Source organism: Granulicatella sp. zg-84 (assembly GCF_010892375.1).
Lineage (GTDB): Bacteria > Bacillota > Bacilli > Lactobacillales > Aerococcaceae > WM01.
On sequence record NZ_WNJX01000012.1, the window covers coordinates 1 to 57,671 of the forward strand.

General features: G+C 32.7%; 66 protein-coding genes (1 of these 66 running past the window's edge). 14 read left to right on the forward strand and 52 right to left on the reverse strand.

All coding sequences use genetic code 11. From position 1 onward, the window contains the following. Positions 1-189 precede the first annotated feature (189 nt). The 4 genes from galE to GMA06_RS03885 all read right to left on the reverse strand — a co-directional run bounded on the left by galE (position 190) and on the right by GMA06_RS03885 (position 4,562). A complete protein-coding gene (gene galE / locus GMA06_RS03870) occupies positions 190-1,197 on the reverse strand; it encodes a UDP-glucose 4-epimerase GalE (RefSeq protein WP_163545449.1) in 1,008 nt (335 codons plus the stop codon). A 15-nt stretch (positions 1,198-1,212) separates the two neighbouring features. After that, positions 1,213-1,965: a type I methionyl aminopeptidase gene (map, locus tag GMA06_RS03875; RefSeq protein ID WP_163561762.1), complete on the reverse strand. Its 753-nt coding sequence runs from the start codon at positions 1,963-1,965 to the stop codon at positions 1,213-1,215. Positions 1,966-2,050: 85 nt separating this feature from the next. Then, positions 2,051-3,832, reverse strand: coding sequence for a glycerophosphodiester phosphodiesterase (locus GMA06_RS03880; protein ID WP_163561763.1), 1,782 nt, complete (start codon positions 3,830-3,832; stop codon positions 2,051-2,053). 10 nt (positions 3,833-3,842) lie between these two features. Then, complete coding sequence (locus GMA06_RS03885) at positions 3,843-4,562, reverse strand: pseudouridine synthase (RefSeq protein WP_163561764.1); 720 nt, start codon at positions 4,560-4,562, stop codon at positions 3,843-3,845. A gap of 116 nt (positions 4,563-4,678) precedes the next feature. Here GMA06_RS03885 and GMA06_RS03890 point away from each other — a divergent pair, with 116 nt between their 5' ends. Further along, positions 4,679-5,026 carry a conjugal transfer protein TraF gene (locus tag GMA06_RS03890; RefSeq protein WP_163545445.1) on the forward strand — a complete coding sequence of 116 codons (348 nt, stop codon included), beginning with the start codon at positions 4,679-4,681 and terminating at the stop codon, positions 5,024-5,026. A gap of 51 nt (positions 5,027-5,077) precedes the next feature. Here the strand turns inward: GMA06_RS03890 and GMA06_RS03895 are convergent, their stop codons facing one another. Next, positions 5,078-5,686: a glycoside hydrolase family 73 protein gene (locus tag GMA06_RS03895; RefSeq protein WP_205426210.1), complete on the reverse strand. Its 609-nt coding sequence runs from the start codon at positions 5,684-5,686 to the stop codon at positions 5,078-5,080. Between the two features lie 103 nt (positions 5,687-5,789). On the opposite strand from GMA06_RS03895, the gene GMA06_RS03900 reads away from it, so the two are divergent. Continuing rightward, positions 5,790-6,671 carry a Cof-type HAD-IIB family hydrolase gene (locus tag GMA06_RS03900; RefSeq protein ID WP_163561765.1) on the forward strand — a complete coding sequence of 294 codons (882 nt, stop codon included), beginning with the start codon at positions 5,790-5,792 and terminating at the stop codon, positions 6,669-6,671. Further along, complete coding sequence (locus GMA06_RS03905) at positions 6,668-6,937, forward strand: hypothetical protein (protein ID WP_163545442.1); 270 nt, start codon at positions 6,668-6,670, stop codon at positions 6,935-6,937. The genes GMA06_RS03900 and GMA06_RS03905 overlap by 4 nt, the downstream gene beginning before the upstream one ends. 262 nt (positions 6,938-7,199) lie before the next feature. On the opposite strand, the gene GMA06_RS03910 is transcribed toward GMA06_RS03905, so the two are convergent. From GMA06_RS03910 to GMA06_RS03930, 5 genes are all read right to left on the reverse strand, one after another. After that, positions 7,200-7,319 (reverse strand): putative metal homeostasis protein, encoded by a 120-nt coding sequence (locus GMA06_RS03910; protein ID WP_163545441.1) that lies wholly within the window; start codon positions 7,317-7,319, stop codon positions 7,200-7,202. A gap of 31 nt (positions 7,320-7,350) precedes the next feature. Further along, entirely contained in the window at positions 7,351-7,620 is a 270-nt protein-coding gene (rpsN, locus tag GMA06_RS03915; protein WP_163545440.1) for a 30S ribosomal protein S14, read from the reverse strand. A 133-nt stretch (positions 7,621-7,753) separates the two neighbouring features. Next, on the reverse strand, positions 7,754-8,914 hold the full coding sequence (locus GMA06_RS03920) for an aminotransferase class I/II-fold pyridoxal phosphate-dependent enzyme (RefSeq protein ID WP_163561766.1): 1,161 nt from the start codon (positions 8,912-8,914) through the stop codon (positions 7,754-7,756). Next, on the reverse strand, positions 8,911-9,399 hold the full coding sequence (locus GMA06_RS03925) for an Lrp/AsnC family transcriptional regulator (protein WP_205422852.1): 489 nt from the start codon (positions 9,397-9,399) through the stop codon (positions 8,911-8,913). Before GMA06_RS03925 ends, GMA06_RS03920 begins: the two co-directional genes overlap by 4 nt. Beyond that, the gene (locus GMA06_RS03930) at positions 9,387-9,722 is read right to left on the reverse strand and encodes a hypothetical protein (protein ID WP_163545438.1); all 336 of its coding nucleotides are present in this window, start codon (positions 9,720-9,722) and stop codon (positions 9,387-9,389) included. Before GMA06_RS03930 ends, GMA06_RS03925 begins: the two co-directional genes overlap by 13 nt. A 108-nt stretch (positions 9,723-9,830) precedes the next feature. On the opposite strand from GMA06_RS03930, the gene GMA06_RS03935 reads away from it, so the two are divergent. Next, a complete protein-coding gene (locus GMA06_RS03935; RefSeq protein WP_205426212.1) occupies positions 9,831-10,517 on the forward strand; it encodes a YjjG family noncanonical pyrimidine nucleotidase in 687 nt (228 codons plus the stop codon). 159 nt (positions 10,518-10,676) lie between these two features. On the opposite strand, the gene GMA06_RS03940 is transcribed toward GMA06_RS03935, so the two are convergent. From GMA06_RS03940 to GMA06_RS04005, 14 genes are all read right to left on the reverse strand, one after another. Next, positions 10,677-11,390 carry a LysM peptidoglycan-binding domain-containing protein gene (locus tag GMA06_RS03940; protein WP_163561767.1) on the reverse strand — a complete coding sequence of 238 codons (714 nt, stop codon included), beginning with the start codon at positions 11,388-11,390 and terminating at the stop codon, positions 10,677-10,679. A 351-nt stretch (positions 11,391-11,741) separates the two neighbouring features. Continuing rightward, complete coding sequence (locus tag GMA06_RS03945) at positions 11,742-12,185, reverse strand: SprT family protein (protein WP_163561768.1); 444 nt, start codon at positions 12,183-12,185, stop codon at positions 11,742-11,744. After that, the gene (locus GMA06_RS03950) at positions 12,175-14,340 is read right to left on the reverse strand and encodes a Tex family protein (RefSeq protein ID WP_163561769.1); all 2,166 of its coding nucleotides are present in this window, start codon (positions 14,338-14,340) and stop codon (positions 12,175-12,177) included. Before GMA06_RS03950 ends, GMA06_RS03945 begins: the two co-directional genes overlap by 11 nt. Positions 14,341-14,466: 126 nt before the next feature. Beyond that, positions 14,467-15,192 carry a metallophosphoesterase family protein gene (locus GMA06_RS03955; RefSeq protein ID WP_163561770.1) on the reverse strand — a complete coding sequence of 242 codons (726 nt, stop codon included), beginning with the start codon at positions 15,190-15,192 and terminating at the stop codon, positions 14,467-14,469. Between the two features lie 318 nt (positions 15,193-15,510). Beyond that, positions 15,511-15,963, reverse strand: a complete 453-nt coding sequence (locus GMA06_RS03960) for an NUDIX domain-containing protein (protein ID WP_163561771.1) — start codon at positions 15,961-15,963, stop codon at positions 15,511-15,513. Position 15,964: 1 nt separating this feature from the next. Further along, complete coding sequence (locus tag GMA06_RS03965; protein WP_163545432.1) at positions 15,965-17,002, reverse strand: L-threonylcarbamoyladenylate synthase; 1,038 nt, start codon at positions 17,000-17,002, stop codon at positions 15,965-15,967. Next, positions 16,999-17,835: a peptide chain release factor N(5)-glutamine methyltransferase gene (prmC, locus tag GMA06_RS03970; protein WP_163561772.1), complete on the reverse strand. Its 837-nt coding sequence runs from the start codon at positions 17,833-17,835 to the stop codon at positions 16,999-17,001. Before prmC ends, GMA06_RS03965 begins: the two co-directional genes overlap by 4 nt. Continuing rightward, positions 17,825-18,901 (reverse strand): peptide chain release factor 1, encoded by a 1,077-nt coding sequence (gene prfA / locus GMA06_RS03975; RefSeq protein ID WP_163561773.1) that lies wholly within the window; start codon positions 18,899-18,901, stop codon positions 17,825-17,827. The genes prmC and prfA overlap by 11 nt, the downstream gene beginning before the upstream one ends. A 3-nt stretch (positions 18,902-18,904) precedes the next feature. Further along, a complete protein-coding gene (locus GMA06_RS03980; protein WP_163561774.1) occupies positions 18,905-19,489 on the reverse strand; it encodes a thymidine kinase in 585 nt (194 codons plus the stop codon). 54 nt (positions 19,490-19,543) lie between these two features. Then, positions 19,544-20,041, reverse strand: a complete 498-nt coding sequence (locus GMA06_RS03985; RefSeq protein WP_163561775.1) for a VanZ family protein — start codon at positions 20,039-20,041, stop codon at positions 19,544-19,546. 52 nt (positions 20,042-20,093) lie between these two features. Continuing rightward, positions 20,094-20,663, reverse strand: coding sequence for a hypothetical protein (locus GMA06_RS03990; RefSeq protein WP_163561776.1), 570 nt, complete (start codon positions 20,661-20,663; stop codon positions 20,094-20,096). A 3-nt stretch (positions 20,664-20,666) separates the two neighbouring features. Continuing rightward, entirely contained in the window at positions 20,667-22,355 is a 1,689-nt protein-coding gene (locus GMA06_RS03995; RefSeq protein ID WP_163561777.1) for a ribonuclease J, read from the reverse strand. A gap of 65 nt (positions 22,356-22,420) precedes the next feature. Further along, entirely contained in the window at positions 22,421-22,918 is a 498-nt protein-coding gene (locus GMA06_RS04000) for a GNAT family N-acetyltransferase (protein WP_163561778.1), read from the reverse strand. 59 nt (positions 22,919-22,977) lie between these two features. Next, positions 22,978-24,072: an MraY family glycosyltransferase gene (locus tag GMA06_RS04005; protein ID WP_163561779.1), complete on the reverse strand. Its 1,095-nt coding sequence runs from the start codon at positions 24,070-24,072 to the stop codon at positions 22,978-22,980. 165 nt (positions 24,073-24,237) lie between these two features. On the opposite strand from GMA06_RS04005, the gene GMA06_RS04010 reads away from it, so the two are divergent. Both GMA06_RS04010 and GMA06_RS08400 read left to right on the forward strand, forming a co-directional pair. Beyond that, positions 24,238-24,639, forward strand: a complete 402-nt coding sequence (locus GMA06_RS04010; RefSeq protein ID WP_163561780.1) for a helix-turn-helix domain-containing protein — start codon at positions 24,238-24,240, stop codon at positions 24,637-24,639. Positions 24,640-24,643: 4 nt separating this feature from the next. Then, positions 24,644-24,982 carry a hypothetical protein gene (locus GMA06_RS08400; RefSeq protein ID WP_205426214.1) on the forward strand — a complete coding sequence of 113 codons (339 nt, stop codon included), beginning with the start codon at positions 24,644-24,646 and terminating at the stop codon, positions 24,980-24,982. Between the two features lie 273 nt (positions 24,983-25,255). Here the strand turns inward: GMA06_RS08400 and GMA06_RS04015 are convergent, their stop codons facing one another. The 9 genes from GMA06_RS04015 to GMA06_RS04055 all read right to left on the reverse strand — a co-directional run bounded on the left by GMA06_RS04015 (position 25,256) and on the right by GMA06_RS04055 (position 34,975). After that, positions 25,256-25,861, reverse strand: coding sequence for a hypothetical protein (locus tag GMA06_RS04015; RefSeq protein ID WP_163545422.1), 606 nt, complete (start codon positions 25,859-25,861; stop codon positions 25,256-25,258). Between the two features lie 29 nt (positions 25,862-25,890). Continuing rightward, complete coding sequence (locus GMA06_RS04020) at positions 25,891-26,622, reverse strand: ABC transporter ATP-binding protein (protein WP_163545421.1); 732 nt, start codon at positions 26,620-26,622, stop codon at positions 25,891-25,893. Positions 26,623-26,649: 27 nt separating this feature from the next. Continuing rightward, positions 26,650-27,426, reverse strand: coding sequence for an ABC transporter permease (locus tag GMA06_RS04025; protein ID WP_163545420.1), 777 nt, complete (start codon positions 27,424-27,426; stop codon positions 26,650-26,652). Between the two features lie 95 nt (positions 27,427-27,521). Then, a complete protein-coding gene (locus tag GMA06_RS04030) occupies positions 27,522-29,423 on the reverse strand; it encodes a rhamnan synthesis F family protein (RefSeq protein ID WP_163561781.1) in 1,902 nt (633 codons plus the stop codon). Positions 29,424-29,454: 31 nt separating this feature from the next. Beyond that, positions 29,455-30,465: an acyltransferase gene (locus tag GMA06_RS04035; RefSeq protein ID WP_163561782.1), complete on the reverse strand. Its 1,011-nt coding sequence runs from the start codon at positions 30,463-30,465 to the stop codon at positions 29,455-29,457. 16 nt (positions 30,466-30,481) lie between these two features. Continuing rightward, positions 30,482-32,020: a glucosyltransferase domain-containing protein gene (locus tag GMA06_RS04040; protein WP_163561783.1), complete on the reverse strand. Its 1,539-nt coding sequence runs from the start codon at positions 32,018-32,020 to the stop codon at positions 30,482-30,484. A gap of 1 nt (position 32,021) precedes the next feature. Beyond that, positions 32,022-33,719 (reverse strand): dTDP-4-dehydrorhamnose reductase, encoded by a 1,698-nt coding sequence (gene rfbD, locus GMA06_RS04045; RefSeq protein WP_163561784.1) that lies wholly within the window; start codon positions 33,717-33,719, stop codon positions 32,022-32,024. Positions 33,720-33,759: 40 nt separating this feature from the next. Further along, the gene (locus tag GMA06_RS04050; protein ID WP_163561785.1) at positions 33,760-34,587 is read right to left on the reverse strand and encodes a sugar nucleotide-binding protein; all 828 of its coding nucleotides are present in this window, start codon (positions 34,585-34,587) and stop codon (positions 33,760-33,762) included. 22 nt (positions 34,588-34,609) lie between these two features. Then, positions 34,610-34,975 (reverse strand): GtrA family protein, encoded by a 366-nt coding sequence (locus GMA06_RS04055; protein WP_163545414.1) that lies wholly within the window; start codon positions 34,973-34,975, stop codon positions 34,610-34,612. Positions 34,976-35,097: 122 nt separating this feature from the next. Between GMA06_RS04055 and GMA06_RS04060 the strand changes: the two genes are divergently transcribed. Then, the gene (locus GMA06_RS04060) at positions 35,098-35,844 is read left to right on the forward strand and encodes an ISL3 family transposase (RefSeq protein WP_345940871.1); all 747 of its coding nucleotides are present in this window, start codon (positions 35,098-35,100) and stop codon (positions 35,842-35,844) included. Positions 35,845-36,087: 243 nt separating this feature from the next. Here GMA06_RS04060 and GMA06_RS04065 read toward each other — a convergent pair whose 3' ends face one another. The 8 genes from GMA06_RS04065 to atpB are packed head-to-tail and all read right to left on the reverse strand — an operon-like array spanning position 36,088 to position 42,572. Continuing rightward, entirely contained in the window at positions 36,088-36,522 is a 435-nt protein-coding gene (locus tag GMA06_RS04065) for a F0F1 ATP synthase subunit epsilon (RefSeq protein ID WP_163546437.1), read from the reverse strand. A gap of 12 nt (positions 36,523-36,534) precedes the next feature. Further along, positions 36,535-38,013: a F0F1 ATP synthase subunit beta gene (gene atpD, locus GMA06_RS04070; protein WP_163561787.1), complete on the reverse strand. Its 1,479-nt coding sequence runs from the start codon at positions 38,011-38,013 to the stop codon at positions 36,535-36,537. Between the two features lie 24 nt (positions 38,014-38,037). Continuing rightward, on the reverse strand, positions 38,038-38,970 hold the full coding sequence (locus tag GMA06_RS04075; protein ID WP_163546435.1) for a F0F1 ATP synthase subunit gamma: 933 nt from the start codon (positions 38,968-38,970) through the stop codon (positions 38,038-38,040). A gap of 21 nt (positions 38,971-38,991) precedes the next feature. Beyond that, positions 38,992-40,506 carry a F0F1 ATP synthase subunit alpha gene (atpA, locus tag GMA06_RS04080; RefSeq protein ID WP_163546434.1) on the reverse strand — a complete coding sequence of 505 codons (1,515 nt, stop codon included), beginning with the start codon at positions 40,504-40,506 and terminating at the stop codon, positions 38,992-38,994. A gap of 21 nt (positions 40,507-40,527) precedes the next feature. Beyond that, positions 40,528-41,040, reverse strand: a complete 513-nt coding sequence (atpH, locus tag GMA06_RS04085; protein ID WP_163546433.1) for an ATP synthase F1 subunit delta — start codon at positions 41,038-41,040, stop codon at positions 40,528-40,530. Then, on the reverse strand, positions 41,041-41,556 hold the full coding sequence (gene atpF, locus GMA06_RS04090; RefSeq protein WP_163546432.1) for a F0F1 ATP synthase subunit B: 516 nt from the start codon (positions 41,554-41,556) through the stop codon (positions 41,041-41,043). 36 nt (positions 41,557-41,592) lie between these two features. Then, on the reverse strand, positions 41,593-41,814 hold the full coding sequence (gene atpE, locus GMA06_RS04095; RefSeq protein ID WP_163546431.1) for a F0F1 ATP synthase subunit C: 222 nt from the start codon (positions 41,812-41,814) through the stop codon (positions 41,593-41,595). 35 nt (positions 41,815-41,849) lie between these two features. Further along, complete coding sequence (gene atpB / locus GMA06_RS04100; protein ID WP_163546430.1) at positions 41,850-42,572, reverse strand: F0F1 ATP synthase subunit A; 723 nt, start codon at positions 42,570-42,572, stop codon at positions 41,850-41,852. A gap of 165 nt (positions 42,573-42,737) precedes the next feature. Here atpB and GMA06_RS04105 point away from each other — a divergent pair, with 165 nt between their 5' ends. Further along, positions 42,738-43,160, forward strand: a complete 423-nt coding sequence (locus GMA06_RS04105) for an HIT family protein (RefSeq protein ID WP_163561788.1) — start codon at positions 42,738-42,740, stop codon at positions 43,158-43,160. A 9-nt stretch (positions 43,161-43,169) separates the two neighbouring features. Continuing rightward, complete coding sequence (locus GMA06_RS04110) at positions 43,170-43,520, forward strand: hypothetical protein (RefSeq protein ID WP_163561789.1); 351 nt, start codon at positions 43,170-43,172, stop codon at positions 43,518-43,520. Positions 43,521-43,541: 21 nt separating this feature from the next. On the opposite strand, the gene pta is transcribed toward GMA06_RS04110, so the two are convergent. After that, positions 43,542-44,519 carry a phosphate acetyltransferase gene (gene pta / locus GMA06_RS04115; protein ID WP_163546427.1) on the reverse strand — a complete coding sequence of 326 codons (978 nt, stop codon included), beginning with the start codon at positions 44,517-44,519 and terminating at the stop codon, positions 43,542-43,544. A gap of 137 nt (positions 44,520-44,656) precedes the next feature. On the opposite strand from pta, the gene GMA06_RS04120 reads away from it, so the two are divergent. From GMA06_RS04120 to mscL, 3 genes are all read left to right on the forward strand, one after another. Next, positions 44,657-45,304 carry a CpXC domain-containing protein gene (locus GMA06_RS04120; RefSeq protein ID WP_163561790.1) on the forward strand — a complete coding sequence of 216 codons (648 nt, stop codon included), beginning with the start codon at positions 44,657-44,659 and terminating at the stop codon, positions 45,302-45,304. Between the two features lie 12 nt (positions 45,305-45,316). After that, entirely contained in the window at positions 45,317-48,205 is a 2,889-nt protein-coding gene (locus GMA06_RS04125) for an insulinase family protein (protein WP_163561791.1), read from the forward strand. Positions 48,206-48,537: 332 nt separating this feature from the next. Beyond that, a complete protein-coding gene (gene mscL / locus GMA06_RS04130) occupies positions 48,538-48,924 on the forward strand; it encodes a large conductance mechanosensitive channel protein MscL (RefSeq protein ID WP_163546424.1) in 387 nt (128 codons plus the stop codon). Positions 48,925-49,040: 116 nt separating this feature from the next. Here mscL and GMA06_RS04135 read toward each other — a convergent pair whose 3' ends face one another. The 4 genes from GMA06_RS04135 to GMA06_RS04150 are packed head-to-tail and all read right to left on the reverse strand — an operon-like array spanning position 49,041 to position 51,922. Then, positions 49,041-50,336 carry an ABC transporter permease gene (locus GMA06_RS04135; protein ID WP_163546423.1) on the reverse strand — a complete coding sequence of 432 codons (1,296 nt, stop codon included), beginning with the start codon at positions 50,334-50,336 and terminating at the stop codon, positions 49,041-49,043. Then, positions 50,329-51,228 carry an ABC transporter ATP-binding protein gene (locus tag GMA06_RS04140; protein WP_163561792.1) on the reverse strand — a complete coding sequence of 300 codons (900 nt, stop codon included), beginning with the start codon at positions 51,226-51,228 and terminating at the stop codon, positions 50,329-50,331. Before GMA06_RS04140 ends, GMA06_RS04135 begins: the two co-directional genes overlap by 8 nt. A 12-nt stretch (positions 51,229-51,240) precedes the next feature. Then, positions 51,241-51,723 (reverse strand): hypothetical protein, encoded by a 483-nt coding sequence (locus GMA06_RS04145; RefSeq protein WP_163546421.1) that lies wholly within the window; start codon positions 51,721-51,723, stop codon positions 51,241-51,243. Then, a complete protein-coding gene (locus tag GMA06_RS04150) occupies positions 51,716-51,922 on the reverse strand; it encodes a helix-turn-helix transcriptional regulator (protein ID WP_163546440.1) in 207 nt (68 codons plus the stop codon). The genes GMA06_RS04145 and GMA06_RS04150 overlap by 8 nt, the downstream gene beginning before the upstream one ends. Before the next feature lie 197 nt (positions 51,923-52,119). Here GMA06_RS04150 and GMA06_RS04155 point away from each other — a divergent pair, with 197 nt between their 5' ends. Then, complete coding sequence (locus tag GMA06_RS04155; protein WP_163546420.1) at positions 52,120-53,082, forward strand: asparaginase; 963 nt, start codon at positions 52,120-52,122, stop codon at positions 53,080-53,082. A 10-nt stretch (positions 53,083-53,092) separates the two neighbouring features. Next, positions 53,093-54,169, forward strand: a complete 1,077-nt coding sequence (locus GMA06_RS04160; protein WP_163561793.1) for an FAD-binding oxidoreductase — start codon at positions 53,093-53,095, stop codon at positions 54,167-54,169. 154 nt (positions 54,170-54,323) lie between these two features. Here GMA06_RS04160 and GMA06_RS08405 read toward each other — a convergent pair whose 3' ends face one another. From GMA06_RS08405 to tsaB, 6 genes are all read right to left on the reverse strand, one after another. Continuing rightward, on the reverse strand, positions 54,324-54,506 hold the full coding sequence (locus GMA06_RS08405; protein ID WP_205426216.1) for a hypothetical protein: 183 nt from the start codon (positions 54,504-54,506) through the stop codon (positions 54,324-54,326). Positions 54,507-54,739: 233 nt separating this feature from the next. Then, positions 54,740-55,210, reverse strand: a complete 471-nt coding sequence (locus GMA06_RS04170) for a GNAT family N-acetyltransferase (protein WP_163546439.1) — start codon at positions 55,208-55,210, stop codon at positions 54,740-54,742. A 208-nt stretch (positions 55,211-55,418) separates the two neighbouring features. After that, on the reverse strand, positions 55,419-55,577 hold the full coding sequence (locus tag GMA06_RS04175; protein ID WP_163561794.1) for a hypothetical protein: 159 nt from the start codon (positions 55,575-55,577) through the stop codon (positions 55,419-55,421). A 135-nt stretch (positions 55,578-55,712) separates the two neighbouring features. Then, entirely contained in the window at positions 55,713-56,735 is a 1,023-nt protein-coding gene (tsaD, locus tag GMA06_RS04180; RefSeq protein WP_163561795.1) for a tRNA (adenosine(37)-N6)-threonylcarbamoyltransferase complex transferase subunit TsaD, read from the reverse strand. Further along, on the reverse strand, positions 56,728-57,147 hold the full coding sequence (gene rimI, locus GMA06_RS04185) for a ribosomal protein S18-alanine N-acetyltransferase (RefSeq protein WP_163561796.1): 420 nt from the start codon (positions 57,145-57,147) through the stop codon (positions 56,728-56,730). Before rimI ends, tsaD begins: the two co-directional genes overlap by 8 nt. Continuing rightward, positions 57,147-57,671, reverse strand: partial view of a tRNA (adenosine(37)-N6)-threonylcarbamoyltransferase complex dimerization subunit type 1 TsaB gene (gene tsaB, locus GMA06_RS04190; protein ID WP_163561797.1) — the 3' portion only. 177 nt of this gene lie beyond the right edge of the window; only the last 525 of its 702 coding nucleotides appear in the window; the start codon falls outside the window, past its right edge; it ends in the stop codon at positions 57,147-57,149. The genes rimI and tsaB overlap by 1 nt, the downstream gene beginning before the upstream one ends.

A 57,671-nucleotide genomic window follows, 5' to 3' on the forward strand; every position in this document is an offset into this window, starting at 1 on the left:
GTCAATAATTTTTTTGTATAATAATCCATGAGAAATACCTCCTTGTTTAATTGTGGTGATTTAATCATACAGGTATTTCTCTTTTTTTGTCCACTTTTATATACAAAATCGTGTTGGTGGATTATTCCCACCAACACGATTTATTATAGAGCCGCTTTAAAACATCATTTCAACTCGTTTTCTTATTTATCAATACCCTTTAGGATTTTGCGATTGCCAACGCCATGTATCTTGGCACATATCATCAATCGTTTTTTCCGTTTGCCAATGCAATTCTTCCAATGCTAATGTTGGATTAGCATAGCATGTGGCAATATCTCCTGCTCTTCGTTCTGAAATTTTAAACGGAATATGAACACCTGATACTCTTTCAAATGCTCGTAACAATTCTAACACACTTGTTCCTTTTCCTGAGCCTAAATTATAAATACGAACACCTGTTTGTGTCATAATTTTTTCTAGTGCTTTCACATGTCCTTTTGCTAAATCGACAACATGGATATAATCTCTGACACCTGTCCCATCAATCGTATCATAGTCATTACCAAATACTGTTAATTCTTTTAATTTCCCTACTGCTACTTGAGAAATATATGGCATTAGATTATTAGGAATACCATTTGGATTTTCACCAATCATGCCCGATTCATGTGCTCCAATCGGATTAAAATAACGCAACAAAGCAACACTAAAGTCACTATCTGATACAGAAACATCTTTTAAAATTTGTTCACACATCACTTTTGTGTATCCGTAAGGATTGGTTGCACTTGTTGGCATTGTTTCAACAAATGGAAACACATTATCTAAACCATATACCGTAGCACTCGAACTAAACACAATGTTTTTCACGCCGTATTTAGACATCACATCGACTAAAGTTAATGTGGATATTAAATTATTTTGATAATACATGATTGGTTTTTGAACAGATTCTCCAACAGCTTTAAAGCCAGCAAAATGAATAACTGCTTCAATTTGTTCTTGTGCAAAAATATAGCTTAATGCTTGTTTATCTGTAACATCTACTTCATAAAAACGTGGTTGCTTCCCTGTAATTTGTGCAATACGTTCTAAAACAACTGGACTACTATTTGAAAAATTATCCACAATGATAACATCTTTTTCTTGCTCTAATAATTCTACTACGGTATGTGAACCGATGTATCCTGCTCCACCTGTGACTAGAATACTCATATTATTTTCTCCTTATTATTCTGGTTGTTGTGTTAATAATTTTGGACCCTCTTTCATGATCGCCAATGTGTGCTCATACTGACAACTCAATCCGCCATCTTTTGTACGTGCTGTCCATCCATTATCATCCATTTTCATTTGCCATGTTCCCGTATTAACCATTGGCTCGATAGTAATGGTCATACCTTCTTTCAAACGCAATCCTTTTCCTTTTTCACCATAGTGCGGTACTGCCGGTCCTTCATGGATGGTTGGTCCAACACCATGTCCAATAAAATCACGTACGACGCCATAACCATGACTTTCTACATACGTTTGAATGGCATGACCAATATCTCCAATACGATTCCCTACTTTAGCTTGTTCGATACCTAAATACATGGCTTGTTTAGTAACTTCCATTAGTTTTTTTATATCCTCTGACACATCACCAACAGCGTAGCACCAACAAGAATCAGAAATCGCTCCATTTAAATCAACACACATATCTACTTTAACAATATCTCCTGATTTTAAAACACGGTGACTAGGTAATCCATGACAAATTTCATCGTTCACACTCGTACACGTCGCAAATTTATACCCTTCATATCCAATTTGAGCAGCAATCCCGCCACCTTTTTCAATGAGTTTATGAACATATTTATCAATGTCTAATGTTGTAATACCCGGCTTAATAAAGTCACGTAGTGCTACGTGAACACTTGCCAATAGAGCACCCGACTTCTCCATTTCTTCAATTTCACGATTTGATTTTAATGTAATCATTTTATTTACCTCTTACTATATAGTGTCCCTTTCATTATATCATGTTATCTTATTCAATCAAATGTTTGTCTATTTTAAAAACAGGTTACTTCACTAATTGGACAAATAAATATTGGCTGACATTTTTATAACGTTGAATAAGCGAATGATTATCAGATAATTCATTTTTAGTTTGATGCACTAAATCTAATTTATCCGTAATAATACCGTCCGTTTGTTCAAATAAATGTCGTCTTATTTCTTTTTTTGTATTAACAGTCCAAACAAACATCTTTTTACTAGAAAAATGTGCTAAATCTTGTACATGATGATTGTAAGAACTTTCTTCTACCACAAGAAAATCAACAGTTGTATCTGGAATGCCACCAAACTGGAATGGAACAATATATCCCACTTTCATATTCGGTGCTTTTTGTTGGAATGTTTCAATTATTTCTTTGTCTAAAGATTGTACAATATAATCTTTTTCAACATCATATCGTTTAAAAATATTTGCGAGTAATGCCAAATAATCTGACTTTTCCTTTCCGTGAGGTTTTATTTCAACTATCAATTTTATACCGAGTTGTTTTGCTTTTTCGATGTATTCTTCTAATGATACTAAAGATGAAACATGTATACCGTCTGTAACGGAAACACCATGTATTTCGTCGAATAAACTGTCCGAAATTTTTTTATTGAGTTTAGATAGACGTTTTATATTATTATCATGACTAACAATAAAGCGATTATCTTTTGTCAATCTTATATCAATTTCAACATAATCAGCAGACTGCTTTGCAGCATTTTCCAATGCTTCAACGGAATTTTCGACTGCATGTACACTATCTCCTCGGTGTGCAATAACAACTGTTTTATCTTCAAATTGATAGAAAAACATATACACGCAAGTTATTCCATAAATAAAACAAATAATACTAGATAATCCAAAATACTTTATCCAATGCATAATAGAATACTGCTTATATTGTTTGTCTAAATAGTATGTATCTGTCACCAACTCTTTTTTAAACAACACATCAACTAATAATACAGAAATGCAAATTTTGAGTGAAAAATGTAAAAAACAAATAATCAATATACTCAAAGCCAGTATAGTACTGCTCATCATCAGTTTTATAAAGGTCATCTCATGTCCAAGCAGTAAAATGCTTTTTTCACTCAAAAAAGCAACACTATGCTGTCCTATTTGAAAAACACCCCATATCCATAAATATGGCACGACCACAAAACTACCTTTTGCTTTCGTTAATGCCCAACTTTTAACAAAAGATTGTTTTATAGTAAAACGACTTAGTACAAGTAAAGGTAAAGCATATATAAGCCGAATATGAATATAAATCGACACAAGAAGAAATACAATATATAACAACATAAAGAAAAAATATTTTTGTAATTCTAATGAAATAAAAGTTGGCACAGAAAGTTTATTTAATAAAAAACTATGATATCCTAGCTGTGTAATTGGAATAGCGGATACAAAGTACAGTAATAGCCATATAAATTGTGGAGAAATATCTTCTTTTAAATTTTTTATTGTATGATGAAAAATAGCTCGCAAAGAAAGACTTTTTTGATGTTTGTACGCCATAATACCTAGCATAATAGTAGACAATTCAAAGTAAATACTTATTGTCGCAATCAGTAGTATCACAATCAACAGTAGCCAAGCCATTGGTGAAAATAAAATATTCGGTATACTATCTAATGTTAAACTTTTTGTACCCACGAATACTAATAACCATTTCAAACAATATTTCATAATCGAAAAACTGCCAAACAAAATCATAAATTGGGTAAATAAAATAATATTTAAAAATTCACATTTATTTTTTGTCATTAAACGATATGTTTCTTTTATGACCATTTTTTACCCCCTATTGTAAATATTTTTTTAATTGTTGTAGTTCATTTGGCGTTAAGGCTCTATATTCTCCCTCTTTTAGTGAAGAATCTAACACTAACTCTGCAAAGGAAATTCTTGTTAAAGAAATAACCTTCTTTCCTACACTTAAAAACATTTTTTTAATTTGATGAAATTTACCCTCATGTATATCGACCAAAGCTATACTTTTTGTATCACTTGCTTGAATAATAGTCAATGATGCTGATTGACAAGTATATCCGTCTAAAAAAGTAATACCGTTTCGAAACGCAATCACATCTTCTTGCGTCAAGCAAGCATTTACAACAACTTCATAGCGTTTGGATACATGATATTTTGGATGTAACATTCTAAATCCTAAAGGACCATTATTTGTGATAAAAACTAAGCCTTTTGTATCTCTATCTAATCGCCCCACTGGATAAAGTCCTATTTTTTTGTCTTTCCCATCAATACAATCAATAACCGTTTGGTGCTTTTCATCAGTCACTGCCGTGACAACACCAATTGGTTTATTTAACATATAGTACGCCTCTTTGGTGTAAATAACACGCTTATTTTGTACATATATATCTTGTATCATTGGACTAACATTTGTATTCCCCAACGTAACAATCTCTTCGTCAACACGAACTTGTCTAGCTGAAAGTATTTTTTTAACGGATCCTCTTGAACCGTAACCTAATTCAAATAATAATTTATCTAATCGCATATCTTTTCCTTATCATCTTTAAACTCATGTGTATCATAACACAATTTCAAGCAAATTTCTTTGTCATTTTTTTATTTTATGGCATACTATTATTATCTAAAATAAAGAGGTGTCTTATGGAACAATTTAAACAAGATATTGCTGTTTTAACAGAAACAACTGTTTCACGTGCAATTGAAGCAATTCAAAATAAAGAAGATGAAACATTTTTCATTGGTCGTGGTACTTGCCCATATTGTCGTAAATTCGCAACAAAATTATCACATGTTGTCAAAGAAACAGGTGCTAAAGTCTACTTCATTAACAGTGAAGAACCAAGTGAGTTGGAAGCATTAAAAGCATTCCGTGACAAATACAATATGCCAACAGTACCTGCATTTTTACATGTACATGGAGAAGATGTATTTGTTAAATGCGATTCTTCAATGAGCGAAGAAGAAATCAAAACATTTATGCACGCATAAAACAAAAATAAAGAGCATGAATAGCTAAAACGATTCATGCTCTTTATTTTATTATTTGTCATATTTATATAGTTGATACGTTTCAATAATAGACACAATTTTTTCTGCATATTGAGGATCTGTCGCATAGCCTCCCTCAACAAGTGCTAACGCTGCTTGTTTATAATTTTTTGCTTCAATCACCGCTTTATATTGTGCTTCATTCCAACTCGTTCCTTTATGTAATAATCGCCCGTGTTGCTCAATAGACTCTTTCCAGCTAGGGTATACTTTAAAATAAGCATGAACCGTATGCCATTGCCCATTATAAAATTCTTTAGTTGGCAATGCAACACCATCGTATTGACTACCTTTTACACCAAATAAATTATAATATTTTGATGCTAATTGACTACGTCCATATTCTGATTCTAACCCTGCTTGTGCCATTGTAATGCTAGATAAAACACCATATTTTTCTTGATTTTCTTGTGCAGATACTGCTATTTTTGAAAAAAAATCTATTTTTTCTTGCTCTGCAATTCCGGTATGATTTGCTTGGTTTTCCTCTTGCTTTGAATGTGATTGCGCCAATATCAATAAAACAACTAAAAAGGACGCTATAATCATCAAACTCATTCCAAAAGCACGTGATACCACTATTTTATATTTTCTTTTCATCAATGTATTATCTCCTATCTTGTAAAGAATACACCTTCGTGTATCTTTTTTCAACACAAACCTTTTAAAACATGTTACACTATACTAATGATTGGAGGTAACTATGATAAAACTAATTGTTTCTGATATGGACGGCACTTTATTAGATAACACATTAAATGTTACAAAAGAAAATAAAGATGCCATTTTATACACAACTAAAAAGGGAATTCCCTTTGTCATCGCAACCGGTCGTCATCTCAATGAAGCATTACCAGCTTTAAAAGCTGCTGATTTACATTGCCCGATTATTTCTGCAAATGGTGCAGCCATTTATAACGAGCATCAAGAATTGATAAAAGTCAACGCCATATCGCCTAATAATGTCTTAGCAGTTCTAGAAATTGCAGAAAAATATGATACATTATTCATCGAATTGATGATGTTATCAGGTATTTTATCAGACCAACCTAAAAAGCGGGAAATGATGATGAAAACATTTATCTCTGGACGTTTACACAATGGCACACCTGAAGAAATTGAATTGGCTGTTAAAGAAAAATTAAAAGAATTTCCCGTATCTTATGTTTCATCATTACAACAATTTATTAAAGAAGAAAAGACAGATAAAGTATTAAAAATTTTTGTTTGTAATACAGTACAAAACGAACAATTAGATGCGTTTAGACAAGACATCTCTCAGCTAAGTGATGTATCTATTACATCATCACATCCTGAAAATGTTGAAATCAATAGTCTTTATGCTCAAAAAGGCATTGCTGTAAAAGATATGGCAAGACAAATGAATATTTCACTTGAAGATGTTTTTGCAATCGGCGATAATATGAATGACTATTCTATGATTTCTGTTGTAGGATATGGTGTTGCTATGGGGAATGCTGTACCAAATTTAAAGAAAGCCGCACGTTATGTCACAGATAAAAATTTTGAAAGTGGTGTTGCAAAAGCCATTTATCATTTTGTAAATGAGGAGAACTTAGCATGACAAAAAAGACATCATTAAGAACATACATTAAACATTTTAATAAAGAAGTCCTTAAATTAAGTTGGATTTATATTTTAGCGATTAGTCTATTACTCATTGTTCTTGTACAACTTTACCGTACGTCAACATCAGCTAGCAGTGTCAATCAACCAACTACAATGCAAAAACTTGAACAAGAAATCCAAACATTAAAACAAACTGTTCAAACACAAGAAATGCAAATTCAACAATTACAAAACGATATTGAACACTTCATCAATAAATAAATATATAACCATACATGAGAAATACCTTTTTATTTTAATCATACAACATCATTCTCATGGCAGAAAAAAGGAACGAAAAAGGTGGTGAATGGCTCCACCTTTTTCATTTTTTCTCCACCAACACAACTTAACGAAGAGCCATTAAAACTCTATAATAAATCGTGTTAGTGGAGGACATTCTCCAACAGATTGGAAGAAGAACCATATAAAAAAACTTGGTACGTGTACCAAGTTTTTTAGCCTATACCTATATAATGTGATGCTACGCAGATAGCTTTCTTTTTTTCTTGATTGCTTTAATAATTTTTAAAGCACGTTCTCTCGTTTTTTTATTTGGACTTTTTAATCTGCGATACGCACTTGAAATATCTTGTTTTTCCATATCCTCGTCTTCTTCCTTCGTTCTTAGTATATTACCAACTTGCTTTTTTCACGCCTACAAGCTGACCTTTTAAAGCTAATTCTCTAAAGTTCACACGTGATAAACCAAATTTTCTCATATAGCCTCTTGGACGTCCGTCTAATAAATCTCTATTTTTATAGCGAATTGGATTAGCATTTTTCGGTAATTTTCTTAAACCTTCTATATCGCCTTTTGCTTTTAATTCTTTTCGAATAGATGCATATTTTTCAATGAGTTCTCTTTGTTTCATCGCTTTTATTATTTTTGATTTTTTAGCCATTTTACCTCCTAATTACCCTAAATAGTAATAATTACGTTTTATTATAAAGTATCGTATTCTAAATTGCAAGTAAAAATATTATTTTAGATACACTAAAAAACACGTTGATAACCAACGTGCTTCTCTTATTTTATTAAATTGTATCAATAAAAATTTTTAATCTATTCATTGCTTCTTGTAATTCTTCAATAGAATACGCATAAGAAATACGGACAAATCCCTCTCCGCCTTCTCCAAAAGCTGATCCTGGTACAATCGCTAATTTATGTTCTCTTAATAATCTTTCACAAAAATCATTTGAACTTAAACCAAATTTTTTGATATTTAAAAAGACATAGAATGCACCCTCTGGTTCAAAGCACTCTAAATTCATTGATTCAAACATACTTAATAAATAACGTCTACGTTGATTATAGGATGTACGCATATATTCTATTTCATCATCACAATCAGATATTGCCACAATACCTGCATACTGTCCTACAGTTGAAGGAGCAATCACAGTGTACTGATGAATTTTTATCATTTCGTTAATGACAATGGCTGGTCCTAAAGCATATCCTAAACGCCAACCTGTCATGGCAAAAGCTTTTGAAAAACCATTTAATACAATAGTTCTTTCTTTCATACCTTCAATATTCGCAATACTATAATGCGGAGTATCTGTATAGGTTAATTCACTGTATATTTCATCACTTAATACAAAAATATCATGCTTTTTAATTACTTCAGCAATTTTTTCTAAATCTTCTTTTTCCATAATCGCCCCAGTTGGATTATTTGGATAAGAAATAATAACCATTTTTGTTTTAGGTGTAATGGCAGCTTCTAATTTTTCAGGAGTTAGACGAAATTTTTCTTTTTCATCTAAAGAAATAAGTACGGGTACTCCTCCTGCTAAAGTAATGGTTGGTATATAAGATACATAAGATGGATCTAATACAATAACTTCATCTCCATTATCTATCATCGTACGGAGCGCTAAATCAATCCCCTCACTACAGCCTACAGTCACAATAATTTCATCTTTCGGATCATAATCTAATTGATATTTTCGTTTGTTAAAATCGGCAATGCCTACTCGTAAATCATACAAGCCTGCATTTGGCGAATAAAAGGTACTCCCTTGTCGCAATTTCGTAATCGCTTCTTCTCTAACATGCCAAGGTGTATCAAAATCAGGCTCCCCAACACCTAAAGAAATGACATCTTCAATCATTGCTGCTATTTCAAAAAAGCGACGAATACCCGAAGATGTTAAAGAGGTTACTTTTTTGTTTAACGGGTTTCTCATTGACTTACCACCATTCGTTGATCTTTTTTGTTTTGGAAAAGAATTTTATTATGGTCTTTGTAACGTACCAATACAATATGTGTTGCCGTACTCACAACATCATCTAACACAGCTAGTTGGTTGACAAACTTCGCAATAGATTTCATTGGTGCTTTTCTTAAAATCACTAAGAAATCATAACTTCCTGACATTAAATACAGTGCTTCTACTTCTGGATAACGGTAAATTTGTTCTGCAATATCATCAAATCCACTACCTTTTTGTGGTGTTACTTTTAATTCAATAACAGCAGATACATCATGATCATTTGTTTTATCCCAATTAACAAGTGCTTGATAGCCACAAATAATACCTTCTTTTTCTAATGCTTTCACAATCTCTTTTACAGTATCGACACTTTCACCTACTAATGCTGCCAATTCTTCGTATGTTAATCTACCATTATTTTCTAATAAAGCTAGAATTTGCTCTTTTATCTTATCCATACGCCATTCTCCTTTAATTGTTCAATATAATTTTGTATTTTTTTCGTCCCAATAGCTTTTTCAATTTGAGATACCGTCTGCGGTGTTATATCAACGCGATAAGCAACATTTGTTTGATTGTCAATAGCAGATACAACCATTAACCCGTCCTCATACATACATTCTACCGAATGACAAAAGGTACGAAAAACATCTAGTAATTCAGAAACACAATAAGCACGTAATCGTTTATAAGAATCCACTATTTCTACGGGAATGTAGTAGCCATCTACTAACTCTAGTGGTTCTGATTTTATAATTGCTTTCTTCTTTTTTGTAGCCATGTTTGTACTTCCTTTATTCCTAGTCCCTTCTATTTTATACTGTTTGTGTCTAAATTGCTACTAGAAAAAAAGGACTTCCTCCCCTATAATAAAAACGGAGGCTAAATTATGTTAAAAAATTATAAAACACTTTTATTTGATATAGATGATACGTTATTAGATTTTAAAAAGGCTGAACATATTGCTTTTAAACAATTATTAGCACATCACAATATCGACTATACGGACACAACATTTCAACTTTATTTATCTATCAATGAACCATTATGGAAAGATTATGAATTAGGCAAACTAGATAGAGCCACTGTTTTATCAAGTCGTTTTGAACAATTTTTTGCACACTATCAACTCTCTGTATCTGGAAAAGAATGCGATATATTATATCGTTCCTATTTAACAATAGGCAATCAACTACTAGACGGGGCTTTAGAGTTAATTGATACCGTATCAAAAACACATCAACTTGCTATTGTTACCAATGGTGTCTATGACACACAAATGGCTCGTTTGAAAAACAATGGATTATTGCCTTACTTTAAACATATTTTTGTATCAGACAAAGTTGGATTTCAAAAACCCGACAAACGTTTCTTTGATACAATATGGCAAGAGATGAACATTACTGATACATCATCCGTTTTAATCATCGGTGATTCATTAGGAGCAGATATAAAAGGTGGACAAAATGCCGGAATTGATACATGTTGGATTAACCCAACACACCAACCTAATACATTGTCACACCCTATTACTTATACAGTTGATGCATTACAAGATTTATACACCTTATTTTAACTACATATATTAAAAGAAGCAGTATCCTAACATTTTTAGATATTAGGATATCGCTTCTTTTCTGTTAATATCATTGTATGTTTTAAATATACTTAATGAATGTAAAAGATGTATAGCCTATTTCTTATTTAAATCTAAATTCTCTACAGACTATCTATATTATCGAATATATACATCAAAATGATTACCTACGGTTCCTCGATCATACACTTTTCCTTTTGCACCAAATGGTGTATCAATTACTGTCCCAATAGGTGCATTATTTGCTAAAACAATATAACCATCTCCGTCAACAACATATCCATTCGCATTGACATGACGCCCTGGGATGCGCAATCCGCCTCCTGGTAAGACTGATTGTGAATAATATGTAAATTTATAACCACTCCAGTTAATAATTCCTAAAAACATAAATTGATTTAATGAATAACTTGCTGGAGTTAAAACGGGATTTTCAATAAATTCTACTTGTTCAATCTCTTTCCCTGTATTTAAATCATATACTTTATTATAATCTTCCCTTTCAATCGTTAATTGTGTTTCGTCTTCATTCAGTGTTAAAACAGTCCCAATTTTTAGTAATTGTCCATCCGACACATCATTCAAACGTAATAATTGGTAAAAAGGAATATTTGTTGCCCATGAAATACCAAATAGTGTATCTCCAAATTGAACGGTATATTGTTGCATTCCTTCGTTTGTTTTTTGGATACTTTGTCTAATGTGTTGAATACTTCTTGGTTCCCATAATTTAACAGTCGATTCTGCATGTACTGTTACTGACTGTGGTATAAACATTGCTGTCATTGTTAGTATCGTCATCGCTACTGCTGTTTTTGATAACATCTTTTTATATAATTTTTTTAAATGCATGATATAATCTCCATTTCTTTTTGAAATCGAAACGTTCTTCGATGTTTTGATTTCATTTTTACTTATTTGCTCTTTTTATCTTTTATTTAGCAAATAACGTTTTGTATTTTAACTATACAAAAATTAGTGATGTTCTAATCACCTTGTCATGCTAGCACAAAAAGTTTTTTGTTTAAAACAAGAAAACGTTTTCTTTTATATATCTTTAATATCTCTGTTACATAAATTTTCCGATGTTACACTTTTGTTATTTTTGTCATGATTTTGTTACAAAAAAAGAAAATTCCCACATGCCATTAAAATTCATCAAAAAAGCAAAATAAAAACCCCATTTCATAAAGTTTTTCACTCTTAAAATGGGATTTCTTTAAATGAATGACGACATTTTGAACAAATGTATTTCGACACATTAAATCGTCGTTGTCGATAAATCACTTGTTGGCAACCGGTACATTGATAAGTATATTTTGGTTGTTTTTGATTGACATTTTTGACGTAGCGACTGCCACCAACTTGTTTTAATAATTGTTTAAAATCTTTGTCTTGATGCTTATATCCTAAACCTTGTAAATGTAGATGATAATGACATAATTCGTGCTTAATAACACCAATCAATTCATCTTTTCCAAATACAACTACTATTTTGGGATTAAAATCTAAATTATGTGTTTTAAGATGATACCTGCCACCCGTTGTTTTTAGTCGAGGGTTAAAAATTGCTTGATGAACAAATGGCTGTTTAAAAAATGTCAAAGAGATACATTCAACAAGTTTTTGTAGTTCCTCATTTGTCATCTAAAGGTACCATACTTAAAGAAATTCTGTTTTTTACTATATCGACGGCATCAATCCATACCGTTACTATATCACCAACAGACACAATATCGCTGGCAGATTTTACAAATTTTTGACTCATTTTAGATAGATGAACAAGCCCATCTTGTTTTACACCAATATCTACAAAAGCACCAAAATCAACAACATTTCGAACTGTACCCTCTAGTGACATGCCGACTTTTAAATCTTCCATTGTCATGACATCACTTCTTAAAATTGGTGCGGGTATATCATCACGCATATCTCTACCCGGCTTTTGTAGTGCTTCTAAAATATCTGTGACGGTTTCTTGTCCTAATCCTGTTAGATGTGTTGCTTTTTCAACATCAATCGTTTTTAAAACATCTGTTGTTTCTTCTTGTCCAAGAGCATCTATTTGAATGTTAAATGCATGCAATAATGCTTTGGTTTCTGTATAAGATTCTGGGTGTATTGGCGTATTATCCAATATCGTTTCTCCACCAACCACTCGTAAAAATCCTGCTGCTTGTTCAAAAGCTTTATCACCTAGTCTAGCGACTTTTTTTAGTTCAAAACGATTTTTAAAGGCACCATGCTCATCACGATAAGCAACAATATTATTCGCAATCGTTTTATTCATACCGGCAACATATTGTAATAAAGAAGCACTCGCTGTATTTAAATTAACACCTACTTGGTTCACAACTGTTTCAACAATAAAATCTAGTTGATTTGTTAGTTGTTTTTGTGAAACATCATGTTGATATTGCCCAACTCCTACAGATTTAGGATCAATTTTTACTAATTCTGCCAATGGATCTTGTAAACGACGTGCAATACTCACGGCACTACGTTCTTCTACTTGATAATCTGGAAACTCCAATCTCGCAATATCACTTGCAGAGTAAACGGATGCACCTGCTTCATTCACAATGACATAGTGTACTGGACGATTTAACTGTTTAATCTGAGTAGCAACAAATTGTTCAGATTCACGACTAGCTGTTCCATTCCCAATCGCAATCATCGTAACATGATACATTTCTAATAAGTCGCAGAAAATTTTTCCAGCTTCTTGTCGTTTATATTCTGGAGCTGGTTTATGAGGATAAATCACGCTTTTTGCCAGTACACGTCCTGTTTCATCAATAATCGCTAATTTGCATCCTGTTCGATAGGCTGGGTCTAATCCTAAAATAACACGTTCTTTCATTGGTGGTTGTAACAATAAATTTTTTAAGTTTTCACCAAATACTTGAATGGCTTGTGTATCTGCTATTTCTGTTAATTCATTACGAATATCTCGTTCAATACTTGGTGCAATAAAACGTTTATAAGCATCTTCGATTGCTTTTCTTATATATTCAGCAGTAACATTATTAGGGTATTTGATAAGCTGTTTTTCCAAATACTCCATAATTTTCTGCGTATCAATAGTAACATCTACTTTTAAAATATCTTCCTTTTCTCCACGATTTAATGCTAAAACACGATGAGGACGTATTTTAGTAACCAATTCTTGAAACTCATAATACATTTCATAAACATGTTTTTCATCTTTACTCTCATCTTTTACAGTAGACACAATAGAACCATATTTAAATGTATATTGTCTAATCCATTCACGATACTTTGCTGTATCGCTAATTGTTTCTGCTATAATTTCATGTGCTCCTATTAAGGCATCTTCTATCGTTTCTACTTCTTCAGATAAAAATTGACACGCTTTTTCATCAATATTAGCATCTTTAGGGCTAGACAATATCCATAAAGCGAATGGCTCTAATCCCTTTTCTTTAGCGATTGTTGCTTTTGTACGTCTTTTTTGTTTAAAAGGTCGATATATATCTTCTAATTGTTGCATTTTTTCTGCTTTTTGAATAGCTTGTTCTAATTCAGGTGTTAGTTTACCTTGTTCTTCAATCAATCGTTGTACTTCTTCTTTACGTTTTAGTAAATTTTCTAAATAATGATGTACGTCTTCGATTTCTCTAATTTGTACTTCGTCTAATGCTCCAGTCATTTCTTTACGATAGCGTGCAATGAACGGAACTGTATTACCTTCTTTTAATAATGATAATACTGTTTGAATTTGATTTGCTTTAAATTGCGGTAATTTTTTAACTGTTAATGAAAATACTTTTTCTTCCATAGCGTTCCTTTCTATTCTTTTCTAGCATATAAAAAGAGAGTTTTCACTCTCTATATTGACAATCATTAAATCATGCCAGTGACACACTACTTTATTCTTATCAACAACACAATTTTTGAAAAAAGGTTATTCCCAACGATGTTTTGGATGAATGATTTGATGATGTTCTTCTACGCCACTTTTAGATATAATCAATCCGTGTAAAGCACCATTGTAGACAGCCCCACCGTCGATACCAAACTTACCTTTATGATACCATAAATGTGTATCAAATAAACGACTGTGTAAAGATTGAACAGGTGTGTGCCCAAAAATAATTGGTTTACCAAGCGTGTTTTCTGTTTGATGGAAAGGCTCACGAATCCAAATAAAATCACGTCTAGATGTTTGATGCCAGTCTTCTAAATCAAAATTAACACCTGCATGCACACAAATACAATAATCTGTTTCGTAATATAAAGGTAATTCCTTAATAAAAGTTATCAACTCAGGGTATCTTGTTTGTATCATAGATGCTGCTTCTTGAGGTGTTTCTTCTTCCAATACACCTTTATAAAGCAATCCCTCAATCGTTGCTTGACCACCATTTCTTAAATACCAGTCCATATTTTCTTGAGGATCCCCTAACCATTTTAATAAAATATCCTCATGGTTCCCACTTATGCAAATCGCACCTTTTCTATCAACCAATTCTTTTACTTTTAAAAAACATTCCTTTGTTTTTGGCCCTCTATCTGCCAAATCGCCTAAAAAAACTAATTGTTGCTCCTCTTCATTCCAATACCGTAATAATTTTTCTAATAAATCATATTCTCCATGTATATCTCCAACAATAAATAGCTTTTCTTTCATTTTCACGCCTCCAAACTCGTCAATTTATTATAACACGTTCCATAAAATAAGAGCAATTCTTATTGTGCAATATCGTATCAATTCCTTTTTAAAAATCATCAACAAAAGTTTTATTCTTTTATATTAAGCATTTCATTTATTCATGGTATATTTATCCTCTTTTATGACTATCCGTATGACTTTTTCATACACCAATGTCTGTTTTTCTTACAAAGACTTCTTCATAAAATAAAAAAGATAGTATATAGGCTAACCCATATACTATCTTATCTATATATGATTTATTCGTCATTGATTTATATTCTAATAATTTAATAATTAAAAACCTAGTTCTGATAAGGGAATATGACGATAATAATTGTCAACAGCTTGTCGATTATAGACCGTTACATCTTCTGGTAATTGTGACATATTTAACCATATCAATTTTTCGTTTTTTTCTGGTTCGTTAATGGAAAAATCGTATTCATCTTGTGCATGTAATATATAACTAAAATAAAAATAATAATACACTTCATCCTCACTTTTATGATGAATGGTCGTCACTAATTTTAGACGTTCTTTATCAATATCAATATTTAATTCTTCTTTGACTTCTCTTTTAGCTGCTTGCGTTAATGTCTCTCCCTCTTCAACATGTCCACTGGCTCCCATATCATAAAAGCCATCCATAAAACCTGTATTTTGTCGTTTTTGGCATAATACTTTATCATCATAAATAAACATCACAAAGACAGCACTTTTTGTTTTATAACGTTCTTTTGTTCGCATATTATTTTCCTTTTGCATCAATAAAATAAGTATTTCCTGCCGCTTTTTCCAAACGATTCATCAAAGCAATACCCATACCTTTTTTTTCATACACTTGTGCGAGTATGACATCTACATTTGATTTATCAAAATAGCGTAACCCGTCATACAGATGTTTTGATGCACTTTCAACATCTTCAATGCCACCTAAACTATATGTTTGAACGACTTGTTCTTGATAACACTCCACTAAATTTTCATCAGCAAGTATACCAATACGATTATTTTCAGATTGAAAATGGCGAATAGCTAAATCCCATAATTCTGGACTTTGAGAATCTACCAAATAAATAGGTTGTCTTGGTGCATAATGTTTATATTTCATTCCCGGAGCCATAGGAATATCCTCTGCTTTTAATATTTTTTCTTCCATATCAAAAACAGGAAATTCATATTTCATTAACTCTTCTTTTGTAATAGCCCCCGGTCTTAAAATAACAATGCCTTTAGGATTTGTTAAATCTACTACTGTTGATTCAATTCCTATTGATGCATTTTCACCATATAAAACCCCTTCAATTTTTCCAAAAAAGTCATCCAAAACATGAGCTGCACGTGTCGGACTTGGCTTCCCTGACGTATTGGCACTTGGTCCTACCAAAGGAAAACCTACTTTATCAATCAATTCTAAAGTCGTAGAATGATTCGGCATACGCAACGCCACCGTTTTTCGACCAGATGAGATAGCAGGTGCAAATACATTTTCTTTAATGTGACAAATGATTGTTAAAGGTCCTGGCCAGAATGTTTCAACTAATCGAGGTAAATATTCTGGAGGATTGACAATATAAGGCGATACATCTTTTGTTGCAACATGAACAATTAAAGGATTATCACTAGGACGTCCCTTTACTTCATAAATACGTTTCACAGCTATTTCATTATTGGCAATCGCTCCCAAACCATACACCGTTTCCGTTGGAAAAGCTACAATATGCCCATTTTGCAACAAACGGACAGCTTCATCTATTTGATCCAATGTAATCAATTCTGTTCTCATATTCTTCTCTCCTCAATGATTAACATTCTATCCAACCCCATATAATCTTTTAATACACTAATGTATTTATCTGGAAAAGATTGTTGAAATAGTTTCTTTAGTTTTTCTGCTTGTTGATACCCGATTTCTAATAATACACAACCATTCTTTGCTAACACAGCAGGTAATTGTTTTGCCAAAACTTCATAAATGGCATAGCCATTATTTTGTGCAAATAATGCAAGGTGTGGCTCATATTGTAAAACACTATCATCCATATCACATACTTCATCATGGCTAATATAAGGGGGATTACTTACAATCACATCATATTGCTCCGTAACCGAAGAACATACATCACTTTCAAAACAATGTACATCGGCATGTAACTGTTTGGCATTATGTGTTGCCACACATAATGCCTCTTTAGAAATATCAACCATATCAACTAGACTATTCGGTCTTTCTAATTTTATAGTAAGACCGATAATACCCGTCCCCGTTCCAATATCCAATACCTTTATCTGTGCGTCTATCGGTATGCGATTTAATACTTGCTCAACAAGTAATTCCGTTTCCGGACGTGGAATAAGTGTATCTTTTGTCACCATAAACTCTCGTCCATAAAACCATTCTTTGCCAACAATATATTGTAAAGGAACACCTTGTTTTAATTTTTCAAAATCCTTGAAAAACTGCTCTTGTATTGTTTTTGGCACATTATCTTGTAAGTGGTATATCAAATCTGATTTTGTCCAATCTAATCGGTCACATAGTAATCGTTCAACTAAATCAGGTCTATGACTATACTCTAATTGTGCCTTTTTTATGAACGTAGCATAATTAGTTTCCATTATTTAACTCTTCTAATTTTTTCGTTTGATCATACAACACTAATGCATCAACAACTTCATCTAATTTTCCAGATAGAATTTGATCTAGTTTTTGAATCGTTAATCCGATACGATGGTCTGTTACACGATTTTGTGGGAAATTGTATGTACGAATACGTTCTGAACGATCTCCTGTTCCGACCGCTGATTTACGATTAGCGTCGTATTCTGATTGTGCTTCTTGTTGTAACTGATCATATACACGAGCACGCAATACTTTCATTGCTTTTTCACGGTTTTTCAACTGAGAACGCTCATCTTGCATAGCAACAACAATACCTGTTGGTAAATGTGTCAAACGAACAGCAGATGCTGTTTTATTCACGTGCTGTCCACCAGCTCCACTCGCATGATAAATATCCACACGAATATCTTTTTCAGCAATATCCACTTCGACTTCTTCTGCTTCTGGCATGACAACAACTGTCGCTGTAGACGTATGAACACGGCCTTGAGATTCTGTTTCAGGAACACGTTGTACACGATGTGCACCACTTTCATATTTTAACTTGGAATAAACTTTATCTCCTGTAATCATCAATGTAATTTCTTTATAGCCACCAATTCCTGTAATATTAGCGTCCATTACTTCTACGCGCCATCCTTGTGCTACAGCATATTTTTGATACATATTGAATAAACTTCCAGCAAATAATGCTGCTTCATCTCCACCAGCAGCACCACGTATTTCCATAATGATATTTTTTTGATCATTTGGATCACTTGGTAACATCATAATTTTAATATCTTCTTCTAATTTTTCTTTTTCTTTTTTCAAATTAGACAATTCTTCTTTCGCTAATTCAGCCATGTCTGCATCTAAATTTTCACCAAGCATTTCTTCTGTATCTGAAATACTTTGTACGACGTCTTTGTAACGTTTATACGTTGCTACTTTTTCACGAAGTCCAGCTTCTTCCTTTGTCAATGCCATAAAACGTTTTGTATCAGCAATAACATCTGGATCACTCATCAATTCAGATAACTCTTCATATCGTATAATTAAACTTTCTAATTGATCAAACATATTTTACTCCTTATTTTCGTTTATTGGTGGGTGATGATAATGTTTACGACAAACTGGATAATAAGATTCATTCCCACCTATTTGTATTTGTTCTCCTGTATAAATGGCTTTTCCGTCCACAACACGCATATTCATAATTGCTTTTTTATGACAAAACCAACAAATAGTTTTCATTTCTTCAATTTTATCTGCTTGTAATAATAAATATTGTGATCCTTCAAATAATTCATTTCTAAAGTCATTTTTTAGACCAAATGCCATAACAGGAATATTCAATTTATCAACAATTTTAGCTAGTTGTAAGACATGTTCTTTTTTCAAAAATTGTGCTTCATCAATCAACACACAGTATGGCACAATCTCTAACATTGCAATATAATCAAAAATATTCGTTTCGTCATAAATGGCTATAGCTTCTCGACGCAAGCCGATACGACTAGAAACATATCCGATCTCATCTCGATTATCTATTGCACTCGTCATAATAACAACAGCTTTATTTTGTTCTTCATAATTATGGGCAACTTTTAAAATTTCAATTGTTTTTCCTGAATTCATTGCACCATATCTAAAAAATAATTGCGCCATATTTATACTCCTTTTCTATATACAACGATTTATTATAGCATAAATCTTTATCGTTTACCGATGTTTTCGTGTAATTTTTGAGAAAATCATAGACCATAGAATAGCTAGAAACGCTCCACTTGAATCTAAAATAACATCTTCTAAAAGTGGTGTACGATTTGGTGTTAAACTTTGATGAAATTCATCAAAACCCGCATAGAATATACATAAAATCAATGCAAGAAAAAAGACAATTTTTCTATCTTTTATATACACTTTCAATCCTTTAAACCAGGCATATCCTAATATAAAAAAACTCATAAAATGAGCAAATTTCCGAATGAAAAATTCAATAAAAGCAATATAGCCATTCGCTTGAATACTTATCTCTTTTCCACCATATAAAAAAGAAATATGACTGAATGTATCTATAAATGGAAAATGAGAAAGTAATTTTTCTAAAGGCGACACTAAACTTTGTTCATGATATGGCTTAGATGACATGTAAAACAAAAATGCCATAATGGTAATGGCAATTCCTATCCATACTTGCCCTTTTCTTTTGTGTGACATATTTCCTCCAAAAAAGACGTTAGGCAATAGCATTGACCTAACGTCACTCTTTTTAATCATTTAACAATTTTGAACGTTCTTTACTCGATAAAAACGGACTACGCTTTGTTAAAATCAGAATTGGATATTGATACGCTGAAAATAAAACAGACAAAAGCATATATACTTCTAAATAGATAATACTTTGAATGCTAATAAGCGCATAGTTCATTGACATAGACACATAGTACAATCCTACAAACGCAAGGCTACTACAAACAGTTGCTGTGACAATATTTAACCACACTGATTTCATACGACGATTATTGACCGTTCGATGAATATTTTTTGTGAAAAATCCACAAGCACATAATATCAATGACGCAGCAACAAACATAAATATATTGATTGTCATATCTTGTTTTAAAATGATGCTCGTTAAAATACCCGCGATAACACCATATAAAATACTCACACCATATAAAGCAGAAAAACCATAACGATATACCGTTGTAATAAATGGTAGCATTGCTACCGGAAGTAGTAGTTCCGGTCTAACATAACAAATAATGACGGTTAAAAGCAAAGTCATCATAAGAGCAATGCTTATTTCTTTGATATTTTTGACTGCCACTTGATTCATAGACTAACCTCTTTCTTCTGGTAATCTGTACCCAGACGCTTCCATAATAATTGGTAAAACGATTGGGCGACGTTTTGTTTTATCAAACAAGAATTTACTTAATTCATCACGTACTTCATTACGCAAACGACTCCACTCAAACTCATCTTGTGCCAGATGATTTTCAACTACTTGTCTAACTAATTCTTTACTTTCTTTCATAATATCCATACTATTTTTAAAGTAAACAAATCCACGAGAAATAATTTGAGGCTCAGATAAAATAATACCTAAACGACGAGAAATCGTTAAAACAGCCACTAATACACCGTCTTCAGATAAAATTTTACGATCTCTCAACACTACATTACCAATATCACCTACACCAATACCATCAATTAGGACATTGCCTACTGGAATTTCCCCAGCAATACGCATCGTTTTATCTTGATAATGTAATACATCGCCTTTTTGTAATAAGAATGTTGACTCTGCTGGAATACCTACTTTTTGAGATAGTTCTGCATTTTTCATCATCATTTGATATTCACCTGTTACTGGCACGACATATTTAGGTTTTAATAAATTAACTAAAAGTTGTAAATCATTTGGAGAAGCATGACCTGATACACGTACATTATCAGAAACAGATTTTACACTTGCACCAACTTTATAAATAAAATCTTTCGTACGAGCAACAACAGTTTCCATAGCAACTGACGGGGTAGTAGTAATATATACTAAATCTCCCTCTTTTAAATTCACTTGTGGATGACGTTGTTTTGCCATACGTAGCAATGCGTGAATCGGCTCTCCTTTTTGTCCTGTTTCTAAAATCACAACTTGGTTATCTTCATATTTTTTCAAATCGTTTAATTTGCATAAAATAGATTTATCTGGCAATACCAATTTTTTTAATCGCAAAGCGACATCCATTATTTCGACTAATGAACGTCCTGTTAAAAATACTTTTCTTCCAGACTTATGTGCAGCATCTAATACTTGTTGAACACGTAAAATATTGCTTGCCATACAAGACACCACAATACGTCCACTGGCATTCAAAAATGTATCTAACACATCTGAAGCAACTTCTAATTCGCTACCACTTTCAATATGCGCTGTTGCATTACTTGAATCACTCAATAAAGCAAGTACACCTTCTTGCCCAATTGCAACTAAACGTCTAAAATCTGTTTGATACATCGGCGTTGCACTTTGATCAAAACGGAAATCTCCCGTGTATACAATCGAACCTTCGTCTGTTTTTAATACAATACCTACAGAATCTGGAACAGAGTGCGTCGTTTTAAAGAACGAGATGACTACATGGTCAAATTCAATTTCTGTTTCTTCATCTACTACGTGGAAATCATCTGTTCGACTTAATAAGTTTTGTTCTTTAGCAGCTAATTTTGCAATTTCAATCGTTAATTCTGTCCCAAATACAGGTACTTCAATATTTTGTAAAAGATACGGAAGTGCACCAACCGCATCTGCATGTCCATGTGTTAAGAAAACACCGGCAATTCTATCCACATTTTCTTCTAAATAGGTAAAGTCAGGAATGACAACATCAATCCCTAACATTTCATCTTCTGGGTAAACTAGCCCACAATCCAATACAAATATCGTATCGTTAACTTCAACGACATACATATTTTTACCATTTTCACGTACGCCACCCAATGACATAATTTTTATATCTGACATTTCTTTCTCCTTCATCATTTATATACTCTACTCTTCACTTCATGCCTATACATTATATCATAATATTACATAAATCGCTCATACACAAGACAATTAAATCTTGCACCAGCGATTTCAGAGGTCATAATCTGCTGCGTATTTACAAATGACATTTTTTCATAAAATAATCTAGCAGGCGTGTTTTTATCGACAACATTCAGCATCACTTTAGTATATCCTTTTTCAGTAAGTACCTCTATTGCAAAATCTATCAGTTTTTTGCCATACTGTTTATTTTGATGGGACGGTAAAATATATAGTGAATAAATTTCTGCTACCGTTTCTACAAAATCCCAACGATTTTTTCCAAAGGCAATCACACCAACAATCTCATGATTTTCTACAGCAACAGCAAAAAATCGTTTTTGACCTTCCATCCCTTTTCTAAATCCGTTCACCCAATAGGTATCAGAGAGTGTCTGTAAAAATTTTTGAGAGAGAATCCCTTTATAAGCACTTTTCCAAGTCGTAGCATGTACTTTACTCATCTCTTCTATATCATCTAATGTTGCCCACCTAATCATTTCTTTCTCCTTATTCTTATTTATTTTGAAAAAGAGCGAATAGAATAGGCTATTCACTCTCATTTTTTATCTTTATCACGATATGATGTTTCTTTAAACAAAATCGGATTTTTTAAATCTAATAAATTCAAGTAATCAATGAGTAAAAACTCGCCGACAATCGTTAAAGCTAAAATCACATACACGTCAACTTCAACATCAGCTAATGTTAACATTAATGCTATAACAGCAAAAATAAAACCAATACCATACATAGACATCACTGCACGTGCATGAGGTTTCCCTTTCATCATAAAACAATGATGCATATGTTTTCTATCTGCTTTTGTGACAGATTGTCCTTTTAAAAAACGTCTTAAAATAGCCATTGTCGCATCTGTTAATGGAACACCTAAAATCACAATCGGCGTAATAATCGCGACAATCCCTGGTCTTTGTATCCCCATTAAACAAAAAACAGAAAGCATAAACCCAATAAATAAGACGCCTGTATCTCCAATGAAAATCCGAGCAGGATGAAAATTATGTGGTAAAAAACCTAATAATGTTGCCACAAGCAAGAGAACCATCATTGTCAAAATAAAAACACTTACTGGAGAAAATAAATAACTAATAAACCCTAAAGTACTCAATGCAATAATAGACACACCCGTTGATAAGCCATCTAATCCATCAATCAAGTTCAAGGCATTTGTAATATAGTAAATCCACACAACAGTGGCAATGTATCCGACAATATCTGCCGTTAAATTGTCTCCAAAAATCTGTTCAAATAATCCATATATTCTAAAATTGGTCGTCCAATACACAATAGTAGCTGCAATAATAATGCCAAGTGATTTCTGCAAAGGAGAAATATCATATCTATCATCAATAATACCTGTCACAAAAATGACTAAAGATGCAAAAAATAATGGCACTTGTTCTCTAACAACTAATCTAAACATAACCGTTAACAAAAAAACAGCTAACCAATACACAATAAAGATAACAACACCACCCATTGTAATAATTGGTCGATTGTGCACCTTTCTCTCATTCGGCACATCTAAAAAGCCTTTTTTAGTCGCCCACTTGCACCATATATGTGTGCCAATATACGACATAATCATGGTTGCTATAAACATTAGCACAAAGCCCATTTGAAAACTCACCGGATGTGCCTCCTTCCAAAAGTTGTTAGTAACATTATACTCTACTGTTGATTTTTTCACAACTTACTATATTAAAATAAATTATATAATTAAATTAGCCAGTAGTACAAAAAAAGCATCTCATAGGATATACTTTTCATAACCACAAAAAAAGGATACCAAGAGATGCAAGAATACTATAACACAAAAGGCAAATATATAACAGAAAAAGAACGTTACTTCATCGAAAAATGGAAAAAAGAAGGTAAAAGCAATAGAGAAATCAGTCGATTATTGGGAAAAAATCACCAAACCATCAATAACGACATCAAACGTGGACTTATCGATTTATCTTTTCATGGTGGCACTAAAGAATACTCTGCTCAAAAGGCACAAAACGATTATCATCGTTTACGTTTAGCCGTAGGTAGAACAGATACGTGGACGGTAGAAAAAGAAGCCCTCATCAGAGAAAAAATCATGGATAAATATTCCCCTGAAATGATTAGTCAACTACCTGATATGCCCCTCTTGTACAACGATTTACACATGGGTATACAAAGGATGGATTACAGATATTTCACGTAAACATTTGATTTATCCTAGAAAAACTAAACCGATAACATCAACTGAAAAACGACCACCAAGAAAGGCTAATGCCTTCTCTATTGAACAAAGACCTCAAGAGATTAACGAGAGAAAAACACGATATGAAATCATTCGTCTGATTCCTGATAAAACGGCTCAAAGTGTGAATACCACTTTGACGTCTATTCAACAAGACTATTTCATCCAGTCTCTAACAGCACACAACGGTTCTGAATTTTTAAGATTAGACGAAGCCATCACTTGTCCTATTTATGACGCACATCCATTCTCTTCTTATGAACGCGGTACTAACAAAAGGCCATATATAAAATGGTGTTGGTGACCAAAATTAAGCGATGTTATGAACCGACAACGAAGATTTTTCTTCGCTATCGGTTTTCTTATTTTTAAACAAATGATTAACGATTCATATTCTAGCTCTTAAATTGTAAAAGTTACGATACCTCTCAAAACGCTTAATATTTTTAATGCACTTATTAATCTTTTCAATTGGAAGCCAGCAACACCAATTATTATAGAATCCAAACGATACCATATAGTGCTTTCACTTTTTAACTTTTGGAACAGCCTCTTTTGATAATCAATAAAATAAACATTATCTAAAAAATCTCGTCATCACACTCATAAAGACAATGATATAAACAGACAGCAACAATAAAATAATGAATGTTTGTAAATGAAACCCATTGTATTTTATTTTAGTAAATGTTGCTTGATCTATTTCTACGCCATTCACAATAATTGTTGTTTCTTTTTGGCGTGCTTTTGTCACTTTAAATAAATCACCTATATTGCCTTTATACTCTATATAGTACGCACTGCCTTTTTTTAAAGTCACATCTGTCATATCTAAATAAAATTTAGATAAAACAACTTTTCCTCCTGTTGGAGTTGATTTGTTTAATTCAAACTCTCCTGATTTTATGACTTTATTAGACTCTACTTCTACAAGTGACCACTTAACTTTACTAGATGTATCATGAGAAAATTCTTTAATTGCAACTTCAATTTCAGAAATGGTTGAATCCTCTGGAACAAAATATTGTTTCAATGTCATTTGTTCATCTAAATTACCTAAAACTTCCGCTTTCAAATTAGGATCTGTGTTGTATAAACTTCTAAAGACACTTTGAGAAGAATACCAAAACAATCCACAAATAATGATAACGGTCATTATGATGTATTGAATATGTTTTTTCATATTTTTACGCTCTTTTCTTAACCTTTATCTTAATAAGCATTTTTGTATGCTTGGGCAACTTCGTGCGTTGGTCCTTCCATTTTCACAACGCCATGTTCTAACCACACCGCTCTATTACACAACATTTCCACTTGTTCAATACTATGCGACACAAATAAAATCGTCGTATTCGCTTCAATCATTTTACGAATTCTTTGTTCGCATTTTTGTTGAAATCTAAAGTCACCTACCGAAAGCACTTCATCAACAATAAGAATATCCGGTGTACCAATAGTTGCAATAGCAAACGCTAAACGTGCTAGCATTCCTGATGAAAAATTTTTAATCGGAACATCCATAAAATCATGTAATTCCGAAAAATCAACGATATCATCGTAATAATACATCATTTGTTTTCTCGAGTATCCTAAAATTGCTCCATTTAAAAAGATATTTTCTTTAGCTGTTAAATCAAAATCAAACCCTGCACCTAATTCAATCAATGGTGCAATCGTCCCATAAATTTTTTTGGTTCCTTTAGTTGGTTTTAAAACACCTGCAATCACTTTTAATAACGTACTTTTCCCACTACCATTTAACCCAATCAGTCCAACAGCATCACCTTTATTAACGGTTAACGATACGCCTTTTAATGCCCAAAAGTCGTCTGTTGCAATTTGTCCTTTTATTTTTTTTATAATCATCTCTTTTAAATTATCCAATCTTTCCCTAGAAAGACTAAATTTGATTTCCACATTATCAACTTCTATCATCGTTGACATATAATCACCTCTTTTCAAATATGTAAACTAAATATTCAAAATAAATGTATCTTGTAATTTATAGAATACTCGTAATCCAATACCCAACGTTACAAAACAAACAACAACTGTGTATAATAACATCATTGGATCAGGAAACACTCCATATAAAGTCACATCTCTGAAAAAAACTAAAATCTGTGTTAATGGATTGTATTTAACAAAAGGTAATATAAATGATGGTAAAATAGACATATTATAAATAACAGGCATTAAATATAATAAAACTGTTAATAAAACGCTGTAAAGGTGGATAATATCTCTGAATTTCACAACAAAACTTGATAAAAACAAGCCTACTCCTAACGAAAATACTGTTAATAAGCCGATCGGAATGAATACAAAAAATATAGTAGAATGAAACTCTGCTTTTGTAATCATCATGACAATAATCAATGCACATAAAGATGATAAAATATTGATTAAACTTGATAATATTTTAGATACCGTAAACAAGTATTTAGGAATATATATTTTTCTTATCAACGCTGCATTAGAAATAATAGATGACATAGCCAAAGAGGTCGATTCAGAAAAGAAGTTAAAGACTAGTTGTCCACTTAAAACGTACAACGGGTAATTTTCAATATCAAATCTGAATAGTTGCGCAAATACAACAGACATCACTGCCATCATCATTAAAGGATTTAGAAGTGTCCAAAAAACTCCTAAAACAGATTTTCTATACCGTAATTTCACATCTCGCATTATCAATTCCCATAATAACGGAAGATATTTTTTTAATGTTATTAAACTATTTTTCATAACGATTAACCTTTCTTAACACTAAGAAATCATACATCTAAATTGTTAGCACCTTTAAGTGAAACAGTTTTGATAATACTACTACCTATTTTTCATCATCTATTATGCATTTTTCCATAAAATTCTCGAAGATGCATTTTCATTTTCGGTGGTAAGACTTTTCTCAACACTTTTTTTATCAACGCTTTAGTGAATACAACAATGCCCCCTTTAGAAGCCATACGATAACACATTTCTTCTCTCATTTTTGGATAGTATGGACCTACACCGGCGCCTAAAATACCAAGATTATAACCTCTTAAATAATGTTTTAAGTTACCATATTCAATCGCAGCAAATTTATCCGTCATACCAATGGCAGGATAGTAACCAGACTGTTGAACAATGAATGGATAAATTCTTTCAACAGCATGTAGTAGTGTACCATCTATTTTATTTGGCTCTTCTGGAAAATCTGTGTATTCCCAATCTTTGTCAAATAATGGTTTCATTGCTTTAGGTCTAAACCAAAACATCGTGCCAAATGGTGCAACTGGTGGCTTGTCAGAACTAATTGGTACTGTCAACTGTAGTTCTTTAGCCAACTCTTTTGTAATATCGTAATTAGGCCCCCACTCTGCTCCCAATGTTGGAAAGAAAATGGCGTGGTTAGGTTCAGGTGGTGTTAACAACCCTAATCTACTATTTGATTCAAATGTTTCAATCACTTCACAAACAAATCTTTGAGAACCTAATGTATTCTCAAAACATTTATAGGCAAAGCCAGCTCCTCTAATGGTTGGTGTTACTTGAGCTGTTTTTTTATCATGTGCAAAACATACATAATCATAATCCATGATGACATCTTTGACACCAACGAGCAAACTGCTCACATCTCTTCCTCTGTTTTCAATCAATCGTACATCAAGATGAGCAAATTTTGAATGTTTGAATTTTTCTTGTATCAAAATTTGTTTTTCACGTGTGTTAGTTGTTAAGTAAATATGTGCTTCTTTTGGCATTACACTCACTTTTTCAAACGTATCATCAAGTAAATCCATAAAATATACATGCATGACTAATGCGATTTTTCTTGTTGCTAGAATATGAGAAATATCTTTTTTTCCATTCTTTTGTAAAATGTATACTAAATTCATATTCTTTACAATATCTGCTTGAGGATAAGATTTCAAAATTGTATCCCATATATAATCTACTGGATACTGTGTATGATTGTCTAAATAATCATACAACTCACTCGTTTGCTCTCCAGTCGTATTGTCTAAATAATCATCAATGTTATGGAAAAAACTTCTCTTTTTAAAAATAGGACATCTATATTGTTTGATCAAAAGTTTAGGACACATCAATAATGGATAACCTGTAAACTCTCTTAAATCATCACATTGAACAGATACATCCCATTTAAAACCTAAATCGCTAAAATGCTTCGTAAAAATAGCCTCATGTTTTCCAACAGCTTCGCTATAACTATTTATCATTGGCATTTTAGACCAATATTGATAAAATTCTTCACTATTTATCATAGGTTTCCTAATCGCAATAAAATGCGATTGGATATGATCTGGTATATAACCATATTTGATACAACCGAATGGATCTGCATCATATTTAAAGAATTTTGTTAATCCCCAAAAATCAAGATCCATACAATTCATTTTATCAAATGTTTCTTTGAATGAATATATTGGTCCCATGATGGTACTATTTAGAAGAACAATTTCGTCATATGTTTTTAATGTTTCCCAACCAACATACTCTAATGCAGATTTATATGCCCAAACATCAAATCCTTTATTTTCTCTAACAAGAACATCTCCATATTGATGTAATATGTGTGACCCTTTATCAGTCAATTTACCATTAACAACAATCACAGTTCTGTCTAAACTCTTATTCAAGTCTTTTAAAAAATATGGAATATAGTCATCGACATCTCCATGTTTATCAAAGAAAAAATATATACCTAATCTTTTTATATTTTCTGTTAAAATCATATTTATTCCCTTCTACAAAGAATTTCATCAATTATTTATTAAAAATTTTCTTATTGATTATACTATCTAATTTATAAACACTCATTGAGGCAATACCTATTAGGACAAGACAAACAAAAAAGAATGCGTAACTTTTCTTTAGACCAATTAAATCTAAGTTAATTCTACTCATAAAACTGTCGATAATGACATGATGTACTAAAAAGATTGCATAAGAATATTTACATAGAAAAGCACTGACTGACACTGTGTATTTATTTTTAACTTTTTCAGATACATACACCAGTATCAAGAAAGAACTAATTCCTATCAATGTTATTTTAAATATTTGATCTATCTGTATTGAAAACAGTGTTCCTGAAAGGAATACACACAATGAGCCTATCAACGTTATGACAGATACTTTCTTCATGTATTTAACGAAATACATTCCAAACAGAACCTCTGGCAAACGCAGTAATAAGAATTTTTCTTTATGAAATGGAATATGATAGTTAAAAACTAAAAAAATATATACCATTAAAGAAATTACTGCAAAAGATTTAGGATACTCTGTCACACCTTTTCTCAAAAGTGGAAAAATAATATAGAGTAAAATAATAAACCCTAAAAACCACTCACCCACTAAATAAAAAGTTGGAACGACTTCACTTAAATACCCGTCCATACCTATCAAAGTAAATAAAATATTTTTTCTAGGAATAATACCAGAAGAAAAAGCTCGATACCCTAATGGTAAGACGAAAAACACCACACTATACACTAAATAAAACATAGGAAAAAGCGTAAGCAGTCGCTTTTTATAAAATGTTTTTAAACAAATAGAATCATTGTATGTATACATCAATGCTGCGCCTGATATGATTAAAAACAATGACACACCCCAACTACCGATGGGAATACCTCCAACCATATATGTAAAAACTGTTTTTTCAGGGAGTTGTACTGCTCGATAAAAAAACACAGCATTATAATGTGTTAGCACAATACTTATGACTGCTACTGCTCTTATAAAATCAAGATAAAATAGTCTTTTTTTCAAAGTAATCACCTATTTTCTATAATTTTATAATAATGATGCCATTATATTCGATGATACTTTCATCACTCGGCCAAGATGTCATGTTTTGAGAGATTTTTTCTGCTATGTCAATTTGCTTTTGAGAAGGACTTTTAAAATTGATACCAATCGTTCTTAAATAATTCTCCATCACAAATGTACCATGCAATGTTGAAAATGATACGGAGAAAAATGATCGACCCGTTAATTCTAACGCACTCTCTGGATACGTTGATTCGTTTAGCGATGCTGATCTATATCCCACAAAAACAACGGGTTTTGTATACGCATCTTTTCCGAATTTTTCTTCAAGACGATTTGACAACTTCGTTGCCAACATAACATCTTCTTGATATTTTACATATTCTGTATAGTAAATTCTAGCCGATGTATTGGCTTGATTGATTGCAACAAGCCCTGTCAAAACCACAACTGCTGTTTTTAAAACATCATACTTTTTAATATTTTGTAATTGATCTATATTATAATAAACTAAAAATCCACACACAAAGGGAATTGTCAACTCTGAACGTGCTGAAAGACTTTGCCCTAATATGAACGTTAATAAAAAAGGACAAACAAACACACCAAAAATAGAGAGTATATAAACAAAATAACCTTTTTGATGATTTTTGTATTTTAATGCCACAAATAAGCATGTAATTAACATAGAAATGAACAATGTATATGAATAAAAAATTCGTCCTCCAAATAAAACAACACCTATATGCGATAAGATGCTTTTAATCACAGTTAATTTATTTGCATGAGACCATAAATATTGCTCTGTAATATACGCTGTTTTGTGAATGCCTAATACACTCAATACGATTTTTTCTGTTATTGCACATAATAGAACGCCCCCCACAAATACTAGTAGGATTTTTCCGACAATCATCAAGTACCCTTTGGTATCGTACTTTTCTGAACGTGTGAATCTGTCATAAAAAACAACAAATCCACACACGGATCCAGTAAAGGTAATAAGCAATAACGCTTGATAAACAGATTGTAAAAAGGCAATAGATACAACAGATGCAATCAGATACGCTATATTTTTCTTCATAATGCCTTTATAGATACACAGAACAGTTATCGCACTGATGCTTAATGAAAGAGATACCTCATATGACTGTAATAAGAAAGCTGATTGCTCGGCAAAAACAGGCGATGTTAAACAAATAACTGGAAACACCCATCTATATTGTTTTTTCATGTCTAAATCATCTTGAATATAGCCAATCACATATATCCACAGAAGACTTGCCACAAATAAACTTGTTATCATCATAAATGAGGCAATATACGGATTAAAGTCATACGTTCCTATTAGCCATTTCATAAACACTAATCCATATCTTCCCATTGAAATCCATGCTTCATACTGAGAATCTCGCACAGAAATAATTGCCTCTGTATCATGAGAAATCACGATATTAAATATTTTTATGCCATAAGTTAACAAAAGAAAGAATAGAACAACGATGATATTCATCATATTATTTCTTAAGAATGATTCAATCCGCCCTTTCTTCATGTTACACCTTCTTTACTTTTGACATAATTCGGTTAATTTTTGTAGGATCCCCCCATACACCTGATGAATCATATTCTCTATCTGGGAATGCCCCATACTGTAATTTTATATCTAAATTATTTTCTGCAATGTATTCTTCTACTTTATCTGCAAGGGATACCGGATTCCCTGTACAACAGTTAATAACACCTAATACTTCATTTTGTAAAGAAGCCTCTGCGATTTGATTGGCTAACTCTGTCACACTGATAAAATCATATTTGTTTTTACCACTTGTGAAAGGAAACTCTTTAGCACCTTCCATTGCTTTTTGAGTCAATTTAGAGAATACGGAGTTGTTTTTTAAATCGTCTCCTAAAATATAGTAGGCACGCAACCATGTCACATCAACTGTATCTTTTTTAGCGACATTCAACATTTGTCTTAAACTATTTTTAGCAATACCGTATAGAGAAATTGGATTTGTTGGTGTATCTTCTTTGATAGCACCTTCAAAGTAACCTACTTCATGCATCGTACCCATAACACTTAATCTAGGTAATCCACCATCAATTAAATGTTTTAAGAAAATGTAGTGATCATATAAATCTGCGATATGCGTATCTGCATTATGAATAAATCCATTTCTCCAAGCTAAATGAATGACAATATCAGGTCTATCTAATTCATCATAAATATGCTCATTTCTTGAGAATAATTGAACATCACATTTTTTAGCACGATCATCAATATCGTCAAATCTTAAATCAGATGCATAAACGTCATGCCCTTTATCTAAAAGAGCTTTTACTACATGTCTACCTAAATATCCATTCGCCCCTGTTACAAGTACTTTCTTTTTATCCATATTACTATCAAACTCTCTTTTCTTATCTAAATATTTTTCTACTGCTTGTTTCCAGCTTATCATACTAAATCCCATTTTTTTCAATTTTTCCGTACTCATTGTTGTATTCAATGGTCTTTCTGCTTTTGTTTTATATTCAGTAGATAACACTTTTTCGACTTTTATGTTTAGTCCTAAATAATCAAAGACGTAATCAGCAAATTCTGCCCAAGTACATGCCTCATCACAGCAGGCGTGATAAATACCATATGTATTTGTTTTTACAATGAAATCAATCGCACGAACTAGTTCAGCCGCACTTGTTGGACTACCTTTTTGATCATTTACAACTTGTATACTTTTTTGTGTTTTTGATAAATTCAGCATTGTATTAACAAAGTTATGTCCTTCTCCAAATAACCATGATGTTCTAATCACATAATGTCTATCAACAGTTTGTAACACAACTTGTTCACTTTCTGCTTTTGTAATACCATAAAAATTTTTAGGGTTAGTCATATCTTCTTCAACATAAGGTTCTTGCTTTAATCCGTCAAAAACATAATCTGTTGAAATATGAACAAAGACCGCTCCTATTTCTTGTGTTGCTTGTGCCAAATATTTTGTACCTTCAACATTTATAGCAAAAGCTTTTTCTTTATCATCTTCACATCTATCAACAGCTGTATAAGCTGCTGCATTGATGACCATATTCGGCCGATTCTTTTTAATATAACTTTGCACATCTTTCCTAACTGTGATGTCTAGCTCGTCTATATCCGTATATAGTAGTTCAACATCTGGAACCAATCTATAAAATTTGATTAGTTCTTTTCCTAGTTGGCCATGTGCACCTGTAATCATTATTTTCATCATTTATCACCCTTAACCAAAATAGCATAATACTTTCAATTTAATCACTTATCTCTTTCCACATATTCATAACTGACTCTTTCCAAGTTGGAATATAAAACGACAGATTTTCTGACTTAGAAATATCTAAAATAGGAAATTCGTCGTCATGAGCGTTCTCACTATTTACAATTTCTACTGACATATTTCTCATACTTAAATACGTTTGTACCAACTCGTCTTTTTTACAAAGTTCTCTATTAGCAAAATGATACACACCATAATCAGCACCATTTTCAACAAGAAACACCATAAATTCAACCACTGATTTACTCCATGTATATTGTTGTACAGTATTTGGCAAGTCTATAAATACTTCTCTTGGCTCAGTTGACTCAAAAGATAAATCTTGAAAAAGAGGATCATACTCTCCAAATACTGTGGATGTTCTGATAATATAAGCACACTCTACTAATTCTCTTACAGCTAACTCACCTTCATAAGCAAGCATACCACTTTTACACTGTGGATTAGGCATATCATCTACCAAATACGGTATCTCTTTTTGCCCATCAAAAACAAAAGATGAACTCAAATATACCATTTTTGCACCTATACGACTAGCAGCACTTGCAATATATCTTGTTGTATCAATATGGTATGATTCACTATATTGTAGATGATTTATTAATATATCGTCACACGTATATTCAGTACAATGATAAATAATTTCTGGTTTTAAATCTTCAATAAACTGATTTACTAAAATTTCATTTGTTGCATCAAAATTTATTTTATCCGTTGCTAGAAACTCAATTTTTCTCTCACGAAAATAATTCTGTAATTCCTTTCCTATTTGACTTTCCGAATCCGTAATCAAAATAGTCATATTCCGTCTCCTTCATGTGATGTTATTTAAAAATAACCTTAGAAAATATAAAGTTTAAAATTAACACAATAATATTGACAAACAATTTAGAATACATCAATGAGTATAACAATACCTCAGCTAATAACCATACTCCCACTAATTCAACAATAATTGTAATCACTCTTGCAGAAAAGAATTTTCCTAATTCCTGACATATTTGTTTTGTTGTTTGTGCTTTCGAATAAAAAACATACTTTGCATTCACAAAATAAGCAAATAAAATAGATAAAACAATGGATAAAAAGTTAGACAAAATCAATGGTAAGACCGTATAAGTTTTAAATACCCATAAAGACAGAAAATTAACACCTGTCGTCAATGCGCCAAAGAAAATGTATTTAACCATGTAATGATTGGCTATATTTCTAATTGTATGTCACTCCTTTGATGAATCGATATTCTTTCACATATTGAAAAAACATCTCATTTTCTATATCCTTATTTGGTAACAGCCTAACTGTAATCAAAATACATTATACACTATTTCTATATCTACCAAAAGTACTTTGTATCGACGCATTTAAGTCTGTGACATCTCATTTAGGGAAGATGAGCTTTATCTTTGTAGACGGATTGACACACCGTATTATTGATGTGTTACCTAGTCGCCAATTAGACCATTTAATCACTTATTTTAAACAATTTTCTAAAAAAGCAAGACATAGCGTTCGCTATTTTGTTATGGATATGAATGCCAATTATGGCAAACTTATTCAGAAGGTTTTTCCTAATGCCGTTATTGTCACAGATAGATTTCATATCATACAACATATACATCGGAATTTAAATACACTACGTATAAAAGAAATGAACACCTTTAAAAAAGAAGAAAAGGCTTATAAACACTTAAAGAAATACTGGAAATTATTATTAAAAGATGCCTTTGATGTAAATGATACAGACTATCATTATCACCAATCCTTTAAAACATATCTGACACACGCACAAATCCTTGATAGATTATTAGACTATAGTCCTGTTTTAAAACAAGCATATGAGTTTGTACAAGAGTTGAGATATGCTTATAGACAGCGAGATTTTGAGTTATTTATGGAGGTTATTCATCATGTTGACCTGTCATTACCAGAGTGGCTTAGAAAGAAATTTGATATTTTTAAAATCTATCAGAATGGTATTTATCAAGTTTTTATCACACCTTATTCAAACGGCATCACAGAAGCTATTAACAATCAAACGGATTACCTATGGCTATAGACGTTTTTCTTATTTTAGATTACGTATTTTAATCATACAACACCATTCTCGGTGACAGAAAAAGAATGTGAAAAAGGTAGTGAATGGTTAATGCTATTCACCACCTATATACTCACTATTTCTCTCTACCCCCACGATTTATTACAGAATCAAAAAGTGCAGATAACATTTTATCATGTTGCCTGCACTTTTTAACTTTGGATTATTTCCTAAAATCCTTACGTATGTTTTTTATAAACATTACTATTTTCCATAACGGCTACTTACACCGATACGGTTAATTGCTTTGTTCAACGCAATTTTAGCACGGTTAAGTTTAGCCATGTCATGCAATTCTTCTGCCTCATGTAAAGCACGTTCGGCACGTTCTTTTGCACGTTCAGCACGCTCTCTATCAATATCACGTGCTCTTTCCGCTGTATCGGCAACAATATTGCATACATTATTTGAAAATTGAAGCATGCCTCCATTTACAGCAACATAATTTTCAAAACCTTTATCTTGTCTTCTTTTAATTGTTACTGGACCAATGGATAATGTTGTCACAATCGGAATATGGTTTGGTAAAATAGTCAACCCTCCGATAGGTGTTTTCACAGATACATACTGTGCCCTGTGTGTGAATACAACTCCATCAGGCGTCACAATATTGACTCTAATTAGTTTTTCTTCACTCATTATCATCACCCATTATACCATTCGACTATTTTCTAATTTTTCTAATTCTTCCGCTGTTAATTCATGTCTAGCCGGACCATTATATCCACTTAAGACAGCTTTACGAATAACATCTTCAATACAGCCGACATTACGGAAACTATCTTCAGGAATATCATCATATTTACCATCAATGATACCTTTAAACCCTTTTACTGTTTCTGCAACGGGAACAAATGACCCCGGTTGACCTGTAAATGTTTCAGCAACATGGAAGTTTTGAGATAAGAAAAACTGAATACGTCTTGCACGATTTACAATCACTTTTTCTGTTTCAGATAATTCATCTAACCCTAAAATAGCAATAATATCTTGCAATTCACGATAACGTTGTAAAATGCGTTGTACTTCCATCGCAACCTCATAATGCTCTTGCCCAACAATTTCAGGTGTCAACGCACTTGATGTTGATGCCAATGGATCTACCGCTGGATAAATACCTAATTCTGTTAATTTTCTTTCCAAGTTTGTTGTTGCATCTAAATGAGCAAATGTCGTCGCAGGTGCTGGGTCTGTATAGTCATCTGCTGGTACATAAATAGCTTGAATAGATGTAATCGAACCATTTCTTGTTGACGTGATACGTTCTTGTAACTGCCCCATCTCTGTTGCCAATGTTGGTTGATACCCAACAGCAGAAGGCATTCTTCCTAACAACGCAGACACTTCTGAACCAGCTTGTGTAAAACGGAAAATATTATCAATAAACAAAAGAACGTCTTGTTTTTCTTCATCACGGAAATATTCAGCAAGTGTCAAACCTGTTAAAGCAACACGCATACGCGCACCCGGCGGTTCATTCATTTGTCCAAAAACCATGGCTGTTTTTTCACTAACACCAGATTCTTTCATTTCAAAATACAAATCATTTCCTTCACGTGTTCTTTCTCCAACTCCAGTAAACACAGAAATACCATTTGATTTTTCTGCAATATTATGGATTAACTCTTGAATTAAAACCGTTTTTCCTACACCGGCTCCACCGAACAAACCAATTTTCCCACCTTTTAAATACGGCGCGAGTAAATCAATGACTTTAATTCCTGTTTGTAAAATTTCATATTTACTATTTAACTCTTCATAAACAGGTGCTTTACGGTGAATTGGGTGACGTTTAAAATCTTCTGGAAAATCAGGTTGTCCATCTACTGTTTTACCTAAGACATTAAAGACACGACCGAGTGTTTCTTTTCCAACAGGTACTTTTAAGGTTTCTCCTGTATCTTCTACTTGCATGCCACGTGTTAAACCATCGGTTGATTCCATCGCAATTGTTCGAATAACACCGCCACCTAGCTCTACTGCTGTTTCTAAAACAATCTCTTTTAAGTCACCATTCGGTAATTCTTTTTTTACGATTAAAGCATTGTGGATATCCGGTACTCCGTCAGACAATGGGAACGTTACGTCAACAACTGGTCCAACAACTTGACTTATTTGTCCTATTTTCAATTTCAGTACCTCCTCTTTTATCTTTTAATTTTCTAATGCAGCAGCTCCACCAACAATTTCCGTAATCTCTTGCGTAATTGCTGTTTGACGTTGTTGATTGTATTGTTTTTTCAATTCATCAATCAATTTGGTTGCATTATCCGTCGCACTTCTCATCGCAATCATACGAGAAGCATGCTCTGATGCTTTCGCATCTATAATAGCACCATAAATTAAACTTTCTGCATATTGTGGCAATAAATTTGCCAATACAGTTGCACGAGAGGGCTCAAAAACATATTGAGTCGTGACTTTTTCTTCTTCTGGTACAACTTCATCTAAATCTATCAATGGCAACATCTGTTCAACTTGATATCTTGACATCATCGCATTTACGTGATGATTATAACAAACATATAAAGCATCAAATTCTCCTGCTTTAAACATATTTAAAGACTTAGCAATTAAACCTTGTACATCTCTTAATGACGGATGATCACTCAAACTATCTAATTGGTAATGTACAGGAATACCTTCTTTAGCAAAAAATGCCGTTGCGCTTGACCCTATTGCCATTAAAACAAACTCATCATTAGATTGATGCTCCTCTTGCAACATTTGCAATGTTGAGTGGAATAAAGAACTATTATAGTTACCCGCTAAACCTTGATCAGACGAAATAACAATATAGCCTGTTTTACGAATTGGACGATCAATTAACATATCATGAAAATCAATAAAACTATTTACATAATCCACATCATCTGCATATTCTAAATCATGAATATCTGTTCTAAATGTGCTTGCTAAATGGGTTACCATTTCTCGAATTTTTTCAGAGTATGTTTTAAAATTTTTCACATACTGTTCAGCACGATTCAACTTCGCCGCCGACACCATTTGCATGGCACTTGTAATTTGTCGTGTCATTTTTGTTGAATCAATACGTTTTTTTATATCAATCAAAGAAGCTCCCACACTTGTTCACCTCTTTCTTCATCAATGCATTGCAGCTGGAACAAACGCTTCTTTATAAGACTTAATTGCATTAGATAATGCTTCTTCATCTGGCAAATTACCAGTATCTTTAATGTACGCCAACAATTCCGGTGCTTCTACATTTAAATAGTCATATAAACCTTCTTCAAAATCACGAATATCACTAATAGAAATCGCATCTAAATAACCATGTGTTAGTGCATATAAAATCACGACTTGTTTTTCTACACTAAGTGGTGCATGTTGCGATTGCTTCAATACTTCTACGGTACGTTTCCCTCTATTCAATTTACGCTGTGTAGCTGCATCTAAATCAGAACCAAACTGCGTAAACGCTTCTAATTCACGATAACTTGCCAAGTCAATACGTAATGTCCCTGCTACTTTCTTCATCGCTTTTATTTGTGCTGCTCCACCAACACGAGATACAGATAATCCCGCAGCTAACGCTGGTCTAACACCCGAAGCAAATAAGTCACGTTGTAAGAAAATTTGTCCGTCTGTAATCGAAATAACATTCGTTGGAATATACGCGGAAATATCACCTGCTTGAGTTTCAATAATTGGCAAAGCTGTCAAAGAGCCTCCACCTAATGCATCTGACAAGCGAGCTGAACGCTCTAATAATCTTGAATGCAAGTAGAAAACATCCCCTGGATATGCTTCACGACCTGGTGGACGACGTAATAATAATGATATTTCACGATATGCTGCCGCTTGTTTTGATAAATCATCATAAACAATTAACACATCTTTTCCGCTATACATAAATTCTTCACCGATAGCTGTTCCTGCATAAGGTGCAATATATAACATCGGAGCAGGTTGAGATGCACTTGCTGATACAACTGTCGTATAACTCATTGCTCCATTTTTTTCTAGTACATCAACTAATGCTTTTACTGTTGATTCTTTTTGACCAATCGCAACATAAATACATAATGTATCTTTGCCTTTTTGGTTTAAAATCGCATCAATCGCAACGGCTGTTTTTCCTGTTTGTCTATCTCCGATAATTAACTCACGTTGCCCTTTACCAATTGGCACTAAAGCATCTACAACTTTTAATCCAGTTGGCAATGATTCATTAACGGACTGACGATCCATAATTCCCGGCGCTTCAACTTCCACGGGTCTACGTTTACTCGTATGAATAGGACCTTTACCGTCAATTGGATCTCCAAGAGCATTCACAACACGACCTATCATCGCCTCACCAACTGGAACATCTAAAATTTCTCCAGTACGTTTGACCGTATCTCCCTCGTGAATATGTGTATACTCTCCCAAAATAATGATACCAACATCATTTTTTTCAAGGTTTTGTGCTACACCAACAGTGCCATTTTCAAAAATAACCATCTCATTTGACATGACATTTGTTAAACCTGTTGCTCTAGCAATTCCGTCTCCGACAAAACTGACTTCACCAATCTCGCTAATTTTATTATCTGTTTTAAACGCTCTTACTCGCTCTTTAATTGCCGCACTAATTTCAATGGCACGATTTGTCATTCTGTTTCTCACCTCAATCACTTAAAAAGTTTCTTTAAACGCTTTTAATTTTGCTAGTAACGTCGCATCCAATACAAAATCTGCCGATTTTACTTTTACACCACCAATGACGTCCTCATCAACAATCGTTGTACACGTATCTACCGACATTTTCATTTTTTTTGAAATCGCTGATACGATACTATCAATCTGTTCTTGCGTTAATGGAATAGCTGTTGTAATATCCACATGGTATTTTGCATAAATTTGTTCAAAATATTTAATGGCTCTATAAATGTAACCATATTGTGCTTCGTCAATAAAATATTGAATGAATTGACGTGTCTCTTCTTGGAAATACTGACAAATATCCTGTAACAATGCTGCCTTACTTGAATTTGTTATATTCTCACGTGTCATCATTTGCGTAAATGGCATTTCTCCACCTACACCGTCTTTAAACACTTGAAAATCATTGTAAACCTCTTCTAAATGATGTCGAGATTTTGCCAATTCATAAAGTGTTGTGACACGTTCATTGTAAACATCTCTCATCTATTTTTCCAACCCTTCAATAAACTCATCAATAAGTGCTTGATGATCTTGTTGCGTAATTTCACGTTTCAATAATTTTTCTGTTAACTCAACACTCATACCTGCAACTTGCTCTGTTAAAGACGCCATTGTTGCTTCTCTTTCATGTTCAAGTGCTTCTTGTGCCTCTTGACGAATACGAATTGTTTCTTGTCTTGCGGCACGAGAGGCATCATCTTTTATTTTTTCACCAGTCTCTTTTGCTTTCGTAATTAAATGTTGTGATTTTAATTGCGCCTCATGAATAGCTGCTTTCGCCTCTTTTTCATGAGAGATAGCCTCTTCTTCTTTTCTTTGTGCATTATCTAATTGATCATTTACTTCTTTTTCACGTTTTTCCATCATTTTCAAAATAGGACCTACAGAAAATTTACTTAAAATAAACAATAAGATAAGGAATGAAACAAGAATGACTAATGAATTCCCTAAAACAGAAGAAACACTGGTTTGTTCACTAGATAAAATGATAGAATTCATATTTTCTTTCCTTCCTACTACTTATTTGGTTTGATATTAGTACACAAATAACATCAAGAATCCAACAATAACACCTAATAAAGGAATGGCTTCAATCATACCAATACCAATAAACATTGTACTCATAATTGAACCCTTTAATTCTGGTTGACGTGTCATACTTTCAATAGCTTTTGATACAACACGGGCATTCGCTAAAGCAGAACCAAATGCTGCTAACCCCATTACAATTGCAATTGCGATAAATTTTAATTCCATTTTTTGTCATCTCCTCAATCTTTTCTATAAATCATTTAATCATGGCTATCTTCTAATTTATGACCAATATAAACCATAGATAGTGTCGTAAATACATACGCTTGAATACCTGCTACCATAACAGAGAATGCTTGCCATATAACAGTTAAAACAACTGCTGGAATAATGGTTCCCAATCCAGCTGCCAAACTCATTTGGGCAAGTAATGCGATTAAAACTTCACCTGCATAAATATTTCCATACAGACGTAAAGCCAGTGTTAACGTATTCGTAAATTCCTCTAAAATTTTTAAAGGAAGCAAAAACTTCACGGGTTCTAAATAATTTTTAGATACATATTTTTTAAACCCGAAACGTTGTATCCCTAAATAGTGACTTAATAAAATAACCATTAAGGACAAAACTAAACATACTACCGCATTAGCTGTTGGAGCATTCCAGAAAGAATATCCACCTGCTTCAACAAAAAATGGCAAGTCTAGTAAGTTAGACATTAAAATGAACAGAAACAAAGTTGTTCCAAATATGGTTAGTGGTTTGCCTGCTACTTCCCACTTCACATTATTTGTCACAATATCTTTGATAAAATTCACCAACATCTCCATTACAGTCTGGCCACGGTTTGGTCGGATTGATAGTTTTTTAGTTGTAAAATATGTAAATACAATAACACTCGCACAGGTTATAAGAGTTGATAAAACGATTGAAAATGTTATTTCAATGCCAAATAACTCAAAAATTATTGGTTTGCCGCCCATATTTTCACCTCTTTTCAATATGCTAGCATCTCTCATAAAATGAAAGGATTTTATGCGAATGGTATTATTGTATCACTACTTTGTCGATTTATCAAAATTTTTTTCGTTGTTTTTCACTTTTTTTTATGTTAGAGTGAGGGTATTAATATTTGGGGAGGAAATCTCATGACAGATTGTATATTTTGCAACATTTTAAAAGGAAATATTCCAAGTTATAAAGTATATGAAGACGACTTTGTTTTTGCCTTTTTAGACATTACACAAGTCACAAAAGGACATACTCTCATCATCCCAAAAGAGCACGTCAAAGATGTTTTTGAATGGACACCTAGTATTGCTACACATCTAGCAACAGCCATTCCTAAAGTTGCTAATGCTTTACAAAAAGCATTTCCAGATATGCAAGGATTAAATATTGTCAACAATAATAAAGAATTGGCGTATCAAAGTGTTTTTCATTCACATATCCATTTAATACCACGCTACACAAATGAGGATGACTTTGCTTTAACAATGCGTTCGAATATGGACGACTACACTAGTGACATGATGCAAGAAATTGCACAAAATATTAAAAATCAATTTTAAGAGGTCATTATGAAAAAACTAATAAAAGCAGCGTTATGGGTAGGCTCTTTATCAGGCGCGTATGTTTTATTAACACCTAAACAAAAACGTGAAGAACAATTAGAGCATGCTAAAATAGCCATTGATAATATTAAACAATCAAGTAAAAGTCTTATGTCATCAGTAGGTGATGTAAAAGAACAAGTTGCCTATTTAAAAGATGATGCTGCACCTTTTTTACAGGAAACTATTCAAGATGTACAACGTCGTGTAAAACAATTTACACAAGAAAACCAGCCTCGTTTTAGACGCATTCAAGAAAAACTACAGACTTTGCAAGAAGATTTAAAAAACATGAACAAAACAGACGACCGAGCATAACGCTTGGTCGTCTTTCAATATCTATTTCAATAAACTTTGATTTGCTGTAATAATCGCTAATTTATAAACATCTTCTTCATTACAACCACGAGATAAATCTGAAATTGGTTTGTTTAACCCTTGTAAAATGGGACCAATAGCTTCGAATCCGCCTAAGCGTTGTGCGATTTTATAGCCAATATTTCCAGATTGAATTTCAGGGAAAACAAAAACTGTTGCTTTACCTGCAACTGATGAATCTGGTGCTTTTTGTTCAGCAACACTTGGCACAAATGCTGCATCAAACTGTAATTCCCCGTCGATATTGTATTGTGGTGCTAATGTTTTTGCAATTTGAGCAGCTTCTACAACTTTAGAAACACTCTCACCTTTAGCAGAACCTTTTGTTGAGAAACTTAACATCGCTACATTTGGTTCAATATCAAAAATTTCTGCTGTTTTTGCACTTTCAACAGCAATTTCTGCTAATTCTTGTGCTGTTGGTTCTAAGTTAATTGCACAATCACTAAACACATAACGTTCTCTATCGCCACGTATCATCACAAATGCTCCACTTGTTTTACTAATACCTGGTTTTGTTTTAATGATTTGTAGAGCAGGTCGAACAGTATCGCCCGTCGAATGAATTGCTCCAGACACTAAACCATCTACTAAGTCCATATAAACAAGCATTGTTCCAAAGTAGTTTTCATCTTCTAATAAAGTATACGCATCTTCTTTAGACACTTTCCCATTACGGCGTTCTACAAAAGCATTCACCATTTCTTCTTTTTTATCATATGTTTTTGGGTCAATAATAGTCAATCCTTGAATAGATAAACCACGTTGTGTCGCTAGTTTCGTTACTTCTTCAACATTTCCTAATAAAACAGGCTCTAATAAATTATCTGCTTTTAAGCGAACTGCTGCACCTAATACACGCACATCAACCGCTTCTGGAAAAACAATACGAATATTCTTATTGACAATTTTCCCTTTTAAACTTTCAAACAAACTCATTCTGTTCATCTCCTATGCTCTATTTCTTATACGCTATATCCTACTACTTTTTGTACAAAAAAACCAGCAAGAATATTTAATGCAACAACATTAAAATTGTGTTAAAATGTATGTATTCGTTTTACAGGAGGACTTTTATGACGGTTTTATTTAAAAAACAAGCAAATTATCCATTAACTAATCAACACAACCAAACATTTGAAGCGACATGTTATCACTATATCAATAAACAAGAGCAACCAGATATTGCCAAAGCATTGTATGAAGGAACATTATTTCAAGCCCATGATCCGCATACAAATGAAGTGACGTCATTTACATATCCTTGTTTATACGAAGATTCACAAAAGAAATTTTTAGTGTTTTTCATCCCAAATGACACAGTTGCTTTTGAAGATGTTTCAGCAACTATGTTTGAAGGTGGTACAAATGACTATTCTGATTACACACTGCGCTTTACAAACTACGTAACAGAATTTTACGAAAAAATCAATATTTTAGATAGTCAATTACTTGATACGGAAGTTGAATGTGTCAAGTTATTCACACATACACTACTACAAGAACAAAATCAATTAAAAGAAAACACACATTTATTCTTCCATGAAGAAAGTGGTAAGCCTTTTATTATGGTCTTGTCACCGAATAATCAAGCTAGAGTTGATTACAACCAAGATTTAGTCGACATAGTACATAACCGCATTGAAAACAAATTACATTTGCCAAAAGGACAATTATTTCACGTCAACGGCAAATGGGCTATTGACGCCCTAGACTTAGCATAAAGGAGAAAATATATGAGTTTTCATTTAAAAGAACGTATCAATTTACCCGACATCAATAGTATCGGTTTCTTATATGAACATGATAAAACAAAAGCTAGAGTTGCCTATGTTCAAAATGAGGAAAAAAATAAAACTTTTTCTATTTCATTTATGACAATCCCATACGATGATAATGGAATCGCGCATATTTTGGAGCATTCTGTTTTATGCGGCTCTAAAAAATACCCTACAAAAGAACCATTTGTTGAATTAGCAAAAGGATCATTAAACACATTTTTAAATGCAATGACTTTCTCAGACAAAACAATGTATCCTGTTTCTTCTGAAAATGATAAAGATTTTACAAATTTAATGGACGTTTATTTGGACGCTGTCTTTTTCCCTAGATTGATTGATAATCCGTATATTTTAAAACAAGAAGGTTGGCACTATCACTTAGAAAAACCAGAAGATGATTTGATTTATAAAGGTGTCGTTTACAACGAAATGAAAGGTGCTTTTTCAGATCCTGAACAAGTAATCTATAGAGAAATTGATGCGAGATTATTCCCAGACACACTTTGTCAACATGAGTCTGGAGGCCATCCTCTTTCGATTCCAACGTTAACACAAGATGCATTCGTTGATTTTCATAGTACTTACTATCATCCAAGTAACTCATATACATTCTTATATGGAGCTATGGATATTGAGGAAAAACTTGCTCATTTGGACATGTATTTTAATCAATTTGATTATAAAGACATTGTGAAACCTTTTATTGACCAAAAACCATTTGAATCAATAAAAGAAGAAACTATTTCTTATTCGATTGAAGAGGATGAAACGGAAGAAAACAAAACATTCTTATCTATGAATTTCGCCATTGGACAAAGTGCCGATAGCAAAATGTATTTACAAATGACAATTTTATCAGATATTTTATTAGGTGCTTTAGGCTCTAATGCCGCCCCATTAAAAAAAGCACTGTTACAATCTGGTATTACATCTGACGTTTCCAGTTGGTATGCGGCACCATCTCATTTATCAAATTTGAGCATTCTCTTAAAAAATAGTGACATCAAACATGCTGATACTTTCAAGCGTATTGTTTTTGATACATTAAACGATATTGTAGAAAATGGTTTGGAACAAAAACTGGTTACTGCTGCCATTAACAAAGCACGATTTATGCTATTGGAAGGCAATGAGGAAGGCGCTGCGGCAAAAGGTGTTGTACGTGCTATTAACGCTATGGAATCATGGTTGTATAATGATAATCCATTTAGTTACTTTGGATTTACAAAAGACTTAGATGACATCGAAAAAAATCCAAAAATTCTTATTGATTTAATTCGTAAGTATCTATTAAATAATACGCATATTTTGATGTTACATGCTATTCCACAAAAGAATTTGAACAAACAAACATTCGAGAAAGTACATCAAGACTTGCAATTATATAAAAACTCTTTGACAAAAGATGACATTGATACTTTAGTAAAAGAAACACAAACATTATTGCACATTCAACAAACAGACGATACAAAAGAAGATTTAGAAAAATTACCACTACTATCTTTAGAAGATTTAAACGAAACAGCAAGTGACTATCCTCTTATCGTTGATAAACAAGACACAGTAACTTATTTAACATATAAAACATTTACTGGAAATATTGATTATTTTAACTTTTTCTTTGATATATCGCATATTCAACACAGTGATTATACTTACGTTGGGTTAATCGTTCGATTATTGGAACATCTTGGTACAAGTAACTATTCTGTTGAAGCATTATCCACTGAAATTGATAGCTATACGGGCGGTGTTTCCTTCAATACAAGCGCCTATACAAAAGGCGACGTATCTATCCCAATTTTAACAGTGAGTGGTAAAGCATTCTCTGAATATACACCAACATTACTAACTTTATTAAAAGAGATTTTACTACACACACAATTTACAGATAAACAAAAATTAAAAGAAGAATTATTAAAAATCAAATCTCGTATCGAATCAAATCAATTCTTTGGCACGAGCCATGTAGTAGCGTTTAATCGTTTAACAAGCTATTACAGTTCAAAAGCTGCTTATGGACAATTTACAGGTGGTATTGATTTCTATCGTTTTATTGCCGATATATTGGAAGATTTTGACGAACAAGCTTCAACACTTATTCAAAATCTGCAACGTGTTTATGCTCAATTATTTAACCAACATAAATTAACCATTGGTTATACAGGTGCATCAACCTCTATCCAAGACACGATAAAACCATTTCTAACAAATTTACCAAATAAACCATTAGAAAGTGTTCCTTTCATTGAACCATTTGGTATTTTAAATGAAGGATTTGCTTTATCCCAAGACATTCAATACGTCGGACAAGGTTACAATGTTGCCTTAGATGGATTATCCTTTACAGGTCACTTACTCGTGCTTAAAACACTTCTATCGTTTACATACTTATGGAATACTGTTCGTGTACAAGGTGGAGCCTACGGCGCATTTACTATTTTGGATAAAGAAGGTAGTTTCTTATTTATGTCTTACCGCGATCCAAATGTGCTTAAAACAATACAAGCCTATGAGAAAGCACCAGAATTTATTGAAACATTAGCATTAGATAATCGTGAACTTACGAAATATATTATTGGAACAATCGGCTCATTAGATACACCCCTATCCGAAAATGAAAAAGGATTAGTAGCATTCAATCGCTATTTAAAAAATATTACATTAGAAGATGTTCAAAAAGAGCGTTCACAAGTACTACATACAACAATTGAAGATTTAAGACAATTAGCAACATATGTTGAAAAAGCAATGTCACATAAAGCACGATGCGTTGTTGGAAGCAAGCAATCGTTAGAAGAAAATAAAGAATTATTTGACTCTATTATCCCACTGATTAAGTAAGGTTTTATACTATTATTTCAAAGCTGACTTAAAAGTAAAAAATATATAACACCAATCATTTATATCAGTACAAATACAAAAGCTGGATAAATAGTAAAGAGGCTTGACATCAACTTCAATAGTTTGATGTCAAGCCTTTTTGAGTATCACTAAATCCACTATTTAAAACAAATATTAATTTTTAAGTCAGCTTATTTTTATTTTTTGATTTATCAGATTAAAAAAAAATTAAATTTAAAATTTTAGTCCTTTTTCTATTGCATTTCTGCCCTATTTTCGATAATATGGTTTCTTGTAATTCATAATTATAATAAATAGAAAGGACAAGGATTATGTTAAAAGATACTTTAAAAGAATTGAAATCATTTTTATTACGTGGTAACATCGTAGACTTAGCTGTTGCTGTGATTATCGGTGGTGCATTTGGAGCAATTGTAAAATCTTTAGTTGAAGATATTTTCACACCAATCATTGCAATGATTTTTGGTCAACCAAGTTTTGAAAGCATTATGTTAGGAACAATCAGAGTAGGTAACTTTATCAACGCTGTTATTAACTTTGTTTTAATCGGTACTGTTTTATTCTTCACTTTAAAAGCAATTGAAACAGCAAGCTCTTTAAGAAAAAAAGCCGAAGCAGAAGTAACAGAAGAAACACCTGCTGCGCCTACATCTGAAGAATTATTAACAGAAATTCGTGATTTATTAAAATCAAAATAATTTTTTTAAAAGCATACCCCATGCTTACTTTTCAAAATATAAAAAATTTGGCATCAAATTTTTTATGACTAACAATAATGGCTCTTCGTCTTTTGATATGACGAAGAGCCGTTTTTCTAACTATTTTTATTGTTTCTTTTACGTTCACTTTTCATTAAAGTAAATCCTTGTTTAATCACTTGCAAAGGTCCTTTATCTGAGTAAATTAAAACATTTGCCTTATACATTTCCATACCTAAATATAATACTAAAATGGTAAAAGCTATCGTTAATCCCATAATACTAAATAGCTCAACAACTTGAATAGAACTTGATGCTACTCTAAATGGAACGATAAATGGTGATAAAATTGGAATAAACGATGCTACACGAACGACAATATTATTTGGCATTATCATACCGAACATTCCAATATAAAATCCGACAACTAAGAATAAAACAAGAGGTAACATCACTTTTTGAACATCTTCAACTTTAGAAACCATTGAACCACACACACCTGAAATAACGGTAAATAAAATCGTGCCAAGTAAAGCAAAGATACCCGTATAAACAAGCATATCTCCAGCGACTTCCCAAAGATTGATACCACCTAATAATGTATTCAATAATGTTGCTCCGTCAAAAACAAACCACGCTACCACTCCTAATATAGCATAAATACCAATTTGTGTAACGACCACTAATGAAATACCACATAGTTTACCTAAGAAATGTGTTTTTGCATCGGTACTTGATAAAATAATTTCCATCATGCGCGTTCCTTTTTCACTTGCAATTTCTTGTCCAATTATACTCATGTACATAGATAGCATGATGTATAAGAAGAAAATAGCACCGTATGCAATGATTTGGCGTAGAGATTCTTTTTGATCTCCCTCATCTTGTATTTTAACAATACCTTCTTTTAATGACTCTTCATCTAAACGATTACTTGAAATACTTACATGTGTTTGTAATAATGTTTGAGCAACTTGTGCATCCACACGATGCTCTGCCATAACATTTTGTAATTCAATTCCCGTTAAAACTTGTGATAATTTTGTTGTGTCGACTTTATCACTAGATGCTTTACGATATAATTGTGCATGAATTTTTCCTGCTTTTTCTTCAATCGTTACATAAGCAAAAATATCGTTTGATTCTAATTTTGCAAGTGCATCAGCCTCATCTTTTGTGTCAACTAATGATAGCTCTGTATTCAATGCTTTAATACGATTTAACAAGTTGGTATCTTGTGTCAAAATTCCCACTGGACGATAAGCTGCTTCTTTTTGTTGATTGCCAATGTATCCACCAACAAACTGTATAATAACAAAGAAAATAATAGGTAACACAACCATGGCTATAAAAGCACCAGATTTAATATTTCTTCGATAACATTCTTTTAAAATAGTTTTAAATTTACTCATGATGTTCGCCTGCTTTCAATTTAAAAATTTCTTCTAATGTTAATGGCTGTTGACTAAACGTTTGAATATAGCCATCTTTTGTTACATACTCATATAAAATTTTCCCTGCTTCTTCATTTTCTAAAGTAATGTTTAATCCATTATGTTTAGCTTTTACGACAGATTTCACACCTGGAACTTGCAATAATTCTTCAGGAGTATGCTTAGATTCTAAAAAGACATGTGTACGACCAAAAAATTCACGAATTTCTTGTACACTACCTTTTAAAACAACTTGCCCTTTATCAATCATTAATAATTCATCACATAATTCAGAAACGTTTTCCATATTATGACTTGAAAAAATGACACATGCTCCTCTATCACGTAAGGATAAAATACCTTTTTTTAATAACTCTGCATTGAGAGGATCTAGACCTGAAAATGGCTCGTCTAAAATAATCAATTTAGGCTCGTGTATCAATGTGGCAATGACTTGCACTTTTTGTTGATTTCCTTTGGATAATGTTTTAATTTTATCTTTTCTTTTTCCTTTGACATCAAATAATTTTAGCCATTCATTAATTTTAGGAGAAATTTCTTTTTTTGTTTTACCACGTAATTCAGCAAAATATAGTAGTTGCTCTTCAATTGTAAGCTTGATAGACAAACCTCGTTCTTCTGGTAAATAACCAATATCATTACTATCCTCTTTTGTAAATGGGTGATTATTCCATAAAACAGTACCTCTATCGGCTGTAATAAAATCTAAAATCAATCTAAAAATAGTCGATTTCCCAGCACCATTCTTTCCAATCAATCCTAGAATTTTTCCATTATCCACTTTAAATGAAACGTCATTAACAGCTTTCAATTCACCAAATGATTTTTGTAAATGTTGCACTTCTAACATAAAAACACCTTCCTACATTTTTCTTTTTAAAATAGCATATACCACATTCATCACAATAAAAAATAATACTATTATTGTAGCACCCATTATTAATACGGTCCATAAAACAAGTTTTTCTGGTTGTTGATTTATTCCACCATATTTTTCATAATCAGCAACTAAAAAACCACCACAAAATCCTGTTATAGTTATGAGTATGGAAAAAGTGATTTTTGAGGCAATTAACCTAGATTTATCACTGATGAACAATAATCGTTCATCATTTAATTTAGCAAATTTCTTAAAACCTTTTGTTTGTATGTACAAATAAATAAAATATAAAATAAGTGTAAGTATTTCACCACATAATATACCCAACAAAAATCCCGAATCTTTTTTATACCCTAAATAGAGGATAAAAACAAAAACAAGAGAACTAATCATAGCTACAATACCTTGTCTATACTGTCTATCTAATTTTTTATAATTCCTAAAAAATTCTTTTAATTTATACATTTTCATCCTCCTGAAATATAAAAACATCTTCAATCGTTAAATGAAATATTTTAGCAATTTGATACGCTAATGGTAATGAAGCGATATATTTTCCTTGTTCTAACGAAATAATGGTTTGTCTGGTCACATCGACCATATCTGCAAGCATTTCTTGCGATAATCGCTTTTCTTTTCGTAATTCTTTAATACGATTATCTATTTTCATAAGCATCTACCTTTCATATTCTGTGCACCATATAAAATGTATTATTTCTTATACTGAAAGTATAGTATACTTTACATTTTGTGTCAAGTAAACTTTACAAAAAAAGTAAAGTCTATTTGACATATTATTTTTTACCAAAATATTAAATTTCATGTATAATAGACGTAGTTATGATTTTGGAGGTTATTTATATGAAGCATTTGCTAATTTTACATACTGGCGGCACTATTTCTATGAGCGAAGATCAAACAACTGGACGTGTAGCACCAACGGAATCAAATCCTTTATTAAAACATACAGAAACTTTATATTATCCAGCGCAAATTACTCAAGAAGATTTTTTTCATTTACCGTCACCTCATATCACACAAGTGGAAATGTTTGCTTTGAAAGAACGTATTGAAAGAGCCATTCAAGAGGGAATCAACGCTGTCGTTATCACACATGGTACAGACACTTTAGAAGAAACCGCATATTTTTTAGATTTAACATTACCAAAAGATATTCCTATTGTTGTCACCGGTGCTATGCGTTCTAGTAATGAACTCGGTTCTGATGGTTTAATCAATTTGCAAAATGCTATTTTAGTAGGACTATGTGATGAAAGTATTGGAAAAGGTGTTCTTGTTGTGATGAACGATGAAATTCATACAGCAAAATATGTCACAAAAACACACACAACAAATTTAGCGACATTCCAAACACCTACCTTTGGCCCTATTGGTTTAATTTCTAAAAACCGTGTATTGTATTTCCAAACGCTAACAGAATATGAAACATTTCCTATTAAAGAATTACATAAACAAAATATTCATTTAATAAAAGCTCATGCAGGCATGGATAGCTTTTTCTTAAATATGCTTACAAAAGAAAACACAGACGGACTTGTCATTGAAGCACTTGGTGCAGGGAACTTACCTCCGAAAACATTATCTGGATTAAAGCATATTATTGAACAAGATATCCCTGTTGTACTTGTTTCTCGTGCTTTTAATGGTGTCACACAAGATGTGTACGACTACGTAGGTGGAGGTAGACAATTAAAAGAAGCTGGCGTTATTTTTACAACAGGTTTAAGTGGTCAAAAAGCACGACTAAAGTTAATGGTACTTCTAAATACATCACTCACTCAACCTCTACATAAGCACTTTTAAGGAGAATATTATGAAAAAACGTATTGCTGTAATTGGTGGAGGTATTGTTGGTTCAACATGTGCCTTTTATCTTGCCAAAGCAGGTCACAACATAACCTTATTTGACGACGGGACAGGACAAGCAACAAAAGCGGCAGCAGGTATTATTAGCCCTTGGTTATCTCAAAGACGAAATAAAGTCTGGTATCGTTTAACAGCCAACGGTGCAAGTTTCTATCAAACATTATTAAGCGATTTACAAAGTCTTGGATATAACACTGATTTTTATCAACAGAATGGAACACTCGTCTTTAAAAAATCGGATAAATTATTAGATAAAATCACGAACTTAGCACATCAAAGACGGGAAATAGATACATTAATAGGTGATTTAAAACGGATGAGTGTCGATGATTTAACAACTTTGATGCCTGAACTCACTCCCCCTAGTCCTGCATTATTCGCATCTGGTGGGGCTTTGATTGATGGAAAAGATTTTATTGATACCTTACATCAAGCCTCTTCTCAATTTGATTTTCATTTTGTGAACACTAAAGTAGATATCACATCCCTAGAATTTGATGCGATTGTATTAGCGGTGGGTGCATGGTTGCCAGAATGCTTAGCACCTTTTGGACTAAAAGTAGACGTACGTGCACAAAAAGGACAATTATTTAGTGCTTGTCTATCCAATCAACAAACAGATAACTATCCTGTTTTAATGCCTCAAAGCGAAATTGATTTATTACCATTTAAAAATGGTAAATGGGTTATCGGTGCTACCCACGAAAATGATATGGGCTTTGATTTAACACCTGATTTAACCGTTTTAGAACAAATGAAAGCAGAAGCAAGTCATTGGTTACCAGAATTAGATAGATGCGATATGGAGGACATTCGTGTAGGCACACGTGCTTACACGAGCGACTACACGCCATTTTTTGGTAGTGTTCCTTACTTAGAAAATGTATATACCGCAAGCGGACTAGGTGCATCTGGTCTAACATCGGGTGCATACATTGGATATTTGTTATCTGAACTTATTCAAGAAAAAGAACTTCCAATGGATATTACACCGTATTCGCCGAGTAAGTATATTACTAAATAAATTTTATATAAAAAACATGGGGAACTGACAGACTCTAAATGTCAGTTCCCCTAGCATTAGTAGTTATTGCCCATTTCTGTGGTGATAATCTAAACGAGTTACTTCCAGCTTCTTTTAAACCCCCTCGAATTCGAGGGGGTTAAATCTGGATTGTCTAACTTTCCCAAATTCCTAAATATTCAATCGTATTAAAATTTCTCATCCAATTTGCCACAACAACATTAGGTTTTTCCTTGTTTTTATATCTCGCAATAATATAATCATTCTTAAAATCTTCTGTATAAACTTCTATTACCAAACCTTTAGCTTTAATAGTTTCTTTTTTTATTTTTATCAAAGTGATTTCCCTTTTCTAGTTCCCATGTATTGCTTAGAACCATGTAATATTATATGGCTCTAAACAACACATAGATTATTACTTTCTTGAGTTTTAATATTTTGTAGAAGTACTAAAATCTTTGATTTTATTAACATAATTATAGCATGAAAATCACCTGTAAAATCATATAGTCAAATCAATACTTACAGAAACTATATTCAAGTGACGTCTGAAGACTTGTCATTATATGTTTAATCTCCTAAATATTTAATGTAAATTTGGCAAGGGTTCCATTCATCCCATAAAGTTGGAAATACTTCTAACTCCTTATAACCTACCGAAGTATAGAAACTATTCGTAATATCATATTCTTTATAGTGGCCAGATTGAACTGTTTTCACTTGAGAATATATGTATCCCAATTTCTTAGCTAATTTTTCATACGCTTCATTTAATTGTGTTGCTGCACCTTGTCGGTGAAATTTCTTTTTTATTCCCATTACAAATATATCTGCACAGTCTGGGCTTGTAGTATTTAAAACTATAAATCCTACAATCTCATCTTGATAAAAAGAAGCCAAGAAAGGTTTGTCTTGTGAGTCAGTGATATATTCTTCTGTGCTTTCTGGCATACCAAACCATTCTGGGAGATCATAAAGAACTTCCTTAGAAATTTTTTCCTTTTCTTCCTTATCTTTTATTTCTTTAACGATAAATTTCATATTTTCTCTCCAATTTATTTGTTTTATATTTTTGTAGAAGGCTGTAAAACCTGATTTCATTGTTACTATCTACCATTTTCATAATGATGACACGAAATCCTTCAACAACATCAAAACCGACACTATCAAACAATAGGGATGGGATAGCATCATCACCCTCTAATAACAAAATGTAATCTTCAATTTTTTTTATGTTATCATAAGCTGACTATAAATGGTCATCATGATGTGTATTCTCATAAATACCTAGTAGAGTATCCACTATGCTAGTCATTCCCATACTATATGTGGTATTTTGCATATAATGAATATCCAATAATTGACTAAAATGAAAAGCAACAGCACATTTTACTAATACCTTTAACAATCTACTTGCACTTTTTATAAAACGCTTACCACATACAAACAACTGAATTATCAACTATTCTGACTTATAGTAGTTTTATTATATTTTTCTGATTTTATAATAAATCATATTGATGACCAAGATCACCAACATGATTTATTCATCTTCTCCTAAGCTTAATCCCGGACTAGCATTTAAATCTAGCTGAGCAAAATGTCCTCTTTGATATACGCTATAAGCTGCTGCACCAATCATGGCGGCATTGTCCCCACATAATTGAAATGGTGGAATCGTCAGTGGAATATTTGGAAACTGTTCGTTAAGTGTTTTTTGTAAGGTATGTCGTAATCCTTTATTGGCAGCCACACCTCCAGCTAAAACAAATTGTTTTACCGGATACGTCTGAATAGCTTTCACAGTTTTATGAACCAGTGTGTCAATAACACTTGCTTGAAAACTCGCTGCTAAATTTTCTGGCTCTATCGTGTCACCTTTTTGCTTGGCATTGTGCACAGCATTGATAACCGCACTTTTTAGTCCGCTGAAACTAAAATCAAAGTTGTCCTCTTTTATCATCGCACGTGGTAAGTTCATCGTGTCTTGTCCTTTATGCGCTAATTCATCAATCGCTTTACCACCTGGATAAGACAAATTCAAAATACGTCCAACTTTATCGTATGCCTCTCCAACAGCGTCATCTCTTGTTTCACCAATAATGTTAAATACATTATCTTCTGGCATATATACTAACTCCGTATGCCCACCACTGACAAGCAATGCCATTAACGGAAATTGTAACGGTTCTTGTAATTGGCTTGCATAAATATGTCCCGCCATGTGATTAACAGGAATCAGCGGTTTGTTGTGTGCAAAGGCTAGTGCTTTAGCAGCTGTTATGCCAATTAACAATGCACCTACTAACCCTGGTCCCTCAGTAACAGCCACTGCATCAATATCATGCATTGTGACATTGGCATCAACAAGTGCTTCATCAATCACTTGTGTGATTTGCTCAACATGATGTCGACTGGCAATTTCTGGAACGACACCTCCAAATCGCATGTGACTTTTTACTTGTGAAGCGACCACATTGGATAATTGCTCACACCCATTTTTAATCACAGCTGCACTTGTTTCATCGCAACTTGACTCAATCGCTAAAATTAACACATCATTCATCTTTTTTCCACCTATAAATCATCGCATGTTCAACTGGATTTTTATAATACTTTTTCCTAGTCGACATCAAACGAAATCCTATTTTTTCATAAAAACGTCTTGCACTCTCATTACTTTCACGCACTTCCAGAAAGCACGTATCAATATGTTTTTCACTAAAAAAGCTATGCATCATTTGCCATAAAGCTTTTGCATGCCCTTTTCCTTGGTATTTTGTTGACACAGCAATATTGGTAATTTCTGCCTCGTTTAAAATATATTGGCAACCAATAAAACCCTCTTTAGACACAAAATAAATAGTGCGATTTAATTGTAAATCATCTTCAAAATCTTTTTGTGACCAAGATAGTCCTGTTTCTTGGGCTATTTGATACAAAAAGAGAGCATCCTCGATATTAGCTTGTCGTATCATTAGTACTTCACTCTTTCCACAAGATGATGAACTTCTTGATGTTCAACTAACCATTTTTCCTCTGCTTCTGCTTTTTTCAAGTAAAGAGGTGTCAACAAGTGCGGGTCTACTGTATCGGCATTATCCGCTATTCTAGCAAGTACTCTAGCATCTGGATAAACTATTACAGACCGTGCATTTTCTAATGTTATAATGTCCTCTTGATAACTTTCTATATCTGGGCTAATAAAGACAATTTGTTTGCTGCACTGTTTTAAAAATTCCAGTAAAGAGTCAAAGGATATATGACAATTTTCTAAAATGACTTGTCCATTTTTATCATAAATACCGGCATAAACATGATGACGACGTGCATCAAAAAACGGCACAATCCACTCATCCTCTTGTGCTACATACATGTTCGCCAATAAATCTAAACTTGGTAGAGCAATCAGCGGTATCTTCAATGTATATGCTAGTGTTTTTGCATACGTTACTCCTATTCTCAATCCCGTATAAGAACCAGGACCATTGGAAACGATAAT

Excerpts from the sequence above, each read along its gene's own strand:
- galE (WP_163545449.1), bottom strand. The coding sequence starts at position 1,197 with ATGAGTATTCTAGTCACAGGTGGAGCAGGATACATCGGTTCACATACC.
- map (WP_163561762.1), bottom strand. The coding sequence starts at position 1,965 with ATGATTACATTAAAATCAAATCGTGAAATTGAAGAAATGGAGAAGTCG.
- GMA06_RS03880 (WP_163561763.1), bottom strand. The coding sequence starts at position 3,832 with ATGGTCATAAAAGAAACATATCGTTTAATGACAAAAAATAAATGTGAA.
- GMA06_RS03885 (WP_163561764.1), bottom strand. The coding sequence starts at position 4,562 with ATGCGATTAGATAAATTATTATTTGAATTAGGTTACGGTTCAAGAGGA.
- GMA06_RS03890 (WP_163545445.1), top strand. The coding sequence starts at position 4,679 with ATGGAACAATTTAAACAAGATATTGCTGTTTTAACAGAAACAACTGTT.
- GMA06_RS03895 (WP_205426210.1), bottom strand. The coding sequence starts at position 5,686 with ATGAAAAGAAAATATAAAATAGTGGTATCACGTGCTTTTGGAATGAGT.
- GMA06_RS03900 (WP_163561765.1), top strand. The coding sequence starts at position 5,790 with ATGATAAAACTAATTGTTTCTGATATGGACGGCACTTTATTAGATAAC.
- GMA06_RS03905 (WP_163545442.1), top strand. The coding sequence starts at position 6,668 with ATGACAAAAAAGACATCATTAAGAACATACATTAAACATTTTAATAAA.
- GMA06_RS03910 (WP_163545441.1), bottom strand. The coding sequence starts at position 7,319 with ATGGAAAAACAAGATATTTCAAGTGCGTATCGCAGATTAAAAAGTCCA.
- rpsN (WP_163545440.1), bottom strand. The coding sequence starts at position 7,620 with ATGGCTAAAAAATCAAAAATAATAAAAGCGATGAAACAAAGAGAACTC.
- GMA06_RS03920 (WP_163561766.1), bottom strand. The coding sequence starts at position 8,914 with ATGAGAAACCCGTTAAACAAAAAAGTAACCTCTTTAACATCTTCGGGT.
- GMA06_RS03925 (WP_205422852.1), bottom strand. The coding sequence starts at position 9,399 with ATGGATAAGATAAAAGAGCAAATTCTAGCTTTATTAGAAAATAATGGT.
- GMA06_RS03930 (WP_163545438.1), bottom strand. The coding sequence starts at position 9,722 with ATGGCTACAAAAAAGAAGAAAGCAATTATAAAATCAGAACCACTAGAG.
- GMA06_RS03935 (WP_205426212.1), top strand. The coding sequence starts at position 9,831 with ATGTTAAAAAATTATAAAACACTTTTATTTGATATAGATGATACGTTA.
- GMA06_RS03940 (WP_163561767.1), bottom strand. The coding sequence starts at position 11,390 with ATGCATTTAAAAAAATTATATAAAAAGATGTTATCAAAAACAGCAGTA.
- GMA06_RS03945 (WP_163561768.1), bottom strand. The coding sequence starts at position 12,185 with ATGACAAATGAGGAACTACAAAAACTTGTTGAATGTATCTCTTTGACA.
- GMA06_RS03950 (WP_163561769.1), bottom strand. The coding sequence starts at position 14,340 with ATGGAAGAAAAAGTATTTTCATTAACAGTTAAAAAATTACCGCAATTT.
- GMA06_RS03955 (WP_163561770.1), bottom strand. The coding sequence starts at position 15,192 with ATGAAAGAAAAGCTATTTATTGTTGGAGATATACATGGAGAATATGAT.
- GMA06_RS03960 (WP_163561771.1), bottom strand. The coding sequence starts at position 15,963 with ATGCGAACAAAAGAACGTTATAAAACAAAAAGTGCTGTCTTTGTGATG.
- GMA06_RS03965 (WP_163545432.1), bottom strand. The coding sequence starts at position 17,002 with ATGAGAACAGAATTGATTACATTGGATCAAATAGATGAAGCTGTCCGT.
- prmC (WP_163561772.1), bottom strand. The coding sequence starts at position 17,835 with ATGGAAACTAATTATGCTACGTTCATAAAAAAGGCACAATTAGAGTAT.
- prfA (WP_163561773.1), bottom strand. The coding sequence starts at position 18,901 with ATGTTTGATCAATTAGAAAGTTTAATTATACGATATGAAGAGTTATCT.
- GMA06_RS03980 (WP_163561774.1), bottom strand. The coding sequence starts at position 19,489 with ATGGCGCAATTATTTTTTAGATATGGTGCAATGAATTCAGGAAAAACA.
- GMA06_RS03985 (WP_163561775.1), bottom strand. The coding sequence starts at position 20,041 with ATGTCACACAAAAGAAAAGGGCAAGTATGGATAGGAATTGCCATTACC.
- GMA06_RS03990 (WP_163561776.1), bottom strand. The coding sequence starts at position 20,663 with ATGAATCAAGTGGCAGTCAAAAATATCAAAGAAATAAGCATTGCTCTT.
- GMA06_RS03995 (WP_163561777.1), bottom strand. The coding sequence starts at position 22,355 with ATGTCAGATATAAAAATTATGTCATTGGGTGGCGTACGTGAAAATGGT.
- GMA06_RS04000 (WP_163561778.1), bottom strand. The coding sequence starts at position 22,918 with ATGATTAGGTGGGCAACATTAGATGATATAGAAGAGATGAGTAAAGTA.
- GMA06_RS04010 (WP_163561780.1), top strand. The coding sequence starts at position 24,238 with ATGCAAGAATACTATAACACAAAAGGCAAATATATAACAGAAAAAGAA.
- GMA06_RS04015 (WP_163545422.1), bottom strand. The coding sequence starts at position 25,861 with ATGAAAAAACATATTCAATACATCATAATGACCGTTATCATTATTTGT.
- GMA06_RS04020 (WP_163545421.1), bottom strand. The coding sequence starts at position 26,622 with ATGTCAACGATGATAGAAGTTGATAATGTGGAAATCAAATTTAGTCTT.
- GMA06_RS04025 (WP_163545420.1), bottom strand. The coding sequence starts at position 27,426 with ATGAAAAATAGTTTAATAACATTAAAAAAATATCTTCCGTTATTATGG.
- GMA06_RS04030 (WP_163561781.1), bottom strand. The coding sequence starts at position 29,423 with ATGATTTTAACAGAAAATATAAAAAGATTAGGTATATATTTTTTCTTT.
- GMA06_RS04040 (WP_163561783.1), bottom strand. The coding sequence starts at position 32,020 with ATGAAGAAAGGGCGGATTGAATCATTCTTAAGAAATAATATGATGAAT.
- rfbD (WP_163561784.1), bottom strand. The coding sequence starts at position 33,719 with ATGAAAATAATGATTACAGGTGCACATGGCCAACTAGGAAAAGAACTA.
- GMA06_RS04050 (WP_163561785.1), bottom strand. The coding sequence starts at position 34,587 with ATGACTATTTTGATTACGGATTCGGAAAGTCAAATAGGAAAGGAATTA.
- GMA06_RS04055 (WP_163545414.1), bottom strand. The coding sequence starts at position 34,975 with ATGGTTAAATACATTTTCTTTGGCGCATTGACGACAGGTGTTAATTTT.
- GMA06_RS04065 (WP_163546437.1), bottom strand. The coding sequence starts at position 36,522 with ATGAGTGAAGAAAAACTAATTAGAGTCAATATTGTGACGCCTGATGGA.
- atpA (WP_163546434.1), bottom strand. The coding sequence starts at position 40,506 with ATGACAAATCGTGCCATTGAAATTAGTGCGGCAATTAAAGAGCGAGTA.
- atpH (WP_163546433.1), bottom strand. The coding sequence starts at position 41,040 with ATGAGAGATGTTTACAATGAACGTGTCACAACACTTTATGAATTGGCA.
- atpF (WP_163546432.1), bottom strand. The coding sequence starts at position 41,556 with ATGAATTCTATCATTTTATCTAGTGAACAAACCAGTGTTTCTTCTGTT.
- atpE (WP_163546431.1), bottom strand. The coding sequence starts at position 41,814 with ATGGAATTAAAATTTATCGCAATTGCAATTGTAATGGGGTTAGCAGCA.
- atpB (WP_163546430.1), bottom strand. The coding sequence starts at position 42,572 with ATGGGCGGCAAACCAATAATTTTTGAGTTATTTGGCATTGAAATAACA.
- GMA06_RS04105 (WP_163561788.1), top strand. The coding sequence starts at position 42,738 with ATGACAGATTGTATATTTTGCAACATTTTAAAAGGAAATATTCCAAGT.
- GMA06_RS04110 (WP_163561789.1), top strand. The coding sequence starts at position 43,170 with ATGAAAAAACTAATAAAAGCAGCGTTATGGGTAGGCTCTTTATCAGGC.
- pta (WP_163546427.1), bottom strand. The coding sequence starts at position 44,519 with ATGAGTTTGTTTGAAAGTTTAAAAGGGAAAATTGTCAATAAGAATATT.
- GMA06_RS04120 (WP_163561790.1), top strand. The coding sequence starts at position 44,657 with ATGACGGTTTTATTTAAAAAACAAGCAAATTATCCATTAACTAATCAA.
- GMA06_RS04125 (WP_163561791.1), top strand. The coding sequence starts at position 45,317 with ATGAGTTTTCATTTAAAAGAACGTATCAATTTACCCGACATCAATAGT.
- mscL (WP_163546424.1), top strand. The coding sequence starts at position 48,538 with ATGTTAAAAGATACTTTAAAAGAATTGAAATCATTTTTATTACGTGGT.
- GMA06_RS04135 (WP_163546423.1), bottom strand. The coding sequence starts at position 50,336 with ATGAGTAAATTTAAAACTATTTTAAAAGAATGTTATCGAAGAAATATT.
- GMA06_RS04140 (WP_163561792.1), bottom strand. The coding sequence starts at position 51,228 with ATGTTAGAAGTGCAACATTTACAAAAATCATTTGGTGAATTGAAAGCT.
- GMA06_RS04145 (WP_163546421.1), bottom strand. The coding sequence starts at position 51,723 with ATGTATAAATTAAAAGAATTTTTTAGGAATTATAAAAAATTAGATAGA.
- GMA06_RS04155 (WP_163546420.1), top strand. The coding sequence starts at position 52,120 with ATGAAGCATTTGCTAATTTTACATACTGGCGGCACTATTTCTATGAGC.
- GMA06_RS04160 (WP_163561793.1), top strand. The coding sequence starts at position 53,093 with ATGAAAAAACGTATTGCTGTAATTGGTGGAGGTATTGTTGGTTCAACA.
- GMA06_RS04170 (WP_163546439.1), bottom strand. The coding sequence starts at position 55,210 with ATGAAATTTATCGTTAAAGAAATAAAAGATAAGGAAGAAAAGGAAAAA.
- tsaD (WP_163561795.1), bottom strand. The coding sequence starts at position 56,735 with ATGAATGATGTGTTAATTTTAGCGATTGAGTCAAGTTGCGATGAAACA.
- rimI (WP_163561796.1), bottom strand. The coding sequence starts at position 57,147 with ATGATACGACAAGCTAATATCGAGGATGCTCTCTTTTTGTATCAAATA.